We start from the raw sequence: 56,551 nt of genomic DNA, 5'->3' as shown, positions 1-56,551 counted from the left end.
GGCGACAACGACAAGATCGGCCGCAACTTCCGCAGCGACGCCAGCGAGAAGCAGGCGGCGAAGGCCCGCCAGACCCAGCGCATGATCGAACGCCTCGACGTCGTCGAGGAGCCCCGCAAGGAGTGGGAACTGCGCATGGAGATCGCGTCGGCGCCGCGCTCCGGCAGCGTCGTCGCCACACTCCGCGACGCGGAGGTGCACCGCGGCGACTTCACGCTCGGCCCGGTCACCCTGCAGATCGACTGGGCGGACCGCGTCGCGATCACCGGTGCGAACGGCTCGGGCAAGTCGACGCTGCTCGGCGCCCTGCTGGGCCGCGTCCCCACGGACGCGGGGCACGCGGCCCTCGGCTCAGGCGTGCTCGTCGGCGAGGTCGACCAGGCCCGTGCGCTGTTCCACGGCTCCGAGTCGCTCCTGGACGCGTTCTGCGCCGCCGTGCCGGACACCGAGCCGGCCGAAGTGCGCACGCTGCTCGCCAAGTTCGGCCTGAAGGCCGCGCACGTCCTGCGCTCGGCGGCCACCCTCTCCCCGGGCGAACGCACCCGCGCGGCGCTCGCGCTCCTGCAAGGGCGAGGCGTCAACCTCCTCGTCCTGGACGAGCCGACGAACCACCTCGACCTGCCGGCGATCGAGCAGCTGGAGGCCGCCCTGGAGTCCTACGAGGGCACGCTGCTCCTGGTCACGCACGACCGCAGGATGCTGGACGCGGTGCGGGTGACAAGGCGGTTGGAAGTGGCTGACGGCAAGGTGCTGGAACTTCCGTCACCTTGACGCTGCGGGGTAATCGGGCGGGTGGGTGGGAAGCGCCGGCCGCCAGGCCGGCGAACCACCCACCCACCCGCAGGCAAGTACGTCAGCGCTGCTTGGGGTCCAGAAGCCCGGCCCGCCGCAGCGCGTCAGCCATCGCGTCATTGGCCGGCGGCGGCCCCTGCCGCTTCTGCTGCCGCTGACCCTGGCCGCCCTGCTGGCGAGGGGGCCGCTGCCCCCTCTGCTGGGGCGGGCGCCCGCCGCGCTTGGGCTGCTCCCCACCGGCGGGCGCAGCCTCGTCGTCCAGGCGCAGCGTCAGCGAGATCCGCTTGCGCGGAATGTCGACGTCCATCACCTTCACCTTGACGATGTCGCCCGGCTTCACCACGTCACGCGGGTCCTTGACGAACGTCTTGGACATCGCCGAGACATGCACGAGCCCGTCCTGGTGGACGCCGATGTCCACGAAGGCACCGAACGCCGCCACGTTCGTGACGACACCCTCCAGGACCATCCCCGACGCGAGGTCGGAGATCTTCTCGACGCCGTCCTTGAAGGTCGCCGTCTTGAACGCGGGACGCGGGTCGCGCCCCGGCTTCTCCAGCTCCTTCAAGATGTCGCTCACGGTCGGCAGACCGAAGGACTCGTCCACGAACTCGTCCGCCCTGAGCGAGCGCAGCGTCCCCGTGTCGCCGATGAGCGAAGCGACCTCGCCGCCCGTCTTCTTCGCCATCTTGCGCACCACCGGGTACGCCTCGGGGTGCACGCTGGAGGCGTCGAGCGGGTCGTCGCCGCCCCGGATGCGCAGGAAGCCCGCGCACTGCTCGTACGCCTTGGGACCGAGGCGCGGAACGTCCTTGAGGCCCTTGCGGGACGAGAAGGGGCCGTTCGCGTCGCGGTGCGCCACGATGTTCTCGGCGAGGCCCGAGCCGATCCCGGAGACCCGGGCGAGCAGCGGGGCGGACGCCGTGTTCACGTCCACGCCGACGCCGTTCACACAGTCCTCGACGACCGCGTCGAGCGAGCGCGAGAGCTTCACCTCGGAGAGGTCGTGCTGGTACTGGCCGACGCCGATGGACTTCGGGTCGATCTTCACCAGCTCGGCGAGCGGGTCCTGAAGACGGCGGGCGATGGACACGGCGCCGCGCAGCGACACGTCCATGTCGGGCAGCTCCTGCGAGGCGAACGCGGAGGCCGAGTACACGGAGGCGCCCGCCTCGGAGACCATCACCTTGGTGAGGTTCAACTCCGGGTGCTTGGTGATGAGTTCACCGGCGAGCTTGTCCGTCTCGCGGGACGCCGTGCCGTTCCCGATCGCGATGAGGTCGACCGAGTGCTCCTTGGCGAGCTTCGCCAGGGTGGCCAGGGACTGGTCCCACTTGTTGGCCGGGACGTGCGGGTTGATGACGTCCGTCGCGACGACCTTGCCGGTCGCGTCGACGACGGCCACCTTCACGCCCGTACGGAAACCGGGGTCGAGCCCCAGCGTCGCGCGCGTGCCCGCCGGTGCGGCGAGCAGCAGGTCGCGCAGGTTCGACGCGAAGACCCGCACCGCCTCGTCCTCGGCGGCCGTGCGCAGGCGAAGGCGCAGGTCGATGCCCAGGTGCACGAGGATGCGGGTGCGCCAGGACCAGCGGACCGTGTCCTGCAGCCACTTGTCCGCGGGACGGCCGCGGTCGGCGACGCCGAAGCGGTGGGCGACGATCCCCTCGTACGAAGACGGGCCCTCCGTGGCCTCCTCGGGCTCCAGGACGAGGTCGAGGACCTCCTCCTTCTCGCCGCGCAGCATCGCGAGGACGCGGTGCGAGGGCAGCTCCTTGAAGGGCTCGGCGAAGTCGAAGTAGTCGGCGAACTTGGCGCCCGCCTCCTCCTTGCCGTCGCGGACCTTCGCGGCGAGCCGGCCGCGCACCCACATGCGCTCGCGCAGCTCGCCGATCAGGTCGGCGTCCTCGGAGAAACGCTCCGCGAGGATCGCGCGGGCGCCATCCAGGGCGGCCTGCGGGTCGGCGACGCCCTTGTCGGCGTCGACGAACGCGGCGGCCGCCGCGTGCGGGTCCACGGACGGGTCGCCGAGCAGGCCGTCGGCCAGCGGCTCCAGACCCGCCTCGCGGGCGATCTGCGCCTTGGTGCGCCGCTTCGGCTTGAACGGCAGGTAGATGTCCTCGAGGCGCGCCTTGGTGTCCGCCGCGCGGATCCGCGCCTCGAGCTCGTCGGTGAGTTTGCCCTGCTCACGGACCGATTCGATGATCGCCGCGCGCCGGTCCTCGAGCTCCCGCAGATAACGCAGCCGCTCCTCGAGCGTGCGCAGCTGCGCGTCGTCGAGCATCTCGGTCGCTTCCTTGCGGTAGCGCGCGATGAAGGGCACCGTCGAACCGCCGTCGAGCAGGTCGACGGCGGCCTTCACCTGCCGCTCCCGTACACCGAGTTCCTCGGCGATCCTGCTTTCGATGGATGCTGGAGTGGACGTCTGCAGAGGTGCCACGTTCCGGTACCGCCTTCTCACTGGGGTTGCCGGGCAATTGTGGCAGGTGGCACCGACAGCGGGGGGATCAGACCCGGCGTGCCCGGCCCGGCCGTCGCATCGGCCGTCGGCCCGTCCGCCGTCCGGAGCGTGAGGCGCCGCCGAACAGCCGGGCGAGGGCGCGGAACGGCAGCGTGACCACCGCGGCGAGGGTGGCACCGATCTGACGCAGGATGTCCGCGATCGCACGGAGCATGGGTGTTTCCCTTCCGTCTCGCGGGCCGGTGCGGAATGCGCCGGCCCTCGCGACGTCCGGGTACCTCAACGGGGACGGGCCATGCTCAGGCCTTGCCGAGCAGATCCGCCGGGAACGCGCCCGCCGTCAGCGCGGCTCCGATGAACGCCGACCCCAGCTCCGTCAGGCGCTCGACGCCCGCGGCGCCCAGGTGCTCGTACGGCGCGCGGTCGAGGCGGTCCGTGGCCTCCTCGATGTCCCCGCGCAGCGCGACGCCCGCCTCCGTCAACTCGCCAGCGCCGTCGAGCAGTCCGCGGGCCCGCAGCCGCTCCACGGCGGCGTCCCAGTCCTCCTGGGTCCAGCCGCGCGTGCTGAAGATCCACTTCGGAGTCATGCCCTTGCCGGTCGCCGTGTGGCTCACCAGGGCCTCGACCGCGTCGAGTTCGGCGTTCAGGAGGACGGCCAGATGTCCGTCGCCCCGGTGCTCGCGCAGCAGCGTCGCGGCGTGGAAGTACGCGAGGTGCGGCTGCTCGGGGACGGGCAGGTCCGCGTGCGCGGCGTACAGCGGGCGCCCGGAGCGGGAGCACGCCTCGGCGGCGCGCAGGGCGAGCTCCGCCGCCTCCGCCATCTCCGGGGATGCGATGGCTTCTTCGCCGAGAAGCCGGCGCAGGGTCGCGTCGACGGCACGCGCGCGTGCCGCCAGTACGTCCTCGGGGGATGCGACGCGCCAGATCGCCGGCACGTGCTCCGCGACGAGGTCGTACTTGTAGTTGTAGAACGCGGCCGTGACCGCCCCGGCGCCGACCGGGCCCATCGCCGCCGTGCGCACGGCGAAGTTGACGGCCCGGGGGTTGGTGATCCCGATGCCGGCGAGCTCGCGGCCCACGTCGGGCGAGAAGTAGTGCGTGGAGTGCAGCGAGTTGAGCATGTTGTGACATCGACGTCCCGCGCGCGGGTGCAGCGCGGCGGCCGGGGACGAGGGCGTGAGAGAAGTCATGGACGCACGTTACCGACTGGTTGGTATGAGGTGAAGCCCCAGGCACCGGCGCGGCCGCGATGGCAGTAAAGGTGGGGATCTCGTCATTGCAGACACTGCATGCCTGGCGAAGAATCAAGGGCATGGAGCAGCGAACGGTCCTGGTCGTCCTCTACAACGGCGTCCAGAGTCTCGACGTCACCGGCCCCGTCGAGGTCTTCACCGGGGCATCCGCCTACATAGGCGCCCCCGAGCCGGCGTACCGGATCCGCACCGCCTCCCTGGACGGCGCTCCCGTCCGCACATCGAGCGGGCTCACTCTTGTCCCGGACTCGTCCCTGGCCGAAGCCCCCGTGCCGCACACGCTCCTGGCGCCGGGCGGCAACGGCAGCCGCATCCCCGACCCCCGCCTGACCGACTGGCTCCGCATCAACGCCCCGCGCGCGCAGCGCCTCGTCTCGGTCTGCACCGGCGCTGCCCTGCTCGCGGCGGCGGGCCTCCTGGACGGCCGCCGGGTGACGACCCACTGGGCGTACAGCGACAGGCTGGCCCACGACCACCCGGCCGTCGAGGTCGACCCGGACCCGATCTTCGTGCGCGACGGCCATGTCGCGACCTCGGCGGGCGTCACCGCCGGCATCGACCTGACCCTGGCCCTCGTCGAGGAGGACCTGGGCAGGGAGGCGGCGCTCACGGTGGCGCGGCATCTGGTCGTCTTCCTGCGGCGCCCGGGCAACCAGTCGCAGTTCAGCGCCCAGCTGGCCGCGCAGACGGCTCAGCGCGAACCCCTGCGCGAGGTCCAGCAGTGGATCACCGAGCACCCCGACGGCGATCTGTGCGTCGATTCGCTCGCCGCCCGTGCCCGGCTCTCTCCCCGGCACTTCGCCCGCGCCTTCCAGACGGAGACCGGCATGACGCCGGGCAAGTACGTCGAGCACATCCGCATCGAGCACGCGCGCCGCCTCCTGGAGGACACCTCCGACGGCATCGCCGAGGTCTCCCGCGCCTGCGGTTACGGCACACCCGAGGCGATGCGCCGGGCCTTCGTCAAGACCCTCGGCGCGGCACCCGCCGAGTACCGGCGCCGCTTCCAGCCCCCACTCGCCGCCCCGGCGCCACCCGTCCCCCACGGATAGGCCCCCATGCAGATCGCCATCGCCCTGTTCGAACGCTTCACCGCCCTGGACGCGGTCGGCCCGTACGAGACCCTCAGCCGTGTCCCCGGAGCCGATACCGTCCTTGTGGCGGAGCGGCCGGGCCCGGTGCGCAACGAGCGTGGCTCCCTCGCACTCGTGGCGGACCGGGCCTTCGCCGACGTGCCGAGCCCGGACGTCGTGGTCGTCCCCGGCGGCCCCGGCCAGAGCGAGCACATGGCGCACGAGCCGCTCCTGAGCTGGCTCCGCTCCGCCGACGCCACCAGCACCTGGACCACGTCCGTGTGCACCGGCTCCCTCCTGCTCGCCGCGGCAGGGCTGCTCAAGGGCCGCCGCGCCACGTCACACTGGCTCGCGCTCGCGGAGCTGGAGAAGTTCGGCGCGCAGCCGAAGGGGGAGCGGGTGGTGTTCGACGGCAAGTACGTCACGTCCGCCGGGGTCTCGTCCGGCATCGACATGGGGCTCGCCCTCGTCGGCCGGATCGCGGGCGACGAGCAGGCCCGCACCGTGCAGCTCCTGACCGAGTACGACCCTCAGCCGCCGTACGACGCGGGGTCCCCGGAGAAGGCGCCCGCGCACCTGGTCGAGACGTTCCGCGCCAAGAGCCGTTTCAGCCGGCCGTCCACGTGAAGCGCGGCTCGCGGCGCTCCAGGAAGGCGGCGACCCCTTCGGCGGTGTCGCCGCCGTCGCGTGCCTGCCCGGTCCAGTGGGCGTCCCGGTCGGTGCGCCCCGCCGCGAACTCCTTCGCCGCCGCCTGCGTCAGCTGGGAGCGCGCCGCGAGGACCTTGGTGAACTCCGCGACCCGCTTGTCCAGTTCGCCCGCCGGCAGCACCTCGTCCACCAGGCCGGTGCGCAGCGCACGCTGCGCGTCGATCAACTCGCCCGAGAACAACAGGTACTTGGCGGTCGCGGGCCCCACCAGGGACACCAGGCGCCGGGTGGACGACGACGGGTAGACGATCCCCAGCTTCGCCGGAGTGATCCCGAACAGGGCGCCCTCCTCCGCGAACCGCAGATCGCAGGCCGCCGCCAGCTGACTGCCGCCGCCCACGCAGTGGCCGCGCACTGCGGCAAGCGTCGGCTTGGGGAAGGCGGCGAGCGCGTCCTCGGCCCGCACCGCCAGCTCCTGCGCATCGCCCGGCGACTGACGCAGCGAGGAGATGTCGGCGCCCGCGCAGAAGGTCGCCCCCTCGCCGGTCAGCACGACCGCGCGCACCGCGGGATCGGCGGCGAGCCCTTCGAGCAGCGCCGGCAGCCGCCGCCACATGTCGGTGGTCATGGCGTTGCGCTTGGCCGGATGATCGATGACGACGGTGGCGACGCCGTGCGTGACGGCCTGCCTCAGCTGCGGCTCCATGCGCCGGATGCTATCCGTAGCCGTCGAACGTACGATCAAGAAGGGGCGCGGAACGGAGACGCTGATGGCCGCATCCAAGAGCGCCAAGACCTCCCTGACTCGGGACGCGCGGCAGCTCAGCCGCAGCTTCGGGATGCTGGCACTGCTCGGCGTGATCCTGACGGTGGCCGGGCTCGTCGGCCTCGTCTACGCCGGTGTCGCCACACTCACCTCGATGCTCCTGTTCGGCTGGCTGCTCCTGGTCGGCGGCTGCGTCGGCCTGCTGCACGCGGTGCAGTCGCGCGGCACGGACTTCTTCTGGGTCGGTGTCGTCGTGGCCGCGCTGAACATCGCGGCCGGCGTCGTGATCATCGCCAGGCCCGACGTGGCGGCCGCGGCGCTGACCATGTTCGCGGCGCTGCTCTTCCTGACCGGCGGTGTGTTCCGTCTCGTCGGCAGCCTGGTGGTGCGTGGCCCGCAGTTCGGCTGGACCCTGGTGCAGGGCGCCTTCGGTCTGCTGCTCGGCATCCTGGTGCTCTCCGAGTGGCCGAGCAGCAGTCAGTACGTGATCGGCTGCTTCTTCTCGCTGGCCCTGCTCTTCGACGGCCTCGGCCTGATCGCCGCGGGCGTCGGCGGGCGCCGGATCGTCGGCATGGTCGCCGAGCGGCCGGACCCCGAACGGCCGGAGCGACCGCGGAGCGACCAGAACAACCCGTACAAACCGAAGAAAACTTGAAAGAGAAACCAAGAGGGCAGGAACAGTCACGCAACTGACGCGGTCATGCGGCACCGATCAAATGCCGTCGATACTCGCTGACTTATGGTCAGTAGTGCGGTCCGGACCAGAGCATTCCCAACACTCGACGTGTGGTGACAATCGAGCGCGAGGGCGGCGACCGGACGATGGACGACGACGGGAGGGGGCACAGCCCGCTCCCTCGGGGGAGCGGAAGCGTGCCGTACGAGGGCGTGTGGCGATTCACCGCCGCGGCCGTCGACGCCTCCGTGCCCCAGGCACGGCACGCGGTACGTGATCTGCTCGCCCGGCAGGGTGTGCCCGCATCGGACGATCTGGTGCAGGGCCTGCTGCTCATCGTCTCCGAGCTGGTCACCAACGCGGTGCGGCATGCCGCCCTGCTCTCGCCGATGCTCGCGGTGGAGGTCGCGGTCGGCGCCGAGTGGGTGCGGGTCTCCGTCGAGGACGACCACCCCTACCGCCCGACCGCCCTGGTGGCCGACCACGGACAGACGGGCGGGCGCGGTCTCCTGCTTGTCCGCGAGATCACCCAGGAGGCGGGCGGCGCCTGCGACGTGGAGCACACGGCGAGCGGGGGCAAGGTCATCTGGGCGGCCCTGCCCCTGAAGCCCAACGGCACCGTCTGACGCTACGGGTTCACCAGCCCGCCGCGGGCCCGGTCAGCTCGCGGATCGCGGGCCTGGCCGCGTCGAGGACGGTCATGAACCAGGCGGAGAACGGCCCCTGCGCGTGCCGGGCCGCCAGTTCACCGGCCGTCACGAACGCGGTCTCACCGACCTCGGACGCGTCGGGCCGCAGCGGCGACTGCACCATCCCCACGAAGAGATGGTTGAACTCCTGCTCCACCAGGCCCGAGTCGGGGTCCGGGTGGTTGTAGCGCACGGTGCCCGCCTCGGCGAGCAGCGAGGGCGAGACGCCCAGCTCCTCGTACGTGCGGCGGGCGGCCGCAGCGAACGGCGCCTCGCCCGGGTACGGGTGCCCGCAGCAGGTGTTCGACCAGACGCCGGGGGAGTGGTACTTGCCCAGGGCGCGCTGCTGGAGGAGCAGCCGGCCCTGTTCGTCGAAGAGGAAGACGGAGAACGCCCGGTGCAGCTGCCCGGGCGCCTGATGCGCGGAGAGTTTCTCCGCTGTGCCGATCGTCCTGCCGTCCTCGTCCACGAGTTCCAGCAAGATCGCTTCTCCGGTGCCGTTCGACGAGCTGTTCGCCGCGGTGGCAGGTGTGATCGGCATACCCATCCTTCGCTTCGGTCTACGAACCTCAAGTCTGCCGTACCGAAGGGCCTGACACCCTCAGTGGCACAGCTTCGCCTCGTGCTCCGCATGCCCGACCGGCTCCAGTTGGAACGTGCAGTGCTCGACGTCGAAGTGGTCGCCCAGGCAGCCCTGCAGCTCGTGCAGCATCTTCTCGTGGCCGATCGCGTTCAGCGTCTCGGAGCTGACGACCACATGCGCGGAGAGAACAGGCATCCCCGAAGTGATGGTCCACGCGTGCAGATCGTGGACGTCCTCGACGCCCGGCAGATCCAGTATGTGCGCGCGGACCTCGGCCATGTCGACGCCCTTGGGCGCCGACTCCAGGAGCACGTTCAGGGTCTCGCGCAGCAGCTTCACCGTACGCGGGACGATCATGAGGCCGATCACCAGCGAGGCGATCGGGTCCGCGGCCTGCCAGCCGGTGGTCAGGATAAGGACCGCCGCGACGAGCACCGCCACGGAGCCGAGCGCGTCCGCCATCACCTCCAGGAAGGCGCCGCGCACGTTCAGGCTGTCCTTCTGGCCGCGCATCAGGAGCGAGAGCGAGATCATGTTCGCGACGAGGCCGATGACGCCGAAGACGATGGTCAGTCCGCCCTCGGTGTCGGCCGGCGTGATGAACCGCTGGATCGCCTCGTACAGCACATAGCCGCCGACGCCGAGCAGCAGCAGACAGTTGGCGAGCGCGGCGAGGATCTCGGCGCGTGCGTACCCGAACGTGCGGGACTCGGTCGGCGGCCGGCTGGCGAAGTGGATCGCGAGCAGCGCCATGCCGAGACCAAGGGCGTCCGTCGCCATGTGCGTCGCGTCCGCGATGAGCGCGAGCGAATCCGCCATGATCCCGCCGACGATCTCGACCACCATGACGGTGATCGTGATCGAGAGCGCGACACGCAGCCGCCCCCGGTACGCGCTGGTGGCCGTCCCCCCGTGCGTGTGTCCGTGATCGTGCCCAGCCCCCATGGAAGCCGCCTCCGTGTGCTCGGTATCGGTCTTCTGTTCCCCGGTCGTGTGCTTGACGCGATCACAGTGAACTACGGGTGGGGGGTATCTGGCAACGCGGCACTGAACACCGTTGTCATATGCTCTGACCTGCGGAAATGAACGCAGGTCAGAGCGTTGAGGGGATCACGGGCGGCGCACCTCGGGGTGGTGGAGGCACCAGCCGGCCCAAGCGGATTCGACCATTTCGCGTACCCCGCGCCGGGCCGTCCAGCCCAGCTCCTTGGCGGCGAGGCCCGCGTCCGCGACGGCCCGCGGCGCGTCGCCCGCGCGGCCGGGCTCCACGAGGGCGGGCCTGGTGTCGCCGGAGACCTCGCCGATGAGCGTGACGAGTTCGCGTACGGAAACGCCGGCCCCGCGGCCGATGTTCACCGTCAGATCGCCCTCGGGCCGCTCGGTCACCCGGCGGGCCGCCGCGAGATGCGCGTCGGCGAGATCGGCGACATGGATGTAGTCACGCACGCAGGTGCCGTCAGGCGTCGGGTGGTCGTCCCCGAAGATCCGCGGCGCCTCGCCGCGGGTGAGCCGGTCGAAGACCATCGGTACGACGTTGAAGACCCCGGTGTCGGCGAGCTCGGGAGCCGACGCCCCCGCCACGTTGAAATAGCGCAGGCACACGGTCGCAATGCCGTGCGCCCGCCCCGCGGCCCGCACCAGCCACTCCCCGGCGAGCTTCGTCTCGCCGTACGGATTGATCGGTACGCACGGAGTGTCCTCGCTCACGAGGTCGACGGCGGGCGGATTGCCGTACACCGCGGCCGACGACGAGAAGACGAACCGCTTGATCCCTGCATCGGCCACCGCTTCGAGCAGCGTCACCAGGCCGCCCACGTTCTCCCGGTAATAGCGAAGCGGCTGCTCCACGGACTCGCCGACCTGCTTGCGGGCCGCGAGATGCACCACACCCGTCACGCCGTGCTCGGCGAAGACCCGGCGCAGCAGATCACCGTCGAGCGATGAGCCCCGAATGAGAGGGATGTCCGCCGGCAGCCGCTCCGGCACCCCGGCCGATACGTCGTCGAGGACGACGACCCGCTCCCCGGCGCCGGCCATCGCCCGCACCACGTGTGCCCCGATATATCCCGCTCCACCTGTGATCATCCACGTCATGGGCGTCCACTTTATGCCGGTCGATGAGGTGCGGTTTGTGGGGCCGGGCCCCCATCGACCATGATGATCGCGTCGGCGGCGGCCCTGCAGGCCGTGCTTATCGGGCCGTAAACGGGCGGTGAACGCCCGCTTGTATTCATCCGATAGCCTCTGCCGACGTGCCGCCCGGCCGCACCGGCCTGGGGCGCCCCTCATCACGCACGTGCGCGGCGCGAGCCGCGCCGTGAATCAAGGAGTGAGTTCGTCTGTCGACCGCCATCCTGACCGGTCAGCCGGTCCCCGGGTCGCCGCTCGAAGGCGATCTGCGGTCCCTGGGCTTTGACGTGCGGATCGCCTCCGACGCGGCGGAAACCGAGACGCTGCTCGCCGCCGTACCCGCAGGTCAGCGGGTCGCGGTCGTCGACGCGCGCTTCGTTGGCCATGTCCACGCGCTGCGCGTCGGCCTCACGGACCCGCGCTTCGCCGCCTCCGCGGTGCCCGGCGCTGTCTCCGCGAAGCCCGAGGCGCGGGCGGGCCTGACCCGGGCCCTGCACACGACGACGAGCGGCAACGGCGGCGGCTCCGCCACGGCGGTCGAGGCCCTCGCGGACCACATCGCCGAGGCGATCGAGGCCGAAGGGCAGGACGTCCACCGCCCCGACCTCGGCACCCTGGTCGCCACCGTGCCCGGCGATCCGCAGGCGCGGAACGAGGCACGGCAGGCCGTCGCCGCCGTGGACGAAGAGGCCGTACGCCTGCGCACCGCGGTCAAGGCGCGGGACGGCTTCTTCACGACGTACTGCATCTCGCCCTACTCGCGCTACATCGCCCGCTGGTGCGCGCGCCGGGGCCTGACCCCGAACCAGGTCACCACCGCTTCCCTGCTCACCGCGCTCATCGCGGCCGGCTGCGCGGCGACCGGAACGCGCGGCGGTTTCGTCGCCGCCGGCTTCCTCCTGCTCTTCTCCTTCGTCCTCGACTGCACGGACGGGCAGCTCGCCCGCTACTCCCTGCAGTACTCGACGCTCGGCGCCTGGCTCGACGCGACCTTCGACCGCGCCAAGGAGTACGCCTACTACGCGGGCCTCGCGCTCGGCGCGGCCCGCGGCGGTGACGACGTATGGGCGCTCGCGCTCGGCGCGATGGTCCTTCAGACCTGCCGCCATGTCGTGGACTTCTCCTTCAACGAGGCGAACCACGACGCGACGGCCAACACCAGCCCCACCGCGGCCCTTTCGGACAAGCTCGACAGCGTCGGGTGGACGGTCTGGGTGCGCCGGATGATCGTCCTGCCGATCGGTGAACGCTGGGCGATGATCGCGGTCCTCACCGCGGTGACCACGCCCCGCATCACCCTCATCGTGCTGATCATCGGCTGCGCGCTGGCCGCCTGCTACACCACGGCAGGCCGCGTGCTCCGCTCGCTGACCCGCAAGGCGACCCGGACCGACCGGGCCGCCCAGGCCCTCAGCGATCTCGCCGACAACGGCCCGCTGGCCTCGGCCTTCGCCGCGCTCGGCGCCCGGCCTTGGCTGCGGCCCGCGCCCGTCATCGCCTTCGCCGGTGGCGCCGGGCTCGTCGGTACGGCGCTGACCAACTCCTACGGCAGCCCCGTGGTCGTGGTGGGCGCGGTGGCGTACGTCGTCCTGTCGGGCCTCGCCCTGGCCCAGCCCCTCAAGGCCCCCCTCGACTGGCTCGTTCCGCCGTTCTTCCGCGCGGCCGAATACGGCACTGTCCTGGTACTGGCGGCCAAAGCCGATGTGAACGGAGCGCTGCCCGCGGCTTTCGGCCTGGTGGCCGCGGTCGCCTACCATCACTACGACACGGTGTACCGCATCAAGGGCGGTACCGGCGCGCCCCCGCACTGGCTGGTGCGGGCGATCGGCGGGCAAGAAGGCAGGGTCCTGGTGGTCGCGCTGGCCGCCGCCCTGCTGCACGACACAGATTTCACCGTCGCGCTCACGGCACTCGCCGTGGCCGTGGCACTCGTGGTGCTCGTCGAGAGCATCCGCTTCTGGGTCTCCTCTGGAGCACCCGCCGTACACGATGAAGGAGAACCCGCATGATCGGCCTCGTGCTGGCGGCCGGCGCCGGACGGCGTCTTCGCCCTTACACGGACACCCTGCCCAAGGCCCTGGTGCCCGTCGATGGTGACACCACCATCCTGGACCTGACGCTCGGCAACTTCGCCGAGATCGGTCTGACCGAGGTCGCGATCATCGTCGGCTACAAGAAGGAAGCCGTCTACGACCGCAAGGCGGCGCTCGAGGAGAAGTACGGCCTCAAGCTCACGCTGATCGACAACGACAAGGCCGAGGAGTGGAACAACGCCTACTCCCTCTGGTGCGGTCGTGACGCGATCAAGCACACGGTGATCCTCGCCAACGGCGACACCGTGCACCCGGTCTCCGTCGAGAAGACGCTGCTCGCCGCCCGCGGCGACGGCAAGAAGATCATCCTCGCCCTCGACACGGTGAAGAACCTCGCCGACGAGGAGATGAAGGTCATCGTGGACCCCGAGAAGGGCGTCCAGAAGATCACCAAGCTGATGGACCCGGCGTCCGCCACCGGTGAGTACATCGGTGTCACGCTCATCGAGGGCGAGGCCGCCGACGAGCTGGCCGACGCCCTGAAGACCACCTTCGAGCGCGACCCCGACCTCTACTACGAGGACGGCTACCAGGAGCTGGTCAACCGCGGCTTCAAGGTCGACGTGGAGCCGATCGGCGACGTCAAGTGGGTCGAGATCGACAACCACGACGACCTCGCCAAGGGCAGGGAGATCGCGTGCCTGTACTGACGAGGCTCATCCCCTCGCCGGTCGTCGTCGACATCCGGCCGGGGGCGCTCAACGACCTGGCCGGGGTCCTCGCCGACCAGCGGATCTGCTCGTCTACCGGCAAGCTCGCCATCGCGATCAGCGGTGGCTCCGGCGCGGTGCTCCGCGAGCGCCTGGAGCCCTCGCTGCCCAGCGCCGAGTGGTTCGAGGTGGGCGGCGGCACGCTCGATGACGCCATCAAGCTCGCCGACGCCATCAAGAAGGGCCGCTACGACGCCGTCGTCGGCCTGGGCGGCGGCAAGATCATCGACTGCGCCAAGTTCGCCGCGGCGCGTGTCGGCCTGCCGCTGGTCGCCGTCGCGACGAACCTGTCGCACGACGGTCTGTGCTCGCCGGTCGCCACGCTCGACAACGACGCGGGCCGCGGCTCGTACGGTGTGCCGAACCCCATAGCGGTCGTCATCGACCTCGATGTGATCCGCGAGGCCCCCGTACGGTTCGTGCGCTCCGGCATCGGCGACGCCCTGTCCAACATCTCCGCGATCGCGGACTGGGAGCTGGCCGCGCGTGAGCGCGGCGAGGACATCGATGGTCTCGCGGCCGCGATGGCGCGCCAGGCCGGCGAGGCGGTCCTGCGCCACCCCGGTGGCGTCGGCGACGACGGCTTCCTGCAGGTCCTGGCCGAGGGTCTGGTCCTGACCGGCATCGCGATGTCCGTCTCGGGCGACTCACGGCCGGCGTCCGGCGCCTGCCACGAGATCAACCACGCCTTCGACCTCCTCTTCCCCAAGCGCGCTGCCAGCCACGGCGAGCAGTGCGGCCTGGGCGCGGCCTTCGCGATGTTCCTGCGCGGAGCACGCGAGGAGTCGCTGTACATGGTCGAGGTGCTGCGCAGGCACGGCCTCCCCGTGACGCCGGAGGAGATCGGCTTCACCGTGGACGAGTTCGTCCAGGTCGTGGAGTACGCCCCGCAGACGCGCCCCGGGCGCTACACGATCCTCGAGCACCTCAATCTGAATTCCGACCAGATCAAGGACGCATACGCCGACTATGCCAAGGCCATCGGTAGCTGAACTCCGCCCCGTCGTTCACCCCGCAGGGGTGAAGGACCGGCGCAGCGGTGAGCACTGGGCGGGACGCCTGTACATGCGAGAGATCTCGCTGCGCTGCGACCGCTACCTGGTGAACACCAGGATCACGCCCAACCAGCTCACGTATCTGATGACCGTGGCCGGCGCCCTCGCCGCCCCGGCACTTCTCGTGCCGGGGATCACGGGCGCCGTGCTCGGTGTGGTCATGGTCCAGCTCTATCTCCTGCTGGACTGCGTCGACGGCGAGATCGCCCGCTGGCGCAAGCAGTACTCGATGGCCGGGGTCTACCTGGACCGTGTCGCCGCCTACCTGTGCGACGCCGCGGTCCTGGTCGGCTTCGGCCTGCGGGCCGCCGACCTGTGGGGCTCGGGCCGGATCGACTGGCTGTGGGCCTTCCTCGGCACGCTCGCCGCGCTCGGCGCCATCCTGATCAAGGCGGAGACCGACCTCGTCGGTGTCGCCCGTCACCAGCAGGGCCTCGCGCCGGTCAAGGAGTCGGCCTCCGAGCCGCGCTCCTCCGGCATGGCCCTGGCCCGCAGGGCCGCCGCGGCGCTCAAGTTCCACCGTCTCGTGCTCGGCATCGAGGCTTCCCTGCTCATCCTGGTCCTCGCGATCGTGGACTCGGTCCGCGGTGACCTGCTCTTCTCGCGGATCGGTGTCGCGGTCCTCGCCGGCATCGCACTCCTGCAGACCCTGCTGCACCTCGTGTCCATCCTCGCTTCGAGCAGGCTGAAGTGAGTGCCGCGGGGAGCCGGCCCCTGAAGGTCGGCGCGGTCATCATCACCATGGGCAACCGGCCCCAGGAGCTGCGCGCCCTGCTCGACTCGGTCGCCAAGCAGGACGGCGACGCGGTCGAGGTGGTCGTCGTCGGCAACGGCGCCCCCGTGCCCGACGTCCCCGAAGGCGTACGCACCGTCGAGCTGCCCGAGAACCTCGGCATCCCCGGCGGCCGCAACGTCGGCATCGAGGCGTTCGGCCCCGGCGGCACCGACGTCGACATCCTGCTCTTCCTGGACGACGACGGCCTGCTCGCCAACATGGACACGGCCCAGCTGTGCCGCGAGGCCTTCGAGGCCGACCCGAAGCTCGGCATCATCAGCTTCCGCATCGCCGATCCGGACACCGGCGAGACGCAGCGGCGCCACGTGCCGCGGCTGCGCGCGGCCGACCCGATGCGCTCCTCGCGCGTGACCACCTTCCTGGGCGGCGCCAATGCCGTCCGTACGAAGGTCATCGCAGAGGTCGGCGGACTGCCGGACGAGTTCTTCTACGCCCACGAGGAGACCGACCTCGCCTGGCGTGCGCTGAACGCGGGCTGGATGATCGACTACCGCGCCGACATGGTGCTCTTCCACCCGACGACCGCCCCGTCCCGGCACGCGGTCTACCACCGGATGGTCGCCCGCAACCGCGTCTGGCTCGCCCGCCGGAATCTGCCCCTCCTCCTGGTCCCCGTCTACCTCGGCGTCTGGATGCTCCTGACCCTGGCCAGGCGCCCTTCGGGACCCGCGCTCAAGGCCTGGTTCGGCGGTTTCAAGGAGGGCTGGACGACGCCCTGCGGGCCTCGCAAGCCGATGAAGTGGCGTACGGTGTGGCGCCTGACCCGACTGGGCCGACCTCCTGTCATCTGACAAGCTCGGGTCTGAGAACATCTGGGCCATACCCCGGTCCCTGGCCCACGCCTACGCCCGACCGGCTGCGCATCTGAAGACGAAAGTTTCCACTCGTGAGTGAGACAACGCATGACGGCGGGGTCGCCGTGACAGCATCCCTGTCGACTCCGCCGCCCGATGACGGGCTCTCCCGGGCCGATCTCGCCGCCAAGTACGGTCTGACCGTCAGCGGCGCACGGCCCGGACTTTTCGAGTACGTCCACCAGCTCTGGGGACGGCGCCACTTCATCCTCGCCTTCTCGCAGGCGAAGCTGACCGCCCAGTACAGCCAGGCCAAGCTCGGCCAGCTGTGGCAGGTGGCGACGCCGCTCCTCAACGCGGCGGTCTACTTCTTCATCTTCGGCCTGCTCCTCGGCGCCCGTGAGGGCATCCCGCACGACATCTACGTGCCGTTCCTGGTGACGGGCGTCTTCGTCTTCACGTTCACGCAGAGCTCGGTCATGGCGGGCGTGCGGGCGATCTCCGGCAACCTCGGTCTGGTCAGAGCCCTGCACTTCCCGCGGGCCTCGCTGCCGATCTCGTTCTCGCTGCAACAGCTCCAGCAGCTGCTCTTCTCGATGGTCGTGCTCGTTCTGATCATGATGGGCTTCGGGATCTTTCCGGCCTGGTCCTGGTTCCTGGTGCTTCCGGCGCTGGCCCTGCAGTTCGTCTTCAACACCGGGCTCGCCCTGATCTTCGCCAGGATGGGCAGCAAGACGCCCGACCTCGCCCAGCTGATGCCGTTCGTGATGCGTACGTGGATGTACGCGTCGGGCGTCATGTTCAGCATCCCCGCGATGCTCGCGACCAAGGAGGGCGTGCCCAGCTGGGTCGGGGACGTGCTCCAGTGGAATCCGGCCTCCATCTACATGGACCTGATCCGCTTCGCCATGATCGACAAGTACGGCTCCTCGTACCTGCCGCCGCACGTGTGGGCCTTCGCCATCGGCTGGGCCGTCGTGATCGGCGTGGTCGGTTTCGTGTACTTCTGGAAGGCTGAGGAGCGTTACGGCCGTGGCTGACGAAGACAAGAACACCGGCAAGGGGCACATCCCCACCGTCATCGCCGACGAGCTGCACATCGTCTACCGCGTCAACGGCGCGAAGACGGGCAAGGGCAGCGCCACCTCCGCGCTGAGCCGGATCATCAAGCGCGGCGAGGAGCGCGGCGTACGCAAGGTGCACGCCGTGCGCGGCGTCAGCTTCACCGCCTACCGCGGCGAGGCCATCGGCCTGATCGGCTCGAACGGCTCCGGGAAGTCGACGCTGCTTCGCGCCATCGCGGGCCTGCTCCCCGCCGAGAAGGGCAAGGTCTACACCGACGGCCAGCCCTCGCTGCTCGGCGTGAACGCGGCCCTGATGAACGACCTGACGGGCGAGCGCAACGTCATACTCGGCGGGCTCGCGATGGGCATGACGCGCGAGCAGATCAAGGAGCGCTACCAGGAGATCGTCGACTTCTCGGGCATCAACGAGAAGGGCGACTTCATCACCCTGCCGATGCGCACCTACTCCTCCGGCATGGCCGCCCGCCTGCGGTTCTCCATCGCGGCCGCCAAGGACCACGACGTACTGATGATCGACGAGGCGCTCGCCACCGGCGACCGCAAGTTCCAGAAGCGCTCCGAGGCCCGCATCCGCGAGCTGCGCAAGGAGGCGGGAACGGTCTTCCTCGTCAGCCACAACAACAAGTCGATCCGCGACACCTGTGACCGTGTGCTGTGGCTGGAACGCGGCGAGCTGCGCATGGACGGACCGACCGACGAGGTCATCAAGGAGTACGAGAAGTTCACGGGCAAGTAGCCCGTCACCTGCACCCGTATGCAGCAGGGCCCCGCCGGACTCAACCCGGTGGGGCCCTGTCGCGTCATGAGTCTTCGTACGCACCGGTGGACAACTCAAGTCGCGGGCGCCCAGGGAAGATTGGGGCCAATCGGTGTGTTGTTGTGATGCGCGGAACACCCCGACGATGCACGCCGCGTTGTACAACGTAAGCTGTACCGGTGCTGATTCGCGGCAAGTGGGGCGATATCGCGCGGCGCCCCGGCTCAGGTCACGGTCCGCCTCGCGGAGGGCCGGGCGGCGTGTCCGAAATAGGATGTATTGGGTCGGCAGTGTAGAACGGGAGATGTGACGGCAATGGCTACGGATGATCTCCAGCTACGCGACGCATCCGCCGTCCTCGAGAAGGCCGCGGACGAGAACTTCCCGGTGGCGCCCTTCTTCCTGCCCCGCGCCTGGCGCGACGACCTCATGGCCGTGTACGGCTACGCCCGCCTCGTCGACGACATCGGCGACGGCGACCTGGCACCCGGCGGCGCCGACGCCCGCCACCTGGGCGTGGACCCCGAGGCCGCCGAGGACAGGCTGGTCCTCCTGGACGCCTTCGAGGCCGACCTGCACCGGGTCTTCGAGTCCACTCCGAGGCACCCCCTGCTGCGGGCGCTGCAGCCCACCGTGCGCCGCTGCGGTCTCACCCCGGAGCCCTTTCTCGGCCTGATCGCGGCCAACCGCCAGGACCAGCTCGTCGGGCGCTACGAGACGTACGACGATCTTCTGGCCTACTGCGAGCTGTCCGCGAACCCCGTGGGCCGCCTCGTCCTCGGCATCACCGGCACCGAGACGCCCGAGCGCGTCCGCCGCTCGGACGCCGTGTGCACCGCGCTCCAGATCGTCGAGCACCTCCAGGACGTGGCCGAGGACCTGGGCCAGGGCCGCATCTACCTGCCCGCCCAGGACATGAAGCGTTTTCATGTCCAGGAGCGGGATCTGGCCGCACCGACAGCAGGCGCGTCCGTGCGCGCGCTGGTTGCATATGAAGCAGAACGCGCCCGCTGCCTCCTGAATGAAGGCACCCCCCTGGTGGGTAGCGTCCACGGGCGGCTGAAGGTGCTGCTCGCTGGGTTCGTGGCAGGGGGGAGGGCGGCGGTCTCTGCGATCGCCGTCGCCGGATACGACGTACTTCCTGGTCCGCCGAAGCCCACCAAGCTCCGTTTGCTGCGTGAGGTGGGGGCGGTTCTGCGAGGAGAGGGGTGAGCCGGACCGTGGAGTCAGGCCCGAACGTGTCCGCGCCGGTGCTCGCCGCGTATTCCTACTGCGAGGCCGTCACCGGACAGCAAGCACGCAATTTCGCGTACGGCATCAGGCTGCTTCCGATGCCCAAGCGCCGCGCGATGTCGGCCCTCTACGCGCTGTCGCGGCGGGTGGACGACATCGGTGACGGCGCGCTCGCGCCGGACGTCAAGGCCGAGCGGCTCGACGAGACCCGGGCGCTGCTCGCCCGCATCCAGACCGGTGACGTGGACGAGGACGACACCGACCCGGTGGCCGTCGCGCTCGCGCACGCCGCGGCGTACTTCCCGATCCCGCTCGGCGGTCTGGACGAGCTGATCGACGGCGTCCTGATGGATGTCCGCGGTGAGACCTACGAGACGTGGGAGGACCTGAAGGTCTACTGCCGCTGTGTGGCCGGGGCCATCGGGCGGCTCTCCCTCGGCGTGTTCGGCACGGAGCCGGGGGCGCTCCACGCCGAGCGCGCGCCGGAGTATGCCGACACGCTCGGCCTCGCGCTCCAACTGACCAATATCCTCAGGGACGTTCGCGAGGACGCGGAGGGCGGTCGTACGTATCTGCCCGCCGACGACCTCGCCAAGTTCGGCTGTTCCGCCGGGTTCTCGGGCTCCGAGCCGCCCGCCGGTTCCGACTTCGCCGGGCTCGTGCACTTCGAGGTGCGCAGGGCGCGGGCGCTCTTCGCCGAGGGGTACCGCCTGCTTCCCATGCTCGACCGGCGCAGCGGGGCCTGTGTCGCCGCCATGGCGGGCATCTACCGGCGGCTTCTCGACCGCATCGAGCGCGAGCCGGAGGCGGTCCTGCGGGGCCGTGTCTCGCTGCCGGGCCGCGAGAAGGCGTACGTCGCCGTGCGCGGACTCTCCGGTCTCGACGCCCGCACCATCTCCCGACAGGCCGTCAGGAGGCATACGTGACGGGCATCCACGGCGAATGCGGTGAACACAGGCAACCCAGCGCAACTCAGTGCAACTCCGCGCAAGCGGCGGGCAACCCTCCGCACCGCCCCGGCGTCCCAGACTTCAACGGTCAAGGGGGAAAAGCATGAAGGGTGAGGAAAGCAGGGGCGCGGCCGTGGTGATCGGCGGCGGTCTCGCCGGCATCACCGCGGCGCTGTCCCTCGCCGACGCGGGACTGCGGGTGACGCTGCTCGAAGGGCGGCCGCGCCTCGGCGGCCTCGCGTTCTCCTTCAAGCGCGGCGACCTGACCGTCGACAACGGCCAGCACGTCTATCTGCGCTGCTGCACCGCCTACCGCTGGTTCCTCGACCGCGTCGAAGGCGCGGCCCTCGCGCCCCTGCAGGAACGTCTCGACGTGCCCGTGCTCGACGCCGACCGGAACCGGCTCGGACGGCTTCGGCGCACCGCGCTGCCCGTCCCGCTGCACCTGGCGGCGAGCCTGGCCACGTATCCGCATCTGTCGCTCGCCGAGCGCGCCAAGGTGGGGCGCGCGGCGCTCGCCCTCCAGGGGCTCGACCCGGCCGATCCCCAGCTGGACGGCCAGGACTTCGGCAGCTGGCTCGCCCGGCACGGCCAGTCGGCGCGCGCCATCGAGGCCCTGTGGGACCTCGTCGGTGTGGCCACGCTCAACGCCGTCGCGGGGGACTCCTCGCTGGGCCTCGCCGCGATGGTGTTCAAGACCGGGCTGCTCTCCGAACCCGGCGCCGCCGACATCGGCTGGGCACGCGTGCCCCTCGGTGATCTCCATGACACGCTGGCCCGCAAGGCGCTCGACTCCGCGGGCGTACGAACCGAACTGAGGACACGCGCCACCTCCATCTCCCGTACGGAGAACGGGGGTTGGCGGGTCGAAGTTCCCGGCGAGACGCTCGACGCCGACACCGTCGTGCTCGCCGTGCCGCAGGCCGAGACCCACGACCTGCTGCCGGACGGCGTGCTCGACGAACCCGACCGGCTGCTCGACATCGACACGGCGCCGATCCTCAACATCCATGTCGTGTACGACCGCAAGGTGCTCAAGCGGCCCTTCTTCGCGGCCATCGGCTCGCCCGTGCAGTGGGTCTTCGACCGGACCGACGCCTCGGGGCTGCGCGAAGGGCAGTATCTGGCGCTGTCCCAGTCCGCCGCCCAGGACGAGATCGACGCGCCCGTCGCCGCGCTGCGCGAGCGCTATCTGCCGGAGCTCGAGCGGCTCCTTCCCGCCGCGCACGGCGCCGGCGTACGGGACTTCTTCGTGACTCGGGAGCGCACGGCGACCTTCGCGCCGACTCCCGGCGTGGGCCGGCTGCGGCCCGGTGCTCGCACCAAGGCTCCCGGCCTGTACCTGGCCGGGGCGTGGACCGCCACCGGGTGGCCCGCGACCATGGAGAGCGCCGTCCGCAGTGGCATCAGTGCCGCCCGGGCCGCTCTCTCCACACTCGACCGCCCACGGGACCACCTCTTCGACGTCGAGGAGGCCGCGTGAAGCTGGACCTTCTGGGGTCAGGTCCCCAGGAATCAAGCACCGGAACAAGAGGAGAGACTGTGCCGACTGTGCCCTCGGCCGAAACGGCTGCCGACACGGTGGACGTGACCTCACTGCTCGAGCGCGGAAGGACGCTGGCCACCCCGGTGCTGCGGTCTGCCGTGGACCGCCTGGCGCCGCCCATGGACACCGTCGCCGCCTACCACTTCGGCTGGATCGACGCCGAGGGCAACCCGTCCGAAGGCGACGGCGGAAAGGCCGTGCGCCCCGCGCTCGCCCTGCTCTCCGCCGAGGCCGCGGGCGCCGCGCCCGAGGTCGGCATCCCCGGAGCGGTCGCCGTCGAACTCGTACACAACTTCTCGTTGCTGCACGACGACCTGATGGACGGCGACGAGCAGCGCCGCCACCGCGACACGGTGTGGAAGGTGCACGGCCCGGCCCAGGCGATCCTCGTCGGCGACGCCCTCTTCGCGCTCGCCAACGAGATCCTCCTGGAGCTCGGCACCGTCGAGGCGGGCCGCGCCACGCGCCGCCTGACCACCGCAACGCGCGCGCTGATCGACGGCCAGGCGCAGGACATCTCCTACGAGCACCGCGAGCGGGTCACCGTCGAGGAGTGCCTGGAGATGGAGGGCAACAAGACCGGCGCCCTGCTCGCCTGCGCGGTCTCCATCGGCGCGGTCCTCGGCGGCGCCGACGACCACACCGCCGACACCCTGGAGAAGTACGGCTACCACCTCGGCCTCGCCTTCCAGGCCGTGGACGATCTCCTCGGCATCTGGGGCGACCCGGAGGCCACCGGCAAGCAGACCTGGAGCGACCTTCGCCAGCGCAAGAAGTCCCTGCCGGTCGTCGCCGCGCTCGCCGCGGGCGGAGCCGCGTCCGAGCAGCTCGCCGAGCTGCTCGCCGCCGACGCGAAGAGCAATGACTTCGAGAGCTTCTCCGAGGAGGAGTTCGCCGCGCGTGCCGCCCTGATCGAGCAGGCGGGCGGCCGCGAGTGGACCGCCGAGGAGGCCCGGCGCCAGCACGCCATCGCCATCGAGGCGCTGGACAACATCCAGATGCCGGACCGGGTACGGGCGCAGCTCGTCGCGCTGGCCGACTTCGTCGTCGTACGAAAGAGATGATCACTATCGCGCGGATATGACTCGCAGTCGCCGGCCGGCGCTTCGCGTCGGCCGACGGCGGACCCACAGCAGACGTATTCACCGCACTGCACGAAGGGGAAGCCATGACAGCGACGACCGACGGAAGCACCGGAGCGGTGACGCCCCGCGCAGCCTCGGCCAGCCAGCCCATCGACACGACCGCCACGACCGCCGCGACGGCAGGAGCGCTCGACGCCGCCACGCGCGCCATACAACGCTCCACCGATTTCCTGCTCGCCCAGCAGGACACCCAGGGCTGGTGGAAGGGCGACCTCGAAACGAACGTGACGATGGACGCCGAGGACCTGCTGCTCAGGCAGTTCCTGGGGATCCGGGACGAGCGGACCACCCGCGCGGCCGCGATCTTCATCCGCGGCGAGCAGCGCGACGACGGGGCCTGGGCCACCTTCCACGGCGGACCCGGCGAACTCTCCACCACCGTCGAGGCGTACGTCGCGCTGAGGCTCGCCGGGGACGCCCCGGACGACCCGCACATGGCGAAGGCCTCCGCGTGGATCCGGGACCAGGGCGGCATCGCCGCGAGCAGGGTCTTCACCCGCATCTGGCTCGCCCTGTTCGGCTGGTGGAAGTGGGACGACCTGCCCGAACTCCCGCCGGAGCTCATCTACTTCCCCAAGTGGTTCCCGCTCAACATCTATGACTTCGGGTGCTGGGCCCGGCAGACGATCGTGCCGCTCACGATCGTCTCCGCCAAGCGGCCCGTGCGGCCCGCGCCCTTCCCGCTGGACGAACTGCACAGCGACGCGCGCCGGCCGAACCCGGGCAAGCCCCTTGCCCCCGTGGCGAGTTGGGACGGCGTCTTCCAGCGCCTGGACAAGGCGCTGCACCTCTACCACAAGGTCGCCCCGCGCAAGGTGCGCAAGGCCGCGATGAACACGGCCGCCCGCTGGATCATCGAGCGGCAGGAGAACGACGGCTGCTGGGGCGGCATCCAGCCGCCCGCCGTCTACTCGGTCATCGCGCTGCACCTGCTCGGCTACGACCTGGAGCACCCGGTCCTGAAGGCCGGGCTTGCCTCGCTCGACCGGTTCGCCGTCTGGCGCGAGGACGGCGCCCGGATGATCGAGGCGTGCCAGTCGCCGGTCTGGGACACCTGCCTCGCGACCATCGCACTCGCCGACGCGGGCGTGCCCGCCGACCATCCGCAGCTGGTCAAGGCCGCCGACTGGATGCTCGGCGAGGAGATCGCGCGCCCCGGCGACTGGGCGGTGCGCAGGCCCCGACTGGCCCCCGGCGGCTGGGCGTTCGAGTTCCACAACGACAACTACCCGGACATCGACGACACCGCGGAGGTCATCCTCGCCCTGCGTCGGGTCGAGCATCCCGACCGCGCACGCCTGGAGAACGCGATCGGCCGCGGCATGCGCTGGAACCTGGGCATGCAGTCAAGGAACGGCGCCTGGGCCGCCTTCGACGCCGACAACACAAGCCCGTTCCCCAACCGGCTTCCGTTCTGCGACTTCGGCGAGGTCATCGACCCGCCGTCCGCCGACGTCACCGGGCACGTCGTCGAGATGCTCGCCGTCGAGGGCAAGGCCCACGATCCGCGCACCCGGCGCGGCATCGAGTGGCTGCTCGCCGAACAGGAGGCGGACGGCGCCTGGTTCGGCCGCTGGGGCGTCAACTACGTATACGGGACGGGCTCCGTGGTCCCGGCGCTCACCGCGGCTGGCCTGCCGGCCTCGCACCCGGCGATCCGCCGCGCCGTCGGCTGGCTTGAGTCGGTGCAGAACGACGACGGAGGCTGGGGCGAGGACTTGCGCTCCTACCGCTACGAGGAGTGGCGGGGCCACGGCGCGTCCACCGCCTCGCAGACGGCCTGGGCGCTGCTCGCCCTGCTCGCGGCCGGTGAGAGCGACGGCAAGGCCGTGGAGCGGGGCATCGCCTTTCTCGCCGAGACCCAGCTGCCCGACGGCTCCTGGGACGAGCCGTACTTCACCGGCACCGGATTCCCCTGGGACTTCTCCATCAACTACCACCTGTACCGGCAGGTCTTCCCGCTCACAGCGCTCGGCAGGTACGTCAACGGAGACCCGTTCGCGGGGCTGTCCGGCAAGCTGTCCGGCGAGTTGTCCGGCAAGGGGAGCTGATGGCCAAAGCCCCGGCCCGTCCGGACCCCGCACCGCTGCTGATCGCCTGTGCGCTCGGCATCGAGCAACTCGCCCTGCGCACGGGCGAACGCGGCGGCGCCCATGGACGGGTCACCGTGCTCCGTACGGGCATGGGCCCCAAGAACGCCGAGCGGGCCGTCACCGGTGCGCTCGGCAAGGAGTCGCTGCACGACGCGGCCGTGGTGGCCACCGGCTTCTGCGCCGGGCTCGCCCCGGGCATGCACCCCGGTGACCTGGTCGTCGCCGATGAGACCCGGTCCGCGCACGGCCGCACCCCGTGCGTCGGAACCGAACTCCTGGTCAAGGAGCTGGTGCGGGCCGTGCCGGGCCGCACCGTGCACACCGGCCCGCTCATCGGCTCCGAGCACGTGGTCCGCGGGCACGAACGCGCCGACCTGCTGGCCACGGGCGCGATCGCGGTGGACATGGAGTCCGCCGCGACGCTGCACAGCGCGGTGCGCGCCGGCCGGCGGCCCGTTGCCGCCGTCCGGGTGGTCGTTGACGCCCCACAGCACGAACTGGTCCGTATCGGCACGGTGCGCGGTGGAATATCAGCCTTCCGCGTTCTTCGCGCCGTGCTTCCCGCTTTCTTCGAATGGCACCGTTCTTCTTTGCTCCCCCGGAGGTGAGCCAGATGGCCATGCCGCTGCGCCAGACCGTCAAGGTCGCGACATATCTCTTTGAACAGAAGCTGCGCAAGCGGGAGAAGTTCCCGCTGATCGTCGAGTTGGAGCCGCTCTTCGCGTGCAACCTCGCGTGCGAGGGATGCGGAAAGATCCAGCACCCGGCCGGAGTGCTCAAGCAGCGCATGCCGGTGGCCCAGGCCGTGGGCGCCGTGCTCGAATCCGGTGCGCCGATGGTGTCCATCGCAGGCGGCGAACCGCTGATGCACCCTCAGATCGACGAGATCGTGCGGCAGTTGGTGGCGAAGAAGAAGTACGTCTTCCTCTGCACCAACGCCATGCTGCTGCGCAAGAAGCTGAAGAAGTTCACGCCTTCCCCGTACTTCGCGTTCGCCGTGCACATCGACGGAATGCGGGAGCGGCACGACGAATCCGTCGCGAAGGAGGGCGTGTTCGACGAGGCGGTGGAGGCCATCAAGGAAGCCAAGAAACAAGGTTTCCGGGTGACCACGAACTCCACCTTCTTCAGCAACGACACGCCGCAGAACATCATCGAGGTCCTCAACTTCCTCAATGACGAACTGCAGGTCGACGAGATGATGCTGTCGCCCGCCTACGCCTACGAGAAGGCGCCGGACCAGGAACACTTCCTGGGCGTCGAGCAGACCCGCGAACTCTTCAAGAAGGCCTTCGCGGGCGGCAACCGGCGGCGCTGGCGGCTCAACCACTCGCCGCTCTTCCTGGACTTCCTGGAGGGCAAGGCGGACTTCTCCTGCACCGCGTGGGCGATCCCGAACTACTCGCTCTTCGGCTGGCAGCGCCCCTGCTATCTGATGAGCGACGGGTACGTCCCGACGTACAGGGAGCTCATCGAGGAGACCGACTGGAGCAAGTACGGCCGCGGCAAGGACCCGCGGTGCGCCAACTGCATGGCGCACTGCGGCTACGAACCGACCGCCGTCCTCGCCACCATGGGCTCCCTCAAGGAGTCCCTCCGCGCCGCCCGTGAGACGGTCTCCGGAAACCGCGGGTGACGTCATGACCCCTGGAGAGCCTGTCTCTTTGGGCCTCCCTGAGCTGCCGGTCCGGCCGATCTCGGAACGTCGCGTCTCGCGGCGCATCGAGGTCGGGCCGGTGGCGGTGGGGGGCGGTGCGCCCGTCTCGGTGCAGTCGATGACGACGACGCGTACGTCCGACATCGGGGCGACGCTGCAGCAGATCGCCGAGCTGACGGCGTCCGGCTGCCAGATCGTGCGGGTGGCGTGCCCGACGCAGGATGACGCGGACGCGCTGTCGACGATCGCGCGGAAGTCGCAGATTCCGGTGATCGCCGACATTCACTTCCAGCCGAAGTATGTGTTCGCGGCGATCGACGCGGGCTGCGCGGCGGTGCGTGTGAACCCGGGCAACATCAAGCAGTTCGACGACAAGGTCGCGGAGATCGCGCGGGCCGCCTCCCAGGCCGGCACGCCGATCCGGATCGGCGTCAACGCGGGTTCGCTGGACGCGCGTCTTCTTAAGAAGTACGGCAAGGCCACTCCGGAGGCGCTGGTCGAGTCGGCCCTCTGGGAGGCCTCGCTCTTCGAGGAGCACGGCTTCCGGGACATCAAGATCTCGGTGAAGCACAACGACCCGGTCGTGATGGTGAATGCCTACCGTCAGCTGGCCGCCGCCTGTGACTATCCGCTGCACCTCGGTGTGACGGAGGCCGGTCCGGCCTTCCAGGGCACGATCAAGTCGGCGGTCGCCTTCGGGGCATTGCTGAGCGAGGGCATCGGCGACACCATCCGGGTCTCGCTGTCCGCACCGCCCGCCGAGGAGGTCAAGGTCGGCATCCAGATCCTGGAGTCGCTGAACCTGCGCCAACGGCGCCTGGAGATCGTCTCCTGCCCGTCCTGCGGTCGGGCGCAGGTGGACGTGTACAAGCTGGCCGACGAGGTCACGGCGGGCCTCGACGGCATGGAGGTGCCGCTGCGCGTCGCCGTCATGGGATGTGTCGTGAACGGTCCTGGGGAGGCCCGTGAGGCGGATCTCGGTGTCGCGTCCGGCAATGGCAAGGGGCAGATCTTCGTCAAGGGCGAGGTCATCAAGACCGTGCCCGAGTCGAAGATCGTGGAGACCCTCATCGAAGAGGCGATGAAGATCGCCGCACAGATGGAGGACGACGGCATCGCCTCAGGGCTGCCCGCCGTCACCGTGAGCTGAACAAACCAGAGAGGGGGCCCGAGCATGGCCATTCTGGACACCATTCGGGGGCCGCGGGATCTGAAGGCGCTGACCGAGGCCGAGCTCGACGAACTGGCCGAGGAAATCCGGGAATTCCTCGTGCACGCGGTCGCCAGAACCGGCGGCCATCTCGGGCCCAATCTGGGGGTGGTGGAACTCTCCATCGCCCTCCACCGGGTCTTCGAGTCGCCGGTCGACCGGATCGTCTGGGACACCGGTCACCAGAGCTACGTACACAAACTGCTCACGGGGCGGCAGGACTTCTCCAAGCTGCGCGGCAAGGGCGGCCTGTCCGGCTATCCCTCGCGTGCGGAGTCCGAGCACGACATCGTGGAGAACAGCCACGCGTCGACCGCGCTCGGCTGGGCCGACGGTCTCGCCAAGGCGCGCCAGGTGCTCGGCGAGCGCGGGCATGTGGTCGCCGTCATCGGGGACGGCGCGCTCACCGGCGGCATGGCGTGGGAGGCGCTCAACAACATCGCGGCCGCGAAGGACCGGCCGCTGATCATCGTCGTGAACGACAACGAGCGTTCGTACGCCCCGACGATCGGTGGTCTCGCGAACCACCTCGCCACGCTGCGCACGACCGACAGCTATGAGCGGGTGCTCGCCTGGGGCAAGGACATACTCCAGCGCACCCCCGTCATCGGGCACACCGTGTACGAGTCTTTGCACGGCGCCAAGAAGGGCTTCAAGGACGCCTTCGCGCCGCAGGGCATGTTCGAGGACCTGGGGCTCAAGTACGTCGGGCCGATCGACGGTCACGACATGGGCGCCGTCGAGTCGGCGCTGCGCCGCGCGAAACGCTTCCACGGCCCCGTCCTGATCCACTGTCTCACCGAGAAGGGGCGCGGCTATGAACCCGCGCTCGCGGACGAGGCCGACCGGTTCCACACGGTCGGCGTGATGGACCCGCTGACCTGCGAGCCGCTCGCACCCTCCAACGGCCCTTCCTGGACCTCGGTGTTCGGCGACGAGATCGTCCGTATCGGGGCCGAGCGGGATGACGTCGTGGCGATCACGGCGGCGATGCTCGGACCGGTCGGCCTTTCGAAGTTCGCCGAGGCGTACCCCGACCGGGTGTGGGACGTAGGGATCGCCGAGCAGCATGCCGCGGTGTCGGCTGCCGGGCTCGCGACCGGGGGACTGCATCCCGTCGTTGCGCTCTACGCCACCTTCCTCAACCGGGCCTTCGACCAGCTTCTGATGGATGTGGCGCTGCACGAGTGCGGGGTCACTTTCGTCCTCGACCGGGCCGGGGTCACGGGCGTCGACGGTGCGTCGCACAACGGCATGTGGGACATGTCGATCCTGCAGGTCGTGCCGGGGCTGCGGATCGCGGCGCCGCGCGATGCCGACCAACTGCGGGCGCAGCTGCGGGAAGCGGTCAATGTCGACGACGCGCCCACGCTCCTTCGCTTCCCCAAGGAGTCCGTGGGGCCCGCGATCCCCGCCGTCGACCGGATCGGCGGCATGGACGTGCTGGCCCAGGACCCGGACGCGGAGGTCCTGTTGGTGGCGGTCGGGGTGATGGCGCCCGTCTGTCTGCAGGCCGCCGAGCTGCTGCGCGAGCGGGGTCTCGCCTGCACCGTGGTCGACCCGCGCTGGGTCAAGCCGGTCGACGCCGAGCTGCCGGGGCTCGCCGCACGGCACCGGGTCGTGGGGGTCGTCGAGGACAACAGCCGGGCCGCGGGGGTCGGATCCGCGGTGGCGCTGGCCCTTGACGAGGCCGAAGTCGACGTACCCGTACGGCGGTTCGGCATCCCCGACCAGTTCCTCGCGCACGCCAAGCGGGGCGAGGTGCTCGCGGACCTCGGCCTGACGCCGGTCGAGATCGCGGGGCGGATCAGCGCCACGGTGGCCCGCCGTGAGAAGGAGAGCGCGGCCGCCGAGGAGAAGGCGGGCACAGTCAAGGAGGCGCGGGCATGACCAAGGAGAAGCGGGCATGACCAAGGAGTTCGACCTCGGCAGACTCCTCGCCGAGCGGGGCGCCGAGCGCTACGACCTGCATGCGCGGCACTTGAACCACCAGCTGCCGCGGATGCTGCACACCATCGGCTTCGACAAGGTCTACGAACGGGCCGAGGGCGCGTACTTCTGGGACGCGGACGGCGACGACTACCTCGACATGCTCGCGGGCTTCGGCGTGATGGGGCTCGGCCGGCACCACCCCGTCGTCCGCAAGGCGCTGCACGACGTCCTGGACGCCTCGCTCGCCGATCTGACACGCTTCGACTGCCAGCCGCTGCCCGGCCTGCTCGCCGAGCAACTCCTCACGCACAGCCCGCACTTGGACCGGGTGTTCTTCGGCAACAGTGGTACGGAGGCCGTCGAGACGGCGTTGAAGTTCGCGCGGTACGCGACCGGGAAGCCGCGGGTGCTCTACTGCACGCACGCCTTCCACGGCCTGACCACGGGCTCGCTCTCGGTCAACGGCGAGAGCGGCTTCCGGGACGGCTTCGCGCCGCTGCTGCCCGACACGGCGATCCCGCTCGGCGATCTGGACGCCCTGGAGAAGGAGCTGAAGCAGGGTGACGTGGCCGGGCTCATCCTGGAGCCCATCCAGGGCAAGGGCGTGCACGAGACGCCGCCCGGATATCTGCGCGCCGCCCAGGAGCTGCTGCACCGGCACAAGGCGCTGCTCATCGCCGACGAGGTGCAGACCGGCCTGGGCAGGACCGGCGACTTCTACGCGTACCAGCACGAGGAGGGGGTCGAGCCGGACCTGGTGTGCGTCGCGAAGGCGCTCTCGGGCGGCTATGTGCCGGTCGGCGCGACGCTCGGCAAGGACTGGATCTTCAAGAAGGTCTTCTCGTCCATGGACCGGGTGCTCGTGCACTCGGCGAGTTTCGGCTCCAACGCGCAGGCGATGGCCGCCGGGCTCGCGGTGCTCTCCGTCATGGACGAGGAGAAGATCGTCGAGAACGCCCGCGTGACGGGGGAGCTGCTCAAGAGCCGGCTCGCCGCACTCGTCGACCGCTATGAGCTCCTGAGCGAGGTGCGCGGCCGCGGCCTCATGATCGGCATCGAGTTCGGGCGGCCCAAGTCCCTGAAACTGCGCGGGCGTTGGACGATGCTGCAGGCGGCGCGCAAGGGTCTCTTCGCCCAGATGGTGGTCGTGCCGCTGCTGCAGAAGCACCGCATCCTCACCCAGGTCTCCGGTGACCATCTGGAGGTCATCAAGCTGATCCCGCCGCTGATCATCGGGGAACGCGAGGTGGACCGGTTCGTCGAGGCCTTCACCGCGGTGATGGACGAGGCGCACAGCGGCGGCGGTCTGATGTGGGACTTCGGCAGGACGCTGGTGAAGCAGGTCTTGCAAACACCGTAAAATATGACCACCTCTTCCACCTTCCATCGCAACCCCGGCAAAGCCGTCGGTGTGCTCTTCGGTGAGCGGATCAGCTTCGACAAGAAGGACCGATCCGACTCCATCGAGCGCCAGGACAAGCGCCTGGCAGCGAGGGCAGTGGAGGAGCGACAGGCCGGTTGGAACATCGACGTCGTCGGCGAGGCAGTAGACCGGTCCGTGTCCGGCGACGTCGATATGTTCGACCGCGACGCCCTCGGTCCTGGCTAACCGAGGAAGGGCTGTCGCAATGGGACGAACTGTGGGTCACCAACCAAGACCGGCTTTCCCGCGACGACACCCACGTCATGGCATTCGTCTTCAAATGCCTTCAGTGGGGCAAATCCATCGTCATCCTGGACGACCCCTCCTTCACGGAGAAGATGCAGACCGTTGAAGGTCGCGTCATCATCCACGCCCAAGCCATTGGTCCGGCCAAAGAGCTGGAGCGCATCAAGAAGCGCACCAAGGAATCCTTCGAAGCACGGCTCTACACGATCGCCTGGACGAATGGCATCCCCTCCTACGGATACACGTCCAAGGTGCAGCTCATAGAGACCTCGCCGGGGGAGTGGGAAGAGCGGTCCGTGCGCGTGGTGGATATCCACTGCAAGGACAACCTTCACTGGATGCGGCAGCGCCTCATTGAGGACCCGACAGAGACTCTTGAGGGCCTGTGTCGGCAGTTGGAGCAAGCCGACGAACTTACCGCTGCCGACCGCTGGCGGGAAAAGAAGAAGCGCTGCAAATGCAAGGAAGAGCGACACAACGTGCGCACCTGCCCAAAGCGCGAGCGGTGGCGCAGCAGCAACCTGAAGGTCATCCTCACCAATGACTCTCTCCGCGGCGTGAAGAGGAAGAACGGCAAGGTTCTCCACTGGCCCGATGGCTCTGAGGTTCTGGTAGCGGAACCGATCTTCAACAAGCAGGAGTGGGAGACCCTTCAGACCGCACTCCAGGAGCGGAACCTCAAGACGACCAGGGTCAAGACCGGCAAGACCGAACCCACCCCCCCTCCTTGGCGTCTCGGGTTGCCACGGGTGCAAGAAGTCGGCCACTCGGGGAACCGCATGGTCGAGGGACGGCAAGACCGAATACAAGTACTACCGATGCATGAACCACCCCCGCTGCCCCGGAGTGTCTATCCCTGCCGACCTTGCCGAGTAAGTGGTCGAAGAAACGTTCCTCCAGTAGAAGGGGAAGGGCTTCGTCCCCCGCAAGGAGTGGCAGCCCGGCTCCGACAACACCGAAGAGCTCGAAGAGCTGCGGAAGAAGATGAAGCGCCTGGAGGAAGACCGGGATGCCGGCCTGTACGACTCGGAGGCCCGCAAGCAGGTCTACCAGGAGCGCATGAAGGACTACTTGGCCGCCGAGGAGAAGCTGGCCGCTGAGCCCCAGCAGAAGGCGGGCTGGAAGTACATACCCACGGACGAGCTGTACGAGGACGCGTGGGACAACGGTGACCAGGAGAAGCGACGGCACCTCCTCATGGACGCCGGGATCAAGCTGTGGGTGAAGAAGAAGGTGGGCGACGTGCCCATGTACGAGATCGAGGTGCCCGCCGCCCCGAAGTATGTGAACGGCGAGTATGACGAGAGGTTCGCTGACCTCGCCGACACCGATGGGCACACCGCCGAAGAGCGAGAGTTCCGAGAGTTTCTGGACTCCGCAGAGCCGCTGTCTGAAGAGGAGCAGAAGCAGCTCCGCAAGGCGATGGAACGAGTCGCCGCGGGCTAACTTCAATCACTCAATCAAGCACTGAGCCCCCAGAGCCCCACAGACGACCTGGGGGCTCCCCCCGCGCCAGTCAGCCTTAAACTCGTACGCATGTTCGATCTGCCATCTGACCTGGAGCGCCTACGCGTGATCGAGCTGTACCTCCGCATACAGCTCAAGGCGGTCGAGGAGCGCATCAGCAAGGCCGAGCAGGCACGGGAGCAGGCGGAACGCGAGGCAGAGAAGGAGCGGAAGCGCCAAGCAGAGCTGGTCGGCTGGTGGCTCGAACACATCCGAGCCGCGGTGCCCACCAACATCCTCCACAAGGCCGGCTGCCCGATGGCCGGCAAGCGGTACCACCGGCTCAACGAGAGCGAAGCCAAGGAAGCCCGCTCGATGCACGAGGTCAAGGTGTGCCAGTTCTGCCAGGCGGCCAAGGGCTTGTAAGGGCCGAGCTGCGTCCTGATCGAGGACAGAGGGCGGTTGTTACCGGAAACTGGAACGTATGGACTGGCTCTCTCCCGTTTCCGGGCTTGTCGGCGCAATGTTCGGTGCAGCGGCAACCTTCGGCGCTACCCACCACGCGCAGAACAAGGCGCTGGCCGATGCCCGTCAGGCACGCCTTCAGGCGAAGCAAGACCAGGCCGTAACCACACTGGCGAAGGCATTTAGCGATCTTCACAAGCACGTCCGGAGCGTTCCTGACGAGAAATCCACCGACACGTCCGTGCGACAGAAGTGGGATGAAGAGTTGCAGGACCACATCGCGCCCGCTCGGTTGGCCATCAGCGTTATCCGGGAAGAGGAGGTCCGCCATCGCCTCAACGAGGCCATGACCCTACTGGAGGCGTGGAAGGGCGGGCTGATGTACGCCTTCCATGGCCGATCTCGCGCGTGGGTGTTGCGCGGTGTGGTCTCCCATGCCGTGGACTGTGTGGGGGCGTGGCAGCGGGAGGAGCCGCTACCGGAACCGAACCGCATGTTCGCAGAGGCGCGGGAGTCCCTGGAGCTCAAGCAGGAGGAGTGGGAGGCCAATGAAGCCTAGGTGGAGGGCTGGCCTTACCGTCATCCAGTAGAGCTACCGACTCGTCCACAAGCAGCCCCTGTGCCGGCCGAGAGGAGGCGACCGGGGACTGTCGTGCTCAACCGGCTAGGCGGTGTCCTCTTCCTCGGCCGACACTTCTGCCTCCGTCTGCCCGCTGCCCCGGTTGATGCGTGCGCGCTCAGTCATCGCGGTCTGTCGGATGGTCTCGCGGGCAGTCTTGCCCTTCTCCTTGATCAGCGAGACAACAACTGAGGTGCCGCCCATGGCGATGGAAGTCACGACGGCGGCCATGCCCACAGGGGAGTTACTGCCGATGTAGCTGCGGCCGTCGCGGTAGTGGCCTCTGTTGATGATGGGGCGGTTCTCCCGCCGACATTCCTTCTCCCGGCAATACCCAGGCTGAGCGTCACTGAGCTCGTGGTCTTGCGGGTTCCGGCACAGTGTCCAGTCGTCTGTCTTCCTGTGGGTCACACCATCGAGTATGGCCACCCCCTGACAAGAAGTCAGGGGCCCTAGCCGAGCTACCGACTCGTCAGCCACGTTGCCCCCGTACCGGCCGCAGCCGCGATGAGAGTAAGCAGCCACGCGGGCACGTGCTGGATGGTCAAGTGCAGGCTGCCCATGCGGAGTTCGAACTGTGGAGGCCGCGCAGGAGCGGTTGTCTTCGGCGTCATGGCGGCAGGAGAGCACAAGTTCTGCCGTTGGTGCGCGACGGGTGACGCATCGTCGGCCAGCGGGCGCGGCGATTGCCGCTTATCACGAAGTCAGGGTGTTGAGGGCGTCGGTGCGGTGTGCTCACCGGGCCGTCCGGGCTCTGGGGTCGGCCCGCTGATGACTGGTACAGCGCCACGGAGATCGTCGGCGCCTACTTCCACTACCGGCCAATTGAAATACGAATCCAAAGGACACCGCTCTTCACCGCGCCCCGCGCCCCGCGAGCGCGCGGGAGCGGTGCAGGGTCAGTACGCGACAGCGTGGTCGGCTCAGACAGGTGACGGGGCTCCCCTCGGGTGGGAAGCTGGTCGCCCCAGGGGGAACCATGGAGCCGATTTCTTGGTCTACTTCCATCCAAGCCGCCGAGTGGATTGGACGCGCGCTCACCGCCGCTCGAAACAGGGAGCAGCAGCGGTTCGCTCGTGTAGTTGAACACGCGGGCACCATCGTTGCGGGTCTACGGGCTATCGACCGGGAAGCGCACAGTATCTTCCTGCCCATGTTCTACACCGACATCAGTACCTGGTCGGAGGAGAAACGACGTGAATGGATCCAGCGCATCATTAACTTGGCGCACGAAGATCGCATAACGTCAGCCCTACGCATATCCCTGTCCGCACTAAAGGATCTAGAGACCCAGCAGTCCGACGAGGATGTGGCACGTTTTCTACGGATGCTTACCGAGGTTGCGGGTAGGCCGGTAGCTGGCGTGTCCGATGCTGGAGGGGTTGGAGCCAGCATCAGTGCTGGCGCCGCTGAGGCTGTGGACCTCAGCATACAGAGCATTATCGAGTACATAATTGAAACACTGGAGAATCCCGAAAGTTGGCCGATCGACCGGAAGAAGAGTCTACTGCGCAGATTTGTTATCTTAGACTGGGATCGGGATTTCGTCACGGATAACAGGACGCCGATAATGTTGCACGCTACGGGAATCACCGTGACGATGCTCCGCCCTTACGCCGATAAGGCAGAAGAGACACTCGGGGGCCTGCTCGCTCTACAGCATAGAATATTTCCAGATTTGCCGACGCCTTTCTGGATATGGCAACCTGAGTGAAGGGTTGCGCGCCTAAATACGAACGCGAATCCAAAGGATGCGGCCAGACACAGCCACACGACCAGGCAATCTGGAAGGTTCAGTCTCTCGATCTCTTCCCGTCGAAAACCTATACATATCCGAAATCCAGTGTCCCCGAGACGGAGCAATTACCTCCATCAGCCACTCCCGCCGATCTTGATATCTTCCGTTCAGTGGGTCGGAGATGGAACTCCGTATAGCACCATAGAGAAGGTCGCCGTCATCGTGCCTCTGCGAACTGATCTGATCGGTAAATGACGCGCCATCGGCAAGGAGCTCCGTCTCTAGTGCACTCTTTTGCCTGGAACTGTGGGCGGCCAGCTCCCTCCGAGTCGCGTTCGGATCAGGGTCCCTGGAAAATATCTCCTCGTCCCAGTCCCCTGGCGTAACTCGGTAGCGCCGGATGCCATCATCCATATCGGGCAATCGGCCGATATGGTTTGGTGTGCTGTACCCCCGGAGGAATCCTGCTGGCCATTCAGAGGGCCACTGCTTCATATTCTTACGAAGCCTGCGATCAAGCGACTTTGCTACGCTGGCGCGAGTATCATCGCCACTCAGTCCAAGGGTGTACTGCAGCTGGGGGAGCACGTCGAGGCTGGGAGAGGCGATCGAAATCTCGCCCCTCCGCCTGCCTACATCGTTCAGGAGTTCACCTATATTGCGCTCATCCCAGTACAAATAGCGGTATTGCATGGGTGTATCCCAATACCAGCGATGGATTCTCGTTCTGGCCAATATTCTGCCTCGTAATCGCCCTAGTCCACACATAGCCGAGAACTGAGAGCTGAGCGTCCTCTGCTGATCTAGGGTCGTCAAGTGCACAGGCCGGAAATCCTCCGCCGGCGATGCTGAAGTGCCTAAAGTGGGCGCAGGTGCAGGAACCCTTTGCGAACTGACGGTGGGGTCGCACGCCGTGAAGCCCTGGGGGCATTCCTCCGGGCTTCACAGGTGGCCATGGGTTCCGTCGGTGGTTGGTGGGTTAGCCCGCGGCTGATGAGAACTCCAGATCACGGAGCTGGTGTCGATCGCCCACTACGGGCAGCAGGCGCGCACTCTCGTCGCAGAAGCCATCAACGCCCTCGGGTGAATCTCTGCAAGCGAGTGCAAGTTCTTGGACTGTGGACTTCCGCCCTCCATACCTTCAACTCACGGCCAGAAAGCCAACGGTTGAGGGGATGAAGGCCCATGGAAGCCACGAGCGTAGTGAGCACTCCAGAAGCGACACAGCTCGGTAGTTCACCGCGGATTAGTGCCGGGCTGATCGCCAAGGGAGTCGTCCCCAAAGTTCAGCAGGCGCTCAACCTCATGCAGGTGGCCGGCGCCGCCTACGCGGCAGGCGTGACGCAGACGGACGGCAACCACGAAGGACTCGTGCACATCTCCCTCAGCACCTCAGACGCCAACGAGTTCGCTGCCTGGGTCCGCTCACGCGCAACCGGAGACGAACTGCGGGCCGTCGAAGAGGCGCAGGAGCACCCCGGATCATGATGCCGGACGAGGACAAGATCCCGCCCGGCCCGGTCGGCACCCAAGGACTCCCCCTCAACCCGAGCGAACTGAAGATCGGCGACCTTCTTCACTTCGACGGGACGTTCTTCCCCATCCGCGACATGGTGACCGGCCGAGGCGGCAGCCGGGTTCTCAACTTCTTGGGCCGTGATCCCTACACGGTCAGTGGCCCCACGTTGATCTATCGCGTGATTGAACTAAATGCCCGCCAAGGCGCCCTCCACTACATACGCACGGAGGCCCCATAGATGCCCTCCCCGGCGTTCCTTGGACCGGTTGGCCGGGGAGGAGCAACGCCCGTTAGCGCGGGCGTGCAAGTGCACAACGAGCAGGGGAGGCGCCCCTGTTCGAAGCTTGAGGAGGCGCAAGCCTGTGACTCTCAAGGAAGCACTGCAACGCAAGGCTACCCCTCGGGGTGGCGACGATAACGGTGGTCACGGATCTGATGACACCGACATCGAAGACGGTGACGGCGGGGGCGGTAGCGGCTCTCCCGGCCGCTGATTGAACGCGGCCCCTGGCTTCGGCCGGGGGCCGCTCCTTCTCCGACCGCATCGCCACCTGGATAGGTGCTGCCCAAGTGCATCTTCTTGCCGTTGACTGGGACTTCTTCTTCCCCACCCCAACAGCCGGGGCACCGCTCGGCGACCATCCCGAGCTGTACGCCTGGCCGATCGCCGAGGACGCCATCCACGTCGAAGCGATCTGGTTGCAGCGGCTCCGAGACTTCCAGAAGGCTGGCGTCGAACTGCCCCGATGCCATGGGTACAAGGACTTCTGGAACCGGTTCAGAATCGCTCCGGAAGCGCCTATCTGGTACGCCGATTCGAACGCCTGGTCCTCACAGGTCTTTCCCTCCAACCTCGGAGGAGACGGCCCCTGGGAAAGTATCCACTTGTACGACGCGCACCACGACTGCGGCTACAAGCTCAACGACTCCACCTTCGACGAGTGGAAAGCCAAGGTCACCAGCGGCAAGGCGAAGATCAGCGCCGAGAACTGGATGCTTGTCCACTACTGGAACCGCCCGCAGCTCTTCGTGCACTTCCCGCCTTGGCGTGAATCACTGGCCAGACCGAGCGAACAGCCCCTCATCCCCGTGCGCATGGTCATTGACGATGGGGAAGCCCCCGATGTCACCTTCGACGCGATCTTCCTGTGTCGATCTGGAGCATGGGTGCCGAGCTGGTGTGACGACCAATTCGAAGCGTTCCTCAAAGACTGTCCCGCACGGCCGGTAGAGCACCCGCAGAATGTGTGGCGCCAGCCCAGGGCCGATGTTGAGCGAATGGAGAGTCTGTCGAAGCGCATCCGGAGGTCAGGGTGAGCGGAATTGCCCGACCTGCGGGTGGTGCCCCGCCAGGTGGTGCAGCAGCGTATGTGAGCCGCCGGCAGCTTCCCGGTTTCAGGTGCCCGAGGGGCCGTCGTCACGAAAGGTCTGCTGGAGGGTTCGCACTGCGACCCAGGCGATCCCGGCAGACAGTACAAGCACATCGCTCCAGACAAAGATGGCCACCGCCGTGTTGAGCTTGGGGAACCGTTCCTCGTCGAAGGAAAGACCTCCCAACGCGAGTACCTCTGCCAGTACAGAGAGCCAGACCATCGCCTTAAAGAGGGCGAGCCCTCGCCGCATGCGCATTGGTGTGCTGGCAAACAGGTCCCGGAGACGGCGAGGAGATTGCAGGACCAGCGTGAGAAGCAGTACCGGGATGATCTGCGCTGCCGCGGAGTAGAAGTCGTTCACCTTGCCCCCTGGTTGGCCCGGCCGTGGCTGTTCGGCTCGAAGGGTGCCCACCACGGGCCTTCGGTGCAACGGCGCGCAGGAGGAGAGCCGGAGCCGAGGCATCTGCGCCGAACGCCTGACGGCGACCTGGCTACGATGCGATCTGCTGCGTCGCACGGCCCCAGCGGGGCATGTAGCGAGGGCCAGGGGTGCCGAACTTCAGCAGTCTTCGGCCGATGGACTGTCGCGAAGGTGCAGGTCAGAGGGCCTGTGGGATGTTTGCAGAAGTAGATTCCACTGCACGCTGGTGAAGCAGGCGGTCGCGAACCGCTGAGGCACCCAGGTGGGCTTTTGCCCCTGGGGCAAGAAAGTTGCCTCAGGGGTAAGGGCCTGGCTCAATCAAGGTATGAGCCCTGCCGAGCCGGAGCCGGTCGAACCCGAGGCCGCCGAACCGTTGCCCGCCGTCGCGCCGCAACTGCGTGACCTGCGGCGACGTGCCGCCCTCACACTGGAGGCCGCGGCCCGCACCGCCGGGCTCTCGCCCGCCCATCTCTCCCGCCTGGAGACCGGGCAGCGTCAGCCGTCGCTGCCGATGCTGCTCGCGCTCGCCCGCACCTACGGTACGACGGTCTCGGAGCTGCTCGGCGAGACCCCCGCGGACCGGGACGCGATCGTCCGCGCCGCCGACATGGAGCCGACCCGGGCGGGCGGCTGGACCTACTGGCAGGCCGGCGCCCCGGCGCGCGGCATGCAGGCGCTGCGGGTGCATGTGCCGCACGGCGCGCAGGGCGACATCGTGCGCGTCCATCCCGGCGAGGAGTGGCTGTACGTCCTGAAGGGGCGGCTTCGGCTGCGGCTCGGCGACGCCACGTACACCCTCGAGCCCGGGGACAGCGCGCACTTCGACTCGCTGACCCCGCACCGGATCGCCGCCGCGGACCGCCTCGGTGCCGATCTTCTCTTCGTCCACACCCTGCTGCAGAGTCCCGCCACCGCACTGTGCCTCGGCGGGACCGCGCACAGCCCCACCCTGGGAGACCCGCGATGACGGAACCTGACGCGCAGCAGCCGGACCAGGACCGGGACCAGGAGCAGCCCGCCCGCAAGGCCATGGCCATGGAGGAGAAGTTCCCGCGGGGACTCTGGGTACGGCTGATCGTCTACGTCGCGGTGGGGCACCTCTTCGCGGCCTTCATCTACCTGCTCTTCTCGCTGGGCGCGCAGAACCAGTAGCGCGGGGGCCCGACCGGCCTTAGTCCAGCAGGTGCGCGCGCAGCCGCTCACGGGTCTCGGGGGTCACGTTGAGGCCCTCGGTGAGGTAGGTCTCCGTGTCGCCCCAGGTCTGCTCGATGGTCTCGAAGGCAGCCGCCAGATATTCGGCGCGGGCCTCGAAGAGCGGGCTGAGCAGCGCCATGACCTCGGGGGACATCGCGTCGGGGGAGTTGCTGCTGCGGTGCACCTTGTAGCGGCGGTGGGTGGCGTTCGACTCCAGGTAGTCCGCCTCGATGGCGTCGCGCTCGACGCCGACGGCGAGCAACGTGACGGCTACCGAGAGACCCGCGCGGTCCTTGCCCGCGGCGCAGTGCATCAGCGCCGGGACGCTGTCGCCCGCGATGGCGTGCAGCACCCGGCTGTGCTCGGCGGTGCGGTCCTTGATGATCGTGCGGTACGAGGCGGACATGCGGCCCGCGGCCTGCCCGTCGTCGAGCGCGGCGCGCAGCTGGTCCAGATCGCCGTCGCGCACCATCTGCCAGAACTCGGCGCCGTCGGCCGGGTCGGTCAGCGGCAGATTCACATTGAGTACGCCGGGCAGCGTGACGTCCGGGCCTTCGAGCCGCTGGTCGGCCGCGTTGCGGAAGTCGAAGATCGTGTGCAGTCCCAGCGAGGCGAGGAACGCGGAGTCGGCCTCCGTGGCGTGCGCGAGGTGACCGCTGCGGAAGAGCCGGCCCTGCCGGACCCGGCGGCCGTCCGCGGTCGGAAGTCCGCCCACATCGCGGAAGTTGCGGACTCCGGTCAGCTCGGGCTCCGACAGCTCGGTCGGCGGGACTTGCTGCGTCACGGGGGCTCCTCCCGTCCGGCCGCCGGCGCTGCTCGCCGGTGGGGTGCGACTTCGACGATACGACATGGGTTCCTGAGGCAATTACTGCCGGTGCATGAGCGTTGCCTCACAGCTGATGCCGCCTCGATGATGTGCGTACACGCGCGTGCCTGTCGCTATCGGGTCGAATCTGCGGGGACTGATGATCGAGGTCGGCGAGAACGGTCGTACGTGGCTGCTTTCCGGGCCCACCAGCAGCTATGCGCTGCGGCTCACGGCCCGCGACGAACTGGTGCATCTGCACTGGGGTCCCCGCATCGCCCTGGCGGACGCCGAGGCCCTTGCGGCGGAGCCGCTGCCTGCGGAGTGGGCCTTCGAGTCGGGGCTCGACGGGTGGGAGGAGTATCCCGTCGAGGGCGGGCGGCGGTTCACGCGTCCCGCGCTCTCCGTGCGGGGTGCCGGGGTGCGCGGCACCGAGTGGCGGTTCTCCGGAGCCTCCGGAGCCTCCGGAGCCTCCGGAGTCGAGACCGGGCAGCACGAGCTGCGGCTTCAATTCAACGATTCCGCACACCAGTTGGCCGTCACGCTGGTCTACCGGATGCGCGGCGACATCATCGAGCGCCATGCGGTCCTGCGTCACGAGGGGCCCGTGGGCGCCCCGGACCTTGAACTGCTCCGCGCCGACTCCGCCACGTGGACCCTGCCCACGCGCGAGCACTGGCGGCTCTCGCAGCTGCACGGCCGCTGGGCCGCCGAGTCGCAGCTGGTGCGGTCACCGGTCACGTACGGCGAGAAGGTCATCGGCAGCCGGCGCGGCCACACCGGGCATCAGCATCTGCCCTGGGTGGCGCTGGACGCGGAGGGGGCGACCGAGGAGCGCGGGGAGGTCTACAGCTGCGCGCTCGGCTGGTCGGGGTCGTGGCGGATCGCGGTGGCGCAACTGCCGGACGGGGCCGTGCAGATCACCGGCGGCAGCGGGTACGACGACTCCGGGCAGCTGCTCCTCGCGCCCGGCGAGGAGTGCGTGACGCCCGTCTTCGCGGGGCTGTGGAGCGACGGCGGCTTCGGGGGTGCGAGCCGGGCCTGGCACGCCTATCAGCGGGAGCACGTGATCCCGGACGCGGGTGTGACGCGGCCCGTGCTCTACAACTCCTGGGAGGCCACCGGCTTCGACATCGCCGAGGACCAGCAGCGGGCGCTCGCCGAGCGGGCGGCGGCGATGGGCGTGGAACTGTTCGTGGTGGACGACGCGTGGTTCGGGCAACGGGTCAGCGACCGTGCCGGGCTCGGCGACTGGACCCCCAACCCGGACCGCTTCCCCGGCGGTCTGAAGCCCCTCGCCGACGAGGTGCACGCCCTGGGCATGAGCTTCGGGATCTGGGTCGAACCGGAGATGGTGAACCCCGACAGTGACCTCTACCGCGCCCACCCCGACTGGGTGCAGCACCACCCAGGCCGCGACCGCACCGAGTTCCGCAACCAGCTCGTCCTCAACCTCGCCCGCGAGGACGTCCAGGAGTACCTCTGGGAGCGGCTCGACGCGCTGCTCTCCAGCGCCCCGATCGACTATGTGAAGTGGGACTTCAACCGCTGCTTCAGTGATCCCGGCTGGCCCGGCGAGAGCTATCCGCAGCGGATCTGGCACGACCATGTGCACGCCCTGTACGCACTGGTCGACCGGCTGCGGGCCGCGCATCCCGGTGTGGCCTTCGAGTCCTGCTCGGGCGGCGGCGGCCGGATCGACCTCGGCATCCTCTCCCGTACCGACCAGGTGTGGACCTCCGACAACACCGATCCGCTCGACCGGCTCACCATCCAGCACGGCTTCAGCCAGCTGCATCCCGCGAGGGTCATGGCCGCCTGGGTCACCGACAGCCCGAACACCCAGCTCAACGACCGGGTCAGCAGCCTGCGCTTCCGCTTTGTGAGCGCCATGGCGGGCGTACTCGGCATCGGCGGCGACCTCACGGAGTGGACCGAGAGCGAACTGGCCGAGGCGGGCGATTGGGTGGACCTCTACAAGGAGATCCGGCCCGTGGTGCAACTCGGCGACCTCTATCGGCTGCGCCCGCCCGAGGACTCGCTCAGCGCGGTGCAGTACGTCCACGGCGACGAGACCGTCGTCCTCGCGTGGCTGCGGGCGCAGGCCTACGGGGAGCCAGCGCCCCGGGTGCGGCTGCGAGGGCTCGACCCCACGGCGGCCTACGTCTGCCAGGGCACCGGCGTCGTCCACCGGGGTGCGGTGCTGCTGCACCACGGGCTGCGGACAGGGCTGCGCGGTGACCTGGACGCGGCGGTGTTCCGCTTCCGCAAGGTGTGAGCGCCACGGAGGGCCGCCGTGTATTCCGGGTTGGAACAATCTTGACCGGTGGCTTATCTCACCCCCCGTCAACCCCTCCCTACGGTGGCGTAGGTCACTTGGCGAGGTGAAAGATGTGACGACGTGACAGCAGAGTCGACATCCTTCATCCGTTCCACGTTCACCTCCTACGCAGCGGTCGGCGACAGCTTCACCGAGGGGGTGGGGGACCCGGGGCCCGACGGGGCGTTCGTCGGCTGGGCCGACCGTCTCGCCGTCCTGCTCGACGACCGGGTGCCCGAACACACCTTCCGGTACGCCAATCTCGCCGTACGAGGAAAACTCCTCGACCAGATCGTGGCGGACCAGGTGCCGAAGGCCAGGGAGTTCGCCCCCGACCTGCTGACGTTCTGCGCCGGCGGCAACGACATCATCCGTCCCGGCACCGACCCGGACGAGGTGGCCGAGCGGTTCGAGCGCGCGGTCGCCGACCTCACGTCGGCGGTCGGCACCGTCATGGTGACCACCGGCTTCGACACCCGCGGCGTCGCCGTGCTCAAGCATCTGCGCGGCAAGATCGCCACGTACAACATGCATGTCCGCGCGATTGCCGACCGCTACGGTTGCCCCGTGCTCGACCTGTGGTCGCTCAAGACCGTCCAGGACCGGCGCGCCTGGGACGGCGACCGGCTGCACCTCTCCGCGGAGGGGCACACGCGCGTGGCGCTGCGCGCGGGGCAGGTCCTCGGCCTCGACGTGCCCGCAGACCCTGACCAGCCGTGGCCGCCGCTGCCGCCACGGAACACCCTTGAAGTGCGGCGTGATGACATCCACTGGGCGCGCGAGTACCTGGTGCCGTGGATCGGGCGGCGCCTGCGGGGCGAGTCGTCCGGGGACCATGTGGAGGCGAAGGGGGCCGTGGACCCGTACACCGTCAGGATGCACATCGAGTCGGCGCCCTGACACGTCCGCCGGGCGTTGCCCTTCAGGTCGCGGTGCGGGCCGGGACCAGGCCCAGTTCGCGGTCGAGGGCCTCGTCCGCCCAGGCGCGCATCCGGCCGCGCGGGACCGTGCCCTCGTACGCCGTCTGCTGGACCGCGAGGCCGTCGAGCAGGGCGGTCAGGCGCAGGGCCGCGCCCTGGGGGTCGGGGCAGCGGAACTCGCCGGCGGCGACGCCTTCGGCGATGACCTCGGTGATCGCCGCTTTCCACTGCTGGTCGAGATCGCGGGTGACCGTGCGCAGGGTGGGCTCGCGCAGTGCGGCGGACCAGCCCTCGATCCACAGGCGCCAGCCCTTGGCCTGGCCGGTGGGCGCGTACCAGCGGACGGCCGCGCGCAGCCGGCGTTCCGCCGTGGTGCGGCGGCCCAGGAGGGTGCGCAGATGGGCCAGATCGCCCTCGGCGGCGTGCGCGAAGGCGGCGGCTACCAGGTTCTCCTTGGTCGAGAAGTGGTAGAGCACCAGGGCGTTGCTCACCCCCAGCGCTGCCGCCACGTCCGCGATGCGCACGGCGGCCACGCCGCGCACCTCGATCTGTTCGACGGTGGCGGACAGCAGCTCCGCACGCCGTTCCGCCACGCTCAACCGCACCCTTGCCACGTCGGGCAGCCTATCCGCGGGGAGGGGGCGGCCCGCCCAGGGGGCAGCCGGGTGGCTACGGAGACGCGTGCCGGTGCCTAGGGGGTGCCTGGGGGCTCGCGTATCGGTGCCTACGGGGCCGCGTACCACCCGAAGCGGTCCGCGATCTCCGGGAGGCGGTCCGCGACCAGCGCGTGTGCGGCGACGCGCGGTGTCGTGCCGTCCGCCTCCGCCCGCCCCAGTGTCCGTTCGACCAGCGCCCGCATCGAGCGGCGGATGTGCGCGAACGCCTCGTCCGGGTCGGCGCCGATGTCGCCGAACAGCGTCCACCACCACCAGGCGTTGGTGCCGGAGTTGACGACCACGTCCGGCAGCACGGTGACGCCGCGCGCCGCCAGGAGGTTCTCTGCCTCCGGCAGGACCGGCATGTTGGCCGCCTCCGCGATCCAACGGGCCGTGATCCGCTGCTGGTTCACCTCGTCGATCGCGTACGACACCGCCGCGGGGACCAGGATCTCCGCCTCCGTGGAGAGCCAGGACTCGCCCGGCAGTTCGCGGTCCCCGGGGCGCAGGGCCGCGCGGTCCACGGCGCCGTGCGCGTCGCGGGCGGCGAGCAGTGCCTCCACGTCGAGCCCCGCCGGGTTGGCGATGGTGCCCCTGACATCGGCGACGGCCACGACCGTCAGCCCCGCGCGAGCGAGGAAGCGCGCGGTCGCGCCACCCATGGTGCCCAGGCCCTGCACGGCCACGCGCGCGCCCGCGTGTGCGTGGCCCGCGCGGTCGAGCGCCGCAAGAACCGCTTCGGCGACTCCGCAGCCGCCGGCCAGCTCGTCAAGGCCCAGGCCGTCCACCCGCACGGCGAAGGCGTCCGCGAGGCGTGCGCGTGCCGCGGTCTCGTCCTCCAGGAGTGGGTGGACCGCCTGGACCGAGGAGACGAGCCCCGCCTCCCGCGCCGCCTTGTCGACCAGGTCCTGCGTCAGGCCCAGGTCCTCGCCCGTGGTCCAGGAGTGCTCGACGTAGGGGCGCATCGCCCGGAGGTAGCGCACCAGGACGTCGTACGCCTCCGGGGAGCGCGGATCGCAGTCGATGCCGCCCTTGGCGCCGCCGAGCGGGACGTAGCGGGCGCTGGGGTCGTAGTGCAGGGCCTCCTTCATCGTCATGCCGCGGGCAAGGCCTGTGACCTCGTCGAGGGTGCAGCCGGGGCGCATCCGGAGCCCGCCGCTGCAGACGCCGCGGACCAGGCGGTCGACCACGAGGAAGCCCTGGCAGCCGGTGACGTGGTCGGTCCAGGTGAGGGAGAGCAAGGGGGCGGGCGCGGGGGCGGGCATGGCGCACTCCTACTGCTACTGCTTGGTGCCTACTGAATGGTCGATCAGTAGGAGTACATCACGTGGGCGGAGGTGGCCGATGACGATCCCTTCAGAGGGCCGCTGTCGGAGGCGGTGCACATAATGGAGGCCTGATCTACCCCTTCCAGGAGGTGCTGTGTCCCGTTCGCTGAGCTCTGGGCTCCGCTCGCTCAGGACCGCTGCCTTCGGCGCGGATCCGGCCGGAGAGCGGCTCGCACGGATCCACAGATCGCCGAACTTCGCCGACGGTTCCTTCCAGAACCCCGTCGGGGCGCAGAGCCGCCCCTCCGGTTCGACGGCTGTGGAGTTCGCGAAGGTCTACTTCCGTAAGGAGGAGCGGCTGCGGCGCAGCCCCACGGGCACCGTGCCCGTGCACGCCACGACCCTCGCCGACCTCTCCAAGCCCCCGGCCAGTGGGCTGCGGCTCACCTGGATGGGGCACTCCAGCGTGCTCGCCGAGATCGACGGGCGGCGTGTGCTCTTCGACCCGGTGTGGGGTGAGCGGTGCTCGCCGTTCTCCTGGGTCGGGCCCAAGCGGCTGCACCCCGTGCCGGTGCCCCTCGCGGCGCTCGGCCCGGTGGACGCGGTGGTCATCTCGCACGATCACTACGACCACCTCGACATGCCCACGATCAAGGCCTTGGCCGGCACGGACACGGTGTTCGCGGTCCCGCTCGGCGTCGGAGCCCACATGGAGCGCTGGGGCGTACCTGCCGACCGGCTGCGCGAGCTCGACTGGCACGACTCCACGAAGGTGGCGGGCCTGACCCTGACGGCGACGCCCGCACGCCATTTCTGCGGCCGCGGCCTGCGCAACCAGCAGCACACGCTCTGGGCGTCCTGGGCCGTCACGGGTCCCGAGCACCGGATCTACCACAGCGGGGACACCGGCTATTTCCCCGGCTTCCAGGACATCGGCGCGCAGCACGGCCCCTTCGACGCCACGATGATCCAGATCGGGGCCTATTCGGAGTGGTGGCCGGACATCCACATGACGCCCGAGGAGGGCATGCGCGCCCACCTCGACCTCCAGGGCGGCCGCCCGTCGGGCGTGCTGCTGCCGATTCACTGGGGCACCTTCAACCTCGCCCCGCACCCGTGGTCGGAGCCGGGCGAGGGCACGGTCGACGCCGCCTCCCGCGCGGGGGCGCGGATCGCACTGCCGGTGCCGGGCCAGCCGTTCGAGCCCGCGGCGGACTCGGTCCCCTCGGAGCCGTGGTGGCGCGGCGTCGCGGTCGAGCCGGGCGGCGGGTGGCCCCGGGTGGCGCCGGGCGCCCCGGGCGCCAGGCACTCCGAGGACGCCGAAGACACCGGGGAGCCGGAGGCGGCGCGGGTCGGCTGAGAGAAGTCGCGGGGAGGGGCATCGCGGACGTTCGCGGTGCCCCTCGACCGGTTCGGGGCGGTCACGTACGACGTGGCCGCCCCGACGTCATGACCGCCCCCTTCCCCCGAAGGGAAAGCCTGTTCGCCGAGCCATGCGCCCCGGCTGGAACTGGCGTCCGAAGGTGCAATCGGACTGCCGTGCGAGGCGTCATACCAGAGCGGGACCTCGGCCGTCGTACTTTGTCAACTGCCCCCCGCACATGATGCGTTGCCGACTACCGTGAGTTGCCGTCGGTCGACGCAAGGATCATCGGATGGTCCACACGGCCGGCACGGCGATGTCGCGAAACGGCCCTCGCGCGATCGTCGGAGCCCGCACCCTGACCGAGGACGCTGATGTCTCACCTTCGCGCACCGGCCGCCCGCGCAGACCGCCGTGAAGGCGGCCGGCACGGCAGGCCCGGCAGCCGTACCGTCACGCCGCTGCCCGAGGCCCGGATACGTCCGCAGCTGCTGCGCATCGCCGTACTGCCGCCCGTCGCCGTCGCGCTCTGCGCCGGCGCGGCCGTGCTCTTCGTCGTCCGGGAGACCGCCACCCCGCTCGCCCCCGCGCTGCTCGTCATCCTCGCCGCCGCCGGGGCCATCACCCTGGTGAGCGTCGTCATCGCGGCCGTCGCGGCCGACCGCGCCGCGAACTCCGTACGCGACCGCGTCGGCTCGCTGCGCCGCAGCACCGCGCGCGGGCAGGCCGAACTGCGGCGGGTCGTGGAGCAGTTGCGGCGCGGCGACGGACCGCCCGCCCGCACGGCGGTGCCGGCCCGGTCCGCCCAGGACGGCGACGAGTTCGGGCTGCTCGCCGACGAGCTGAACCGCGCCCACGAGGTCGCCGTCAGCGTGGTCGTCCAGGCCTCGCAGCTCTCCAGCCACGCGGGCAGCGAACAGAAGGTCGAGGTCTTCGTCAATCTGGCCCGGCGGCTGCAGTCGCTGGTCCACCGGGAGATCTCGCTGCTCGATGAGCTGGAGAACGACGTCGAGGACCCGGAGCTGCTCAAGGGCCTCTTCCACGTCGACCATCTCGCCACCCGCATCCGCCGCCACGCCGAGAACCTCGCCGTGCTCGGCGGCGCCATCTCCCGGCGTCAGTGGAGCAGACCCGTCACCATGATGGAGGTGCTGCGCTCGGCCATCGCCGAGGTCGAGCAGTACTCGCGGGTCAAGCTGGTGCCGCCGATCGACGGCACCCTGCGCGGGCACGCCGTCGCCGACGTCATCCACCTCCTGGCCGAACTCGTCGAGAACGCCACGGTGTTCTCCGCACCGCACACCCAAGTCCTGCTGCGCGCCAACCTGGTGACGGCCGGGCTCGCCATCGAGGTCGAGGACCGTGGCCTCGGCATGCCCGTGACCGAGCAGAACAAGATGAACCGCCTGCTCGCCGACCCCGACCAGGTCAATGTCGCCAGCCTTCTTCAGGACGGGCGGATCGGGCTCTACGTAGTGTCCGCGCTCGCCCGCAGGCACGGCGTCGGGGTCCGCCTGCAGACCAACATCTACGGCGGCGTACAGGCCGTCGTCATCCTGCCGCAGGGGATGCTCGGGGCCGAACCGCAGAACGAGCCCGTGGCCGCCCCGCGCACCGCGCCGCCGGGCGCCCCCGTCGGCGTACCGGAAACGGCCCAGGCACCGCCCCCGCAGGCCCCCCGCCCCGAACCGGTCGTCGTGCCGCGGCAGCCGCTGCGGGACGAGACCCCCGGCACGCCGGCGGCGAACGGCAACGGGAACGGGCCGCTGCCTGTACGCGGAGCGCGTGCCGACCGGCCCACGCCCGCCGAAGCCGTGCCGGGCATCCGGCCCGAGGACCGGCAGGCCGCGGCCGAGAACACGGTGACCCCGCCGGTCCCCCTCGGCGGCGCCGTGCACGGCCGGATGGACCGGCCCCGGCTCCCCAAGCGCCGCGCCCAGGAACACATCGCGCCGCAACTGCGCGACACGACGCCGTCACCGCGCCAGGACCCCGACTACCACGTCGGCCACGACCCGGGCCTGATGGCCGCCTTCCAGCGCGGCATCGGCCTCGCCGCCGCCCAGGAGACCCGCGACCCGGCACCCGGACCGGACCTCGGCATCCCCCGCGACAGGGGCGACCAGGGTGGCTGACCCGCACCACACCGCAAGCACCACGTCTGCCACGGCAGACCCTCGTACCTCTAGGAGTCGATCCACCATGGCGAGCGATGTGCAGACCAGCCAGGTATCCGACCTCGACTGGCTGATGAGCGGCCTCGTACAGCGCGTGCCGCACACCCACAGCGCGGTCCTGCTCTCCTCCGACGGGCTCGTGAAGTCGGTCCATGGCCTCGACCCCGACAGTGCCGACCACATGGCGGCCCTCGCCTCCGGGCTCTACTCGCTGGGGCGCAGCGCGGGCGTCCGGTTCGGCGACGGCGGTGACGTACGCCAGGTGGTCGTGGAGCTCGACTCCACCCTGCTGTTCGTCTCGACGGCGGGATCGGGCACCTGTCTCGCGGTCCTCGCCGGGCGCGAGGCGGATGCGGCGGTGCTCGGCTACGAGATGGCGATGCTCGTCAAGAGCGTACGGCCGTACCTGATGACCGCACCCCGGCAGCCGGCCGGCGAACCCGCCCCGATGAGGCATTGAGCGTGGCGGCCCCGCACGACGGGCCATGGCTCGACGACGCGGCGGGACGGCTCATCCGCCCCTACACGGTCAGCGGCGGGCGGACCCGGCCGACCACCCAACTCGACCTGCTGACCCAGGTATTGGCCACCGGCGGTCCGCCGCTCGGCTATCTGGGGCCCGAGCACACGGAGGCGCTCGGGCTCTGCGCGGCACCCACATCGGTCGCGGAGATCGCGGCGCAGCTGAAACTGCCCGCCGTCGTGACCAAGGTGCTGCTCTCCGATCTCGTCGACTGCGGGGCGCTCACCCTGAGAGCCCCGGACTTCTACCACAACCCAACTGACCGGTCCCTGTTGGAGGCAGTGCTCGATGGATTACGACGACAGCTCTGACCCCTTCCCCACCGCGCTGAAGATCTTGGTCGCGGGAGGTTTCGGGGTCGGCAAGACGACCTTCGTGGGCGCGGTGAGCGAGATCGCGCCGCTGAGCACGGAGGAGCTCCTCACGACCGTCAGCGAGGGCACCGACGATCTGTCGGGTGTCGAGAACAAGACCACGACCACCGTGGCCATGGACTTCGGCCGCATCACGCTCGACCCCGATCATGTGCTCTATCTCTTCGGCACGCCCGGCCAGGAACGCTTCTGGTTCATGTGGGACGAGCTCTCCGAAGGCGCGCTCGGCGCGGTGATGCTCGCCGACACCCGCCGCCTCGAGGACTGCTTCGCGGCCGTGGACTTCTTCGAGCAGCGCGGCATGGGATTCATCGTGGCCATCAACGAGTTCGACGGCGCCCACCGCTATGAACCCGATGAGGTGAGGTCCGCCATCGACCTCGATCCCCAGGTGCCCGTCGTGCGCTGCGACGCGCGGATCTCCAGCTCCGGCATCGCCACGCTCCTCACCCTCGTCAAACACCTGCTCGCCCACGCCCCGGCCGCACCGAGCTACGGAGCCCACACCTGATGTACGACCCGACCGCGCATCTGCTGCTCACTCCCGTCGACAAGGAGGCGCCGACCCGGGTGCGGCGGCTGCGCAGGCTCGGCATCGGGCTGCATCCCGACCGCGCGTTCGACGCCTTCGCCGACCGGCTCGCCGAGGTCACGGCGGCGCCGTACTCCATGGTCAACTTCATCGACGAGAACCGGCAGTTCTTCGCGGGCCTGCACACCCCGGACAGCACCGGTTCGGGCAGCGAACTCACCGCCGCGGCGGCCGGGGAAGGCGCGGTGTGCCGCTACATGGCCCGCGACCACGGCTACTGCCCGCATGTGGTCGTACGCCGCAAGGCCCTCGTCCTGGAGGACGTCTGCGACTACCCGCGGTTCGCGGGCAATCCCGTGGTCGACGAGATCGGGATCCGCTCCTATCTGGGAGCACCGCTCATCGACCGTACCGGCGTGGCGCTCGGCACGGTCTGCGTCGTGGACGTCGAGCCGCGCCCCTGGGGCAGGTCGGGTCTGGAGACGATCAAGGCGATGGCGGCGGAGCTGATCGAGCAGATCCACCGGCGGGAGGACGGCGGGATCTGACGCTCACACCCCCAGTACCTCCCGTCGGGGGAGCGGGATCTGACGCTCACACCCCCATTTCCTCCCCGTCGGGGAAGCGGAGGCGGACGCAGTCGCCGTCCACCGCACAGGAGATGGACTCCCGCAACGCCGAGGGCAGGACGGTGTCCCGGGACAGCGCGACGAGCGTGACGTGGACGCTCGCGCCGCCCGCGTGGCCGGCGCTGGTCAGATACGGAGTCGCCGAGTGCGGGCCGAAGGCGTTCGCCGCCACCTCGCGGGCGATGCCCGCCTCTTCGTCCCAGCCGTGGAGCGCGACGACGGCGCTGGTGAGGCCCGATTCCGTACGGGTGAGGGCCCAGCCGGGTCCTTGCTCGGTATACGGCCGGGTCCCGTCGGCCACCGCGTAGCCGCCCTCGCGGACCGTCACGCCTGCCGGGGCCTGGACCCGGTGGACGCGGATCTCCCACGGGCCGTGCAGCACGCTGGTCGTCTCGATGGGGAAATCGCCGTCGAGGCCCGGAAGTTGTACGTCGTGGCGCGATGCGGTGGTGCGTTCCGCGCAGCTCAGCGGGTGGATCCGGCGGCGGCGGGACGGAGTGCCGTCCGGTGCGAGCAGCGCGAGGTGGCCGTCCACCGTCCGGTTCCATGCGCGCGGCGCCGTCTCGGGGGCCGTCGCCGTGGAGTAGCCGAACTTGGCGTAGTGCGGGTCGTCGGCCGCGGGGCCTTCGAGCGGATTGTGGTCGCTGCCGTGGTTGACCAGGCGGACGATGCCGTCGTGCCGGGTGCCGGGTGCCGTGCAGCAGCCAGCCCGGCTCGGGAAGCGCCGTGTACTGGTCGGACTCCTCGACGGGGAGCGGCAGTTCGCGCTCCGTCCACACCGGGTGGCCGGCGGGAAGCAGCAGGCCGAGGAAGCCCTTGCCGGCCCAGTACGGTGACGCCGGACCCGAGTAGGCCTGCGTCGAGGGCAGGAACGTGCCGTACCAGCCGAGCGGGAGCAGCCCGCGCTCGTCCGGGACGCCGCGCTCCACGAAATGCCGTGCGGTGCCGGAGGCGAGCCGCCGGGTGAGGCCGGGGGCCAGCGGCGTGCAGTCCGCGAGGGCGCCCAGCCAGACGGGCGCGGTCGCCGCGAAGCGGTAGGTGAGGGAGCGGCCCTGGTGGACGGGGGCGCCGTCGGCGCCGAAGAAGTGCGGGTAGGCGGCGAGGAACTGGGTCAGCCGCTCGCGGTAGACCTTGCCGCGCCCGCCGGTCGCCTCGTCGGTGGACCCGGCCATCCGCGCCCACAGCAGCGGGTACAGGTGCATCGCCCAGCCGATGTAGTAGTCGAAGTTGCGCCCGTCGCCGTCGCTGTACCAGCCGTTGCCGCGGTACCAGTCCTCGATGCGGTCCAGGCCGCCGTCGATGTCCGACCGGCTGTGGGGCGCGCCGACGGAGGCCAGGAACTGTTCGGACACCACCTGGAAGAGCCGCCAGTTGTTGTCCCATGTCTGGCCCCCGACGAAGCCGGAGAACCAGTCGACGACCCGCTCCTGGACCCGGGAGTCGAGCCTGTCCCAGATCCAGGGGCGGGTCTCGTGCAGCCCGATCGCGATGGACGCCGCCTCCACCATCTGCTGGGAGCAGTCGGTGAGCTCGGGCCAGGCCTCACCGCCCGCGCCGTCACGGTCCGTGCCCGTTGTCAGACCCTGCGTATAGCGTTCTATGAGGTGAGGGTCCACCTCACCGCCGGCTCCGGCGATCCGGAACGAAGCGAGGAGAAATGACCGTGCGTACCCTTCGAGCCCGTCCGACACGACCCCCGACCAACTGCCCCGGCCCGGCAGTGGGTACTGCGCGAAGTTCGGCGTCGCGTACGGGACGAGCGCCGCCAACTGCCGGTCGGCGAGCGCCTCCCAGTGCGACCGGGTCCAGCCCGTGAGCGGGGACAGGACGCGGTCGGTGGGCGGCAGGGTCAGATGCGGTGCGGGCATGGCGGTCCGTGCTCCCTGTTCGCGTAGGTGGTTGCGTCATTCGCGGTAGGTGCCGGCGTCGACGGTCGGCTTGGGGAGGCCGAGCGCGGTGATGCGCGCCTTGCCGGACGCGGTGATGGGGAAGCGCCACTTGGTGACGAAGGAGTCGAAGAAGTCGGAGAGGTCGCGTCCCGTGGCCCGGCTCGCGTACACGGCGAGGTTGTCGTAGCGGTCCGCGTCCGTCGCCGATGCGGGGTTGTCGGTGCGGGGGCCTTCTTCGAGAACGCCCGTGAACTCATCGACAAGCCGGGCGAGTTCGTCTGGGACGCCGAGGACCGCACCGTCACGTATCTGCCGCGCAAGGGCGAGGACATGCGGCACGCGCGCGTGCTCACCCCGGCGACCGAGCGGCTCATGGTCGTCGACGGCGCCTACGACCTGCGGATCGAAGGCATCGGCTTCGCGTACGCCGCTTACGGTCAGCCCTCCACCGGCGAGGGCTACGCGGGCACACAGGCGGGCCTCACTCTCACCGGCGCCACCGGGCCCGTCGACCACGCGGGCCGCTTCTACACCAAGCCGAGCGCCGCCCTCACGGTGCACGGAAGCCGCCATGTGGACGTCGGCAAGAGCGAGTTCACGCATCTGGGCGGTGCCGGCGTCATCCTGGAGTCCGGCACCAAGGACTCATCGGTCACCCGCTCCCGCTTCACGGATCTGTCGTCCGGCGCCGCGTACATCGGCGACACCGAGCCGAACCCGGCCGCGGACCTCGCGGGTGAGCGCAACACCGTCGCGTACAACACGATCCGCCGGGTCGGCGTCGAGTACACCGACGCCGTGGGCATCTGGGCCGGGTACGAGGCCGGTTCGGTCGTCGATCACAACACCATCGACGATCTGCCCTACTCGGGCATCTCGGTGGGCTGGGGCTGGAACCAGCCCGAGGCGCAGAAGTCCGTCCTGCGCGACAACCGGATCACGAACAACCGGATCACGAACGTGATGCGCGTCGAGCACGCCCAGCACGACGGCGGCGCCATCTACACCCAGGGCGCCCAGCCCGGCACGGTCGTCTCCGGCAACTACATCAACCGCTCCGCCTACGGGAACACCGAGCGAGACGGCAACACAGCTCCGCCCGGACCTCGCCCGCGCAGGCACCGCGTCCCAGTCCTCCACGGACGGCGCCGCCGATGCCGCGTACGCGACCGACGGGGACGCCTCCACCGACACCCGCACGCTCTCCGAACCGGGGGCCTGGTGGCAGGTCGATCTCGGCGAGGCGCGGCGGGTGGGGCAGGTCGAGGTCTGGAACAACACCGCCATGAACACCGCCGACTTCGACGTCCAGCTGGCAAGGACCGCCGACTTCGCCGGCGCCATGACGCTGCACGTCACCGGACGCTCCTTGCGGCCCACACTCCTCGACACGGACGCGGAAGCCAGATACATAAGGATCAAGCTCAGCGGCACGGGACGCGTGGCACTCGCCCACGTACTCGTGCATCCTGCACGTACATAGGCAACACCCGCACCCGCACAGGTATTTGTACGGAAAGGCACACCATGACCGACCTCCGTCTCGGCGTCCTCGGCTACGGCTTGCGCGGTTCGCTCGCCCGCACCGCGCACCGGCCCGGCGCGGGCTCCCGCGTCACCGCGCTAGCCGACCACGACGTGACCGCACGGACGGAGGCGGCCGTGGCCTTCCCCGGCGCCCTGATATCTACCGACCACCGCAAGGTCGTCGAGGACCCCGACGTCGACGCCGTCGTGATCCTCACCCCCGACCACACCCACGCACAGCTCGCCTGCGAGGCGCTGCGCGAGAAGAAGCCCGTCTTCGTGGAGAAGCCCCTGGAAATCGGCATCGAGGCCTGCGACGAGATCCTGCGGACCGCCTACGAGACCGGAACGCGCCTCTACGTAGGCCACAACATGCGCCACATGCCCGTCGTCAGGCTGATGCGCGACATCATCGGGCGCGGCGAGATCGGCGAGGTCAAGACGGTCTGGGTGCGCCATTTCGTCGCCTACGGAGGCGACTGGTACTTCAAGGACTGGCACGCCGAACGGCAGCACACCACCAGCCTGTTGCTCCAGAAGGCCGCCCACGACATCGACGTACTGCACTGGCTCGCGGGCGGATACACCCGCCAGGTGCAGGCGCTCGGCGACCTCATGGTCTACGGCGACAACCCGCACCGCCGCGCGCCGGGCGAGCCGAAGTCCGACGACTGGTACACCAAGGACGGCCACTGGCCGCCGCACACCCAGCGCGACCTCAACCCCGTCATCGACGTCGAGGACGTATCGCTGGTCAACATGCGCCTCGACAACGGGGTGTTGGCGTCCTACCAGCAGTGCCACTTCACCCCCGACTACTGGCGCAACTACACCGTCATCGGGGACGCGGGCCGCCTGGAGAACTTCGGCGACGGACCGGGGGGAGTGGTGAAGGTCTGGAACCAGCGGCGCTCGTCCTACCGCCCCGAAGCCGACGCCGAGTACCCGGTGCCGGACGCCCAGGACGAGGGCGGACACGGCGGCTCCGACCCGCTGCTCA

At 69.5% G+C, this 56,551-nt stretch carries 55 protein-coding genes and 3 pseudogenes (2 of these 58 running past the window's edge); 44 read left to right on the top strand and 14 right to left on the bottom strand.

Annotated features, from left to right (window positions below; genetic code table 11):
* Positions 1-771, top strand: partial view of an ABC-F family ATP-binding cassette domain-containing protein gene (locus tag AB0G47_RS27290; protein WP_360775041.1) — the 3' end only. Its footprint begins 876 nt before the window's first position; only the last 771 of its 1,647 coding nucleotides appear in the window; its start codon lies beyond the left edge, outside the window; the stop codon is at positions 769-771.
* An 82-nt stretch (positions 772-853) separates the two neighbouring features.
* On the opposite strand, the gene AB0G47_RS27285 is transcribed toward AB0G47_RS27290, so the two are convergent.
* From AB0G47_RS27285 to AB0G47_RS27275, 3 genes are all read right to left on the bottom strand, one after another.
* A complete protein-coding gene (locus tag AB0G47_RS27285) occupies positions 854-3,229 on the bottom strand; it encodes a Tex family protein (protein WP_360775038.1) in 2,376 nt (791 codons plus the stop codon).
* Positions 3,230-3,296: 67 nt separating this feature from the next.
* Complete coding sequence (locus AB0G47_RS27280) at positions 3,297-3,464, bottom strand: LPFR motif small protein (protein WP_360775036.1); 168 nt, start codon at positions 3,462-3,464, stop codon at positions 3,297-3,299.
* 85 nt (positions 3,465-3,549) lie between these two features.
* Positions 3,550-4,440 carry a hypothetical protein gene (locus tag AB0G47_RS27275; RefSeq protein ID WP_360775033.1) on the bottom strand — a complete coding sequence of 297 codons (891 nt, stop codon included), beginning with the start codon at positions 4,438-4,440 and terminating at the stop codon, positions 3,550-3,552.
* A 122-nt stretch (positions 4,441-4,562) separates the two neighbouring features.
* On the opposite strand from AB0G47_RS27275, the gene AB0G47_RS27270 reads away from it, so the two are divergent.
* Both AB0G47_RS27270 and AB0G47_RS27265 read left to right on the top strand, forming a co-directional pair.
* Entirely contained in the window at positions 4,563-5,555 is a 993-nt protein-coding gene (locus tag AB0G47_RS27270) for a GlxA family transcriptional regulator (RefSeq protein WP_360775030.1), read from the top strand.
* A 6-nt stretch (positions 5,556-5,561) separates the two neighbouring features.
* A complete protein-coding gene (locus AB0G47_RS27265; protein WP_360775027.1) occupies positions 5,562-6,203 on the top strand; it encodes a DJ-1/PfpI family protein in 642 nt (213 codons plus the stop codon).
* Here AB0G47_RS27265 and AB0G47_RS27260 read toward each other — a convergent pair.
* Positions 6,184-6,930, bottom strand: a complete 747-nt coding sequence (locus AB0G47_RS27260) for an enoyl-CoA hydratase/isomerase family protein (protein ID WP_360775024.1) — start codon at positions 6,928-6,930, stop codon at positions 6,184-6,186. The two genes, AB0G47_RS27265 and AB0G47_RS27260, sit on opposite strands and share 20 nt — an antisense overlap.
* Before the next feature lie 64 nt (positions 6,931-6,994).
* Here AB0G47_RS27260 and AB0G47_RS27255 point away from each other — a divergent pair, with 64 nt between their 5' ends.
* Positions 6,995-7,645: a DUF308 domain-containing protein gene (locus AB0G47_RS27255; RefSeq protein ID WP_360775021.1), complete on the top strand. Its 651-nt coding sequence runs from the start codon at positions 6,995-6,997 to the stop codon at positions 7,643-7,645.
* A gap of 167 nt (positions 7,646-7,812) precedes the next feature.
* Entirely contained in the window at positions 7,813-8,292 is a 480-nt protein-coding gene (locus AB0G47_RS27250; protein ID WP_360775148.1) for an ATP-binding protein, read from the top strand.
* 10 nt (positions 8,293-8,302) lie between these two features.
* Here AB0G47_RS27250 and idi read toward each other — a convergent pair whose 3' ends face one another.
* The 3 genes from idi to galE form a co-directional block, all read right to left on the bottom strand.
* The gene (idi, locus tag AB0G47_RS27245; RefSeq protein WP_360775018.1) at positions 8,303-8,896 is read right to left on the bottom strand and encodes an isopentenyl-diphosphate Delta-isomerase; all 594 of its coding nucleotides are present in this window, start codon (positions 8,894-8,896) and stop codon (positions 8,303-8,305) included.
* A 60-nt stretch (positions 8,897-8,956) separates the two neighbouring features.
* Positions 8,957-9,883, bottom strand: coding sequence for a cation diffusion facilitator family transporter (locus tag AB0G47_RS27240; protein ID WP_360775016.1), 927 nt, complete (start codon positions 9,881-9,883; stop codon positions 8,957-8,959).
* Between the two features lie 165 nt (positions 9,884-10,048).
* Positions 10,049-11,032: a UDP-glucose 4-epimerase GalE gene (galE, locus tag AB0G47_RS27235; RefSeq protein ID WP_360775014.1), complete on the bottom strand. Its 984-nt coding sequence runs from the start codon at positions 11,030-11,032 to the stop codon at positions 10,049-10,051.
* 245 nt (positions 11,033-11,277) lie between these two features.
* Between galE and AB0G47_RS27230 the strand changes: the two genes are divergently transcribed.
* The 22 genes from AB0G47_RS27230 (at position 11,278) to AB0G47_RS27125 (ending at position 34,263) form a co-directional block, all read left to right on the top strand.
* Positions 11,278-13,077 carry a DUF5941 domain-containing protein gene (locus tag AB0G47_RS27230; protein WP_360775145.1) on the top strand — a complete coding sequence of 600 codons (1,800 nt, stop codon included), beginning with the start codon at positions 11,278-11,280 and terminating at the stop codon, positions 13,075-13,077.
* Positions 13,074-13,811, top strand: coding sequence for a phosphocholine cytidylyltransferase family protein (locus AB0G47_RS27225; protein ID WP_360775011.1), 738 nt, complete (start codon positions 13,074-13,076; stop codon positions 13,809-13,811). The genes AB0G47_RS27230 and AB0G47_RS27225 overlap by 4 nt, the downstream gene beginning before the upstream one ends.
* Positions 13,799-14,863 carry an iron-containing alcohol dehydrogenase family protein gene (locus AB0G47_RS27220; RefSeq protein ID WP_360775009.1) on the top strand — a complete coding sequence of 355 codons (1,065 nt, stop codon included), beginning with the start codon at positions 13,799-13,801 and terminating at the stop codon, positions 14,861-14,863. The genes AB0G47_RS27225 and AB0G47_RS27220 overlap by 13 nt, the downstream gene beginning before the upstream one ends.
* Positions 14,841-15,620 carry a CDP-alcohol phosphatidyltransferase family protein gene (locus AB0G47_RS27215; protein ID WP_360775006.1) on the top strand — a complete coding sequence of 260 codons (780 nt, stop codon included), beginning with the start codon at positions 14,841-14,843 and terminating at the stop codon, positions 15,618-15,620. Before AB0G47_RS27220 ends, AB0G47_RS27215 begins: the two co-directional genes overlap by 23 nt.
* A 47-nt stretch (positions 15,621-15,667) precedes the next feature.
* Positions 15,668-16,513, top strand: a complete 846-nt coding sequence (locus AB0G47_RS27210) for a glycosyltransferase (protein ID WP_266873229.1) — start codon at positions 15,668-15,670, stop codon at positions 16,511-16,513.
* Positions 16,514-16,608: 95 nt separating this feature from the next.
* Positions 16,609-17,556, top strand: coding sequence for an ABC transporter permease (locus tag AB0G47_RS27205; RefSeq protein ID WP_360775003.1), 948 nt, complete (start codon positions 16,609-16,611; stop codon positions 17,554-17,556).
* The gene (locus tag AB0G47_RS27200; RefSeq protein ID WP_360775001.1) at positions 17,549-18,337 is read left to right on the top strand and encodes an ABC transporter ATP-binding protein; all 789 of its coding nucleotides are present in this window, start codon (positions 17,549-17,551) and stop codon (positions 18,335-18,337) included. The genes AB0G47_RS27205 and AB0G47_RS27200 overlap by 8 nt, the downstream gene beginning before the upstream one ends.
* 336 nt (positions 18,338-18,673) lie before the next feature.
* A complete protein-coding gene (gene hpnC / locus AB0G47_RS27195) occupies positions 18,674-19,570 on the top strand; it encodes a squalene synthase HpnC (RefSeq protein WP_360774999.1) in 897 nt (298 codons plus the stop codon).
* Complete coding sequence (gene hpnD, locus AB0G47_RS27190) at positions 19,567-20,517, top strand: presqualene diphosphate synthase HpnD (protein ID WP_360774997.1); 951 nt, start codon at positions 19,567-19,569, stop codon at positions 20,515-20,517. Before hpnC ends, hpnD begins: the two co-directional genes overlap by 4 nt.
* Positions 20,518-20,644: 127 nt before the next feature.
* Entirely contained in the window at positions 20,645-22,024 is a 1,380-nt protein-coding gene (gene hpnE / locus AB0G47_RS27185) for a hydroxysqualene dehydroxylase HpnE (protein ID WP_266872426.1), read from the top strand.
* Complete coding sequence (locus tag AB0G47_RS27180; RefSeq protein ID WP_360774993.1) at positions 22,021-23,151, top strand: polyprenyl synthetase family protein; 1,131 nt, start codon at positions 22,021-22,023, stop codon at positions 23,149-23,151. Before hpnE ends, AB0G47_RS27180 begins: the two co-directional genes overlap by 4 nt.
* A gap of 104 nt (positions 23,152-23,255) precedes the next feature.
* Positions 23,256-25,283: a squalene--hopene cyclase gene (shc, locus tag AB0G47_RS27175; RefSeq protein ID WP_360774990.1), complete on the top strand. Its 2,028-nt coding sequence runs from the start codon at positions 23,256-23,258 to the stop codon at positions 25,281-25,283.
* Positions 25,283-25,933 carry a 1-hydroxy-2-methyl-2-butenyl 4-diphosphate reductase gene (locus tag AB0G47_RS27170; RefSeq protein ID WP_360774987.1) on the top strand — a complete coding sequence of 217 codons (651 nt, stop codon included), beginning with the start codon at positions 25,283-25,285 and terminating at the stop codon, positions 25,931-25,933. Before shc ends, AB0G47_RS27170 begins: the two co-directional genes overlap by 1 nt.
* A 5-nt stretch (positions 25,934-25,938) precedes the next feature.
* On the top strand, positions 25,939-26,961 hold the full coding sequence (gene hpnH, locus AB0G47_RS27165; protein WP_266872430.1) for an adenosyl-hopene transferase HpnH: 1,023 nt from the start codon (positions 25,939-25,941) through the stop codon (positions 26,959-26,961).
* A 4-nt stretch (positions 26,962-26,965) separates the two neighbouring features.
* Positions 26,966-28,132, top strand: coding sequence for a flavodoxin-dependent (E)-4-hydroxy-3-methylbut-2-enyl-diphosphate synthase (gene ispG / locus AB0G47_RS27160; RefSeq protein ID WP_360774984.1), 1,167 nt, complete (start codon positions 26,966-26,968; stop codon positions 28,130-28,132).
* A 24-nt stretch (positions 28,133-28,156) separates the two neighbouring features.
* Positions 28,157-30,082, top strand: coding sequence for a 1-deoxy-D-xylulose-5-phosphate synthase (gene dxs, locus AB0G47_RS27155; protein WP_360774981.1), 1,926 nt, complete (start codon positions 28,157-28,159; stop codon positions 30,080-30,082).
* 16 nt (positions 30,083-30,098) lie between these two features.
* On the top strand, positions 30,099-31,484 hold the full coding sequence (locus AB0G47_RS27150; RefSeq protein ID WP_360774978.1) for an aspartate aminotransferase family protein: 1,386 nt from the start codon (positions 30,099-30,101) through the stop codon (positions 31,482-31,484).
* Between the two features lie 3 nt (positions 31,485-31,487).
* On the top strand, positions 31,488-31,733 hold the full coding sequence (locus AB0G47_RS27145) for a hypothetical protein (RefSeq protein WP_360774975.1): 246 nt from the start codon (positions 31,488-31,490) through the stop codon (positions 31,731-31,733).
* A gap of 77 nt (positions 31,734-31,810) precedes the next feature.
* A complete protein-coding gene (locus tag AB0G47_RS27140; protein WP_360774972.1) occupies positions 31,811-32,893 on the top strand; it encodes a recombinase family protein in 1,083 nt (360 codons plus the stop codon).
* The gene (locus tag AB0G47_RS27135; protein WP_360775157.1) at positions 32,778-33,239 is read left to right on the top strand and encodes a hypothetical protein; all 462 of its coding nucleotides are present in this window, start codon (positions 32,778-32,780) and stop codon (positions 33,237-33,239) included. Before AB0G47_RS27140 ends, AB0G47_RS27135 begins: the two co-directional genes overlap by 116 nt.
* Before the next feature lie 90 nt (positions 33,240-33,329).
* Positions 33,330-33,665 carry a DUF6233 domain-containing protein gene (locus AB0G47_RS27130; protein WP_360774969.1) on the top strand — a complete coding sequence of 112 codons (336 nt, stop codon included), beginning with the start codon at positions 33,330-33,332 and terminating at the stop codon, positions 33,663-33,665.
* Between the two features lie 58 nt (positions 33,666-33,723).
* Positions 33,724-34,263, top strand: a complete 540-nt coding sequence (locus AB0G47_RS27125) for a hypothetical protein (protein WP_360774967.1) — start codon at positions 33,724-33,726, stop codon at positions 34,261-34,263.
* A 105-nt stretch (positions 34,264-34,368) separates the two neighbouring features.
* On the opposite strand, the gene AB0G47_RS27120 is transcribed toward AB0G47_RS27125, so the two are convergent.
* The gene (locus tag AB0G47_RS27120) at positions 34,369-34,734 is read right to left on the bottom strand and encodes a hypothetical protein (protein WP_360774964.1); all 366 of its coding nucleotides are present in this window, start codon (positions 34,732-34,734) and stop codon (positions 34,369-34,371) included.
* Positions 34,735-35,476: 742 nt separating this feature from the next.
* Here AB0G47_RS27120 and AB0G47_RS27115 point away from each other — a divergent pair.
* The 4 genes from AB0G47_RS27115 to AB0G47_RS27100 all read left to right on the top strand — a co-directional run bounded on the left by AB0G47_RS27115 (position 35,477) and on the right by AB0G47_RS27100 (position 38,897).
* On the top strand, positions 35,477-36,037 hold the full coding sequence (locus tag AB0G47_RS27115; RefSeq protein ID WP_360774962.1) for a hypothetical protein: 561 nt from the start codon (positions 35,477-35,479) through the stop codon (positions 36,035-36,037).
* Between the two features lie 1,209 nt (positions 36,038-37,246).
* Positions 37,247-37,549: a hypothetical protein gene (locus AB0G47_RS27110; RefSeq protein WP_360774959.1), complete on the top strand. Its 303-nt coding sequence runs from the start codon at positions 37,247-37,249 to the stop codon at positions 37,547-37,549.
* Positions 37,546-37,818 carry a hypothetical protein gene (locus tag AB0G47_RS27105; RefSeq protein ID WP_360774956.1) on the top strand — a complete coding sequence of 91 codons (273 nt, stop codon included), beginning with the start codon at positions 37,546-37,548 and terminating at the stop codon, positions 37,816-37,818. The genes AB0G47_RS27110 and AB0G47_RS27105 overlap by 4 nt, the downstream gene beginning before the upstream one ends.
* A gap of 332 nt (positions 37,819-38,150) precedes the next feature.
* Positions 38,151-38,897 carry a hypothetical protein gene (locus AB0G47_RS27100; protein WP_360774954.1) on the top strand — a complete coding sequence of 249 codons (747 nt, stop codon included), beginning with the start codon at positions 38,151-38,153 and terminating at the stop codon, positions 38,895-38,897.
* 78 nt (positions 38,898-38,975) lie between these two features.
* On the opposite strand, the gene AB0G47_RS27095 is transcribed toward AB0G47_RS27100, so the two are convergent.
* Entirely contained in the window at positions 38,976-39,314 is a 339-nt protein-coding gene (locus tag AB0G47_RS27095) for a hypothetical protein (protein ID WP_360774953.1), read from the bottom strand.
* 385 nt (positions 39,315-39,699) lie between these two features.
* Here AB0G47_RS27095 and AB0G47_RS27090 point away from each other — a divergent pair, with 385 nt between their 5' ends.
* Positions 39,700-40,341 carry an XRE family transcriptional regulator gene (locus AB0G47_RS27090; protein WP_266872434.1) on the top strand — a complete coding sequence of 214 codons (642 nt, stop codon included), beginning with the start codon at positions 39,700-39,702 and terminating at the stop codon, positions 40,339-40,341.
* Between the two features lie 68 nt (positions 40,342-40,409).
* Positions 40,410-40,526 (top strand): DUF6126 family protein, encoded by a 117-nt coding sequence (locus AB0G47_RS27085; RefSeq protein WP_135329603.1) that lies wholly within the window; start codon positions 40,410-40,412, stop codon positions 40,524-40,526.
* A gap of 19 nt (positions 40,527-40,545) precedes the next feature.
* Here AB0G47_RS27085 and AB0G47_RS27080 read toward each other — a convergent pair whose 3' ends face one another.
* Positions 40,546-41,352 carry a tyrosine-protein phosphatase gene (locus AB0G47_RS27080; RefSeq protein WP_360774950.1) on the bottom strand — a complete coding sequence of 269 codons (807 nt, stop codon included), beginning with the start codon at positions 41,350-41,352 and terminating at the stop codon, positions 40,546-40,548.
* A gap of 181 nt (positions 41,353-41,533) precedes the next feature.
* On the opposite strand from AB0G47_RS27080, the gene AB0G47_RS27075 reads away from it, so the two are divergent.
* Entirely contained in the window at positions 41,534-43,651 is a 2,118-nt protein-coding gene (locus AB0G47_RS27075; protein WP_360775141.1) for an alpha-galactosidase, read from the top strand.
* Between the two features lie 123 nt (positions 43,652-43,774).
* The gene (locus AB0G47_RS27070) at positions 43,775-44,593 is read left to right on the top strand and encodes an SGNH/GDSL hydrolase family protein (RefSeq protein WP_360774947.1); all 819 of its coding nucleotides are present in this window, start codon (positions 43,775-43,777) and stop codon (positions 44,591-44,593) included.
* 22 nt (positions 44,594-44,615) lie between these two features.
* Here the strand turns inward: AB0G47_RS27070 and AB0G47_RS27065 are convergent, their stop codons facing one another.
* Positions 44,616-45,227 carry a TetR/AcrR family transcriptional regulator gene (locus tag AB0G47_RS27065; protein WP_360774944.1) on the bottom strand — a complete coding sequence of 204 codons (612 nt, stop codon included), beginning with the start codon at positions 45,225-45,227 and terminating at the stop codon, positions 44,616-44,618.
* A 110-nt stretch (positions 45,228-45,337) separates the two neighbouring features.
* Positions 45,338-46,534 (bottom strand): Glu/Leu/Phe/Val dehydrogenase dimerization domain-containing protein, encoded by a 1,197-nt coding sequence (locus AB0G47_RS27060; RefSeq protein WP_360774942.1) that lies wholly within the window; start codon positions 46,532-46,534, stop codon positions 45,338-45,340.
* Positions 46,535-46,691: 157 nt separating this feature from the next.
* On the opposite strand from AB0G47_RS27060, the gene AB0G47_RS27055 reads away from it, so the two are divergent.
* The 6 genes from AB0G47_RS27055 (at position 46,692) to AB0G47_RS27030 (ending at position 52,054) form a co-directional block, all read left to right on the top strand.
* Positions 46,692-47,897, top strand: coding sequence for an MBL fold metallo-hydrolase (locus tag AB0G47_RS27055; RefSeq protein WP_360774939.1), 1,206 nt, complete (start codon positions 46,692-46,694; stop codon positions 47,895-47,897).
* Positions 47,898-48,274: 377 nt separating this feature from the next.
* Complete coding sequence (locus AB0G47_RS27050; RefSeq protein WP_360774936.1) at positions 48,275-50,035, top strand: ATP-binding protein; 1,761 nt, start codon at positions 48,275-48,277, stop codon at positions 50,033-50,035.
* A gap of 67 nt (positions 50,036-50,102) precedes the next feature.
* Positions 50,103-50,537, top strand: a complete 435-nt coding sequence (locus AB0G47_RS27045) for a roadblock/LC7 domain-containing protein (RefSeq protein WP_266872443.1) — start codon at positions 50,103-50,105, stop codon at positions 50,535-50,537.
* 2 nt (positions 50,538-50,539) lie between these two features.
* Positions 50,540-50,911, top strand: coding sequence for a DUF742 domain-containing protein (locus AB0G47_RS27040; RefSeq protein WP_360774932.1), 372 nt, complete (start codon positions 50,540-50,542; stop codon positions 50,909-50,911).
* Positions 50,889-51,485 carry an ATP/GTP-binding protein gene (locus AB0G47_RS27035; protein ID WP_360774929.1) on the top strand — a complete coding sequence of 199 codons (597 nt, stop codon included), beginning with the start codon at positions 50,889-50,891 and terminating at the stop codon, positions 51,483-51,485. Before AB0G47_RS27040 ends, AB0G47_RS27035 begins: the two co-directional genes overlap by 23 nt.
* Positions 51,482-52,054, top strand: a complete 573-nt coding sequence (locus AB0G47_RS27030; protein ID WP_360775138.1) for a GAF domain-containing protein — start codon at positions 51,482-51,484, stop codon at positions 52,052-52,054. The genes AB0G47_RS27035 and AB0G47_RS27030 overlap by 4 nt, the downstream gene beginning before the upstream one ends.
* 46 nt (positions 52,055-52,100) lie before the next feature.
* Here AB0G47_RS27030 and AB0G47_RS27025 read toward each other — a convergent pair.
* Positions 52,101-54,003: pseudogene (locus AB0G47_RS27025) on the bottom strand (DUF2264 domain-containing protein).
* Between the two features lie 36 nt (positions 54,004-54,039).
* Positions 54,040-54,363, bottom strand: coding sequence for a hypothetical protein (locus AB0G47_RS27020; protein ID WP_360774926.1), 324 nt, complete (start codon positions 54,361-54,363; stop codon positions 54,040-54,042).
* On the opposite strand from AB0G47_RS27020, the pseudogene AB0G47_RS27015 reads away from it, so the two are divergent.
* The 3 genes and pseudogenes from AB0G47_RS27015 to AB0G47_RS27005 form a co-directional block, all read left to right on the top strand.
* Positions 54,355-55,032, top strand: a pseudogene (locus AB0G47_RS27015) (right-handed parallel beta-helix repeat-containing protein); the annotation flags it as partial. The gene AB0G47_RS27020 and the pseudogene AB0G47_RS27015 sit on opposite strands and share 9 nt — an antisense overlap.
* A 175-nt stretch (positions 55,033-55,207) precedes the next feature.
* A pseudogene (locus AB0G47_RS27010) lies at positions 55,208-55,507 on the top strand (right-handed parallel beta-helix repeat-containing protein); the annotation flags it as partial.
* A 44-nt stretch (positions 55,508-55,551) separates the two neighbouring features.
* Positions 55,552-56,551 carry the 5' portion of a Gfo/Idh/MocA family oxidoreductase gene (locus AB0G47_RS27005; protein WP_360775135.1) on the top strand. It continues 185 nt past the right edge of the window, so the window shows 1,000 of its 1,185 coding nt (coding positions 1-1,000); its start codon is at positions 55,552-55,554; its stop codon lies beyond the right edge, outside the window.

The organism is Streptomyces sp. NPDC021622, assembly GCF_040640795.1.
Classification (GTDB): domain Bacteria; phylum Actinomycetota; class Actinomycetes; order Streptomycetales; family Streptomycetaceae; genus Streptomyces.
This window is presented reverse-complemented; position numbering and strand designations above follow the sequence as displayed.

Coding starts and splice junctions, on each gene's coding strand:
- AB0G47_RS27280 (WP_360775036.1), bottom strand. CDS start 3,464: ATGCTCCGTGCGATCGCGGACATCCTGCGTCAGATCGGTGCCACCCTC.
- AB0G47_RS27275 (WP_360775033.1), bottom strand. CDS start 4,440: ATGACTTCTCTCACGCCCTCGTCCCCGGCCGCCGCGCTGCACCCGCGC.
- AB0G47_RS27270 (WP_360775030.1), top strand. CDS start 4,563: ATGGAGCAGCGAACGGTCCTGGTCGTCCTCTACAACGGCGTCCAGAGT.
- AB0G47_RS27265 (WP_360775027.1), top strand. CDS start 5,562: ATGCAGATCGCCATCGCCCTGTTCGAACGCTTCACCGCCCTGGACGCG.
- AB0G47_RS27260 (WP_360775024.1), bottom strand. CDS start 6,930: ATGGAGCCGCAGCTGAGGCAGGCCGTCACGCACGGCGTCGCCACCGTC.
- AB0G47_RS27255 (WP_360775021.1), top strand. CDS start 6,995: ATGGCCGCATCCAAGAGCGCCAAGACCTCCCTGACTCGGGACGCGCGG.
- AB0G47_RS27250 (WP_360775148.1), top strand. CDS start 7,813: ATGGACGACGACGGGAGGGGGCACAGCCCGCTCCCTCGGGGGAGCGGA.
- idi (WP_360775018.1), bottom strand. CDS start 8,896: ATGCCGATCACACCTGCCACCGCGGCGAACAGCTCGTCGAACGGCACC.
- AB0G47_RS27240 (WP_360775016.1), bottom strand. CDS start 9,883: ATGGGGGCTGGGCACGATCACGGACACACGCACGGGGGGACGGCCACC.
- galE (WP_360775014.1), bottom strand. CDS start 11,032: ATGACGTGGATGATCACAGGTGGAGCGGGATATATCGGGGCACACGTG.
- AB0G47_RS27225 (WP_360775011.1), top strand. CDS start 13,074: ATGATCGGCCTCGTGCTGGCGGCCGGCGCCGGACGGCGTCTTCGCCCT.
- AB0G47_RS27215 (WP_360775006.1), top strand. CDS start 14,841: ATGCCAAGGCCATCGGTAGCTGAACTCCGCCCCGTCGTTCACCCCGCA.
- AB0G47_RS27210 (WP_266873229.1), top strand. CDS start 15,668: ATGGGCAACCGGCCCCAGGAGCTGCGCGCCCTGCTCGACTCGGTCGCC.
- hpnC (WP_360774999.1), top strand. CDS start 18,674: ATGGCTACGGATGATCTCCAGCTACGCGACGCATCCGCCGTCCTCGAG.
- hpnE (WP_266872426.1), top strand. CDS start 20,645: ATGAAGGGTGAGGAAAGCAGGGGCGCGGCCGTGGTGATCGGCGGCGGT.
- shc (WP_360774990.1), top strand. CDS start 23,256: ATGACAGCGACGACCGACGGAAGCACCGGAGCGGTGACGCCCCGCGCA.
- AB0G47_RS27170 (WP_360774987.1), top strand. CDS start 25,283: ATGGCCAAAGCCCCGGCCCGTCCGGACCCCGCACCGCTGCTGATCGCC.
- hpnH (WP_266872430.1), top strand. CDS start 25,939: ATGGCCATGCCGCTGCGCCAGACCGTCAAGGTCGCGACATATCTCTTT.
- ispG (WP_360774984.1), top strand. CDS start 26,966: ATGACCCCTGGAGAGCCTGTCTCTTTGGGCCTCCCTGAGCTGCCGGTC.
- dxs (WP_360774981.1), top strand. CDS start 28,157: ATGGCCATTCTGGACACCATTCGGGGGCCGCGGGATCTGAAGGCGCTG.
- AB0G47_RS27150 (WP_360774978.1), top strand. CDS start 30,099: ATGACCAAGGAGTTCGACCTCGGCAGACTCCTCGCCGAGCGGGGCGCC.
- AB0G47_RS27145 (WP_360774975.1), top strand. CDS start 31,488: ATGACCACCTCTTCCACCTTCCATCGCAACCCCGGCAAAGCCGTCGGT.
- AB0G47_RS27140 (WP_360774972.1), top strand. CDS start 31,811: ATGGCATTCGTCTTCAAATGCCTTCAGTGGGGCAAATCCATCGTCATC.
- AB0G47_RS27135 (WP_360775157.1), top strand. CDS start 32,778: ATGAAGCGCCTGGAGGAAGACCGGGATGCCGGCCTGTACGACTCGGAG.
- AB0G47_RS27130 (WP_360774969.1), top strand. CDS start 33,330: ATGTTCGATCTGCCATCTGACCTGGAGCGCCTACGCGTGATCGAGCTG.
- AB0G47_RS27125 (WP_360774967.1), top strand. CDS start 33,724: ATGGACTGGCTCTCTCCCGTTTCCGGGCTTGTCGGCGCAATGTTCGGT.
- AB0G47_RS27115 (WP_360774962.1), top strand. CDS start 35,477: ATGTTCTACACCGACATCAGTACCTGGTCGGAGGAGAAACGACGTGAA.
- AB0G47_RS27110 (WP_360774959.1), top strand. CDS start 37,247: ATGGAAGCCACGAGCGTAGTGAGCACTCCAGAAGCGACACAGCTCGGT.
- AB0G47_RS27105 (WP_360774956.1), top strand. CDS start 37,546: ATGATGCCGGACGAGGACAAGATCCCGCCCGGCCCGGTCGGCACCCAA.
- AB0G47_RS27090 (WP_266872434.1), top strand. CDS start 39,700: ATGAGCCCTGCCGAGCCGGAGCCGGTCGAACCCGAGGCCGCCGAACCG.
- AB0G47_RS27085 (WP_135329603.1), top strand. CDS start 40,410: ATGGAGGAGAAGTTCCCGCGGGGACTCTGGGTACGGCTGATCGTCTAC.
- AB0G47_RS27075 (WP_360775141.1), top strand. CDS start 41,534: ATGATCGAGGTCGGCGAGAACGGTCGTACGTGGCTGCTTTCCGGGCCC.
- AB0G47_RS27060 (WP_360774942.1), bottom strand. CDS start 46,534: ATGCCCGCCCCCGCGCCCGCCCCCTTGCTCTCCCTCACCTGGACCGAC.
- AB0G47_RS27050 (WP_360774936.1), top strand. CDS start 48,275: ATGTCTCACCTTCGCGCACCGGCCGCCCGCGCAGACCGCCGTGAAGGC.
- AB0G47_RS27045 (WP_266872443.1), top strand. CDS start 50,103: ATGGCGAGCGATGTGCAGACCAGCCAGGTATCCGACCTCGACTGGCTG.
- AB0G47_RS27035 (WP_360774929.1), top strand. CDS start 50,889: ATGGATTACGACGACAGCTCTGACCCCTTCCCCACCGCGCTGAAGATC.